Here is a 56463-nt window from a genome sequence, read left to right on the forward strand (position 1 = left end):
CAGACTGGCCGGGTCTTCGACCGCCGTCTGCAGCGCATCGAAATAGCTCTGCATGGCGGGGTTGATGCCCGTAGCCGTGCCCGATAGCAGGCCGTTGAGCTCTTCGATCTGGCTTTGGAAGGCGGTTACTGCAGAATGCATCGAGGTGCTCGAGCGAACCTGATTGGTCAGGAACTGGTTATGAATGCGCTGCACATCGACAATGCTGGTGCCGTTGCCGATGTAGCCGGATCCGGTAAAGCTGGGATCTCGCGCGGATTGCAACGCAGTCTGCCGCGTGTAACCGGGGGTGTTGATGTTGGTAATGTTTTGGCCAGTGACTGACAACTGGGTCTGCGACGCCTTCAAACCGCTAAGGCCAATATTGAACAGATCAGCCATGGCTTATGCCTTCCCCTGGTTGCCGATTGCGTCGGCGTTGGTGGCCAAACGGGTATCGCCCAGGAGCTTCTGAGCAATCTGCGAAACCTTGCGCGCATATTGTGGATCGGTGGCGTAGCCCGCTCGCTGCAATTCGCGGAAGAACTGATCCGGGTTCGAGGTATTGCTCAGAGCTTCCTTGTAGCGACCGTTGTTCTCCAGGAAGCTGACGTAGTCGTCAAAGCTCTGCTCGAATGACTCGTAGCTGCGGAAGCTCGCGCGTTCCTGTCCTTTTACGCCGTCCCGGTATTCGGTGGTCATGACGCTGGCCGAGTCGCCGCTCCAGCTGTTGTGCGTCTTGATCCCAAACAGGTTGTGACTGCTGCTGCCATCGGTTTCACGGATGATCGACTGGCCCCAACCGGTTTCAAGCGCAGCCTGGGCGACCAGATAGTGCGGGTCGACGCCCAGTCTCGCCGCCGCCTTGCGCGCCATCGGCAGCATGGCTTCGGCAAATTCCTGTGCGTTGTTGAAGCGCGATGGCATCGCCGAAGCGGTCGCCGGTGCGCCTTGGTTGATCGCCTGTTCGGTACTGATCGGCGGACGCGACGAGCCCGCGAGGGCACGCATCGGCTGCCACTGCTGCGACGGTTCCGCTTGGGCCGGTGCCGATGTGGGCGCACCAGCAGTCTGCTCGGCGACCGCGCGGTAGCTGGTGGAAATGGCCAGACGACGGCGGGCCAGCAAGGCTGATTGATCGCCTTGCTCGGCCTGACCGGCCTGCCCCTGCGTGTCCGCGACAACAGGAGCCGGAGAGGCTTTGTTCGGCGACAGTTGACGCATCATCACGTCCGCCAGGCCGACGCCCTGTTTTTCCGCCAGATGCACCGTCAGCTGGTTGTCGTACATGTCCTGGTAGAACTTGGTCTGCTGCGTATTCAGCGGATTGCCTTCGGCAAACCCGGCGTTGGCCTGGCGCATGCTCTTGACCATCATGTTCATGAACAGCGACTCGAACTGCTTGGCGACGCGCTGCAGGTTCTCCTGGCTATTGGCCTTGCTGCCCACGCCCATCTGGCTCATGGCGTTCAGGTCGGTATAGCTGAGGCTGTTGCTGTTCATGTCCATGGTCAGTTACCCGTTTAGATAATGACCAGGTCGGCATTCAACGCGCCGGCCTGCTTGAGTGCTTCGAGGATCGCCATCAAATCGCCGGGCGCTGCCCCGACCTGATTGACCGCCCGCACTATTTCGTCCAGCGACACGCCCGGATTGAACACGAACATGCGGCTGTCGCCTTCTTCGATATTGATCTGCGAGCTCGGCGTGACCACAGTCTGGCCCGCAGAAAACGCATTCGGCTGGCTGACCTGAGGGTTCTCGGTGATGGTCACTGTCAGACCGCCGTGGGTCACTGCAGCCGGCTGCACGCGTACATCCTGGCCGATGACGATGGTGCCGGTCCGCGAATTGATGATGACCTTGGCGGCGGCATTACCCTGCTCGATCTGCAGGTTCTCGACCATCGACAGATAGTCGACCCGCTGATTGGGATCGAGCGGTGCACGAACGCGAATCGAGCCGCCGTCCAGTGCCTGGGCAACACCTGGGCCGAAGGTATCGTTGATCTGGTCCACTACCCGCTTGGCGGTGGTGAAGTCCGGGCGATTCAGGTTGAAAGTGAGGCTGTCCCCCGACGCGAACGGACTGGTTACTGCGCGCTCTACCGTCGCCCCGCCGGGAATGCGGCCGACGCTCGGCACGTTGACGGTGATACGCGAACCGTCCGCCCCTTCGGCGCCAAATCCGCCCACCACGAGGTTGCCCTGGGCGATCGCATATACCTGGCCGTCGATACCCTTGAGCGGCGACATCAGCAAACTACCGCCGCGCAGACTCTTGGCGTTGCCCAGCGAAGAAACCGTGATGTCGATGGTCTGGCCAGGACGCGAGAAAGGCGGCAGATCCGCATGAACGGCCACCGCCGCGACGTTCTTGGTCTGGATGCGCGTACCCGGCGGCACGGTAATCCCGAACTGCGTGAGCATGTTGTTGAATGTCTGCGCGGTGAACGGCGTCTGGCTGGTCTGGTCACCCGAGCCATCCAGACCGACCACCAGGCCATAGCCGATCAGCTGGTTGCTACGCACCCCGGCGATACTGGCGATGTCCTTCAAGCGCTCGGCGTACGCCATCGGTGCGGCGAGAAACAGACAGAGCATGATAATTAAAGCGCGCATCGTATCGCTCCTCAGAAGGGCCACAGGGGGCTAAGGAAGAACTGGCTCAACCAGCCGGGCTGGCTGGAGTTGGCGAAGGCGCCGGTACCCGAGTAAGTAATCCGCGCATCAGCCACACGGGTCGACAACACGGTATTGTCCTGGCCGATATCGTCAGACCGTACAAGACCGGAGATGCGCACCAGCTCATCGCCGGTGTTTAGCGTGATCCACTTTTCGCCGCGCACGGCGAGGATGCCGTTGGGCAGCACTTCGGCGACGGTGACGGTGATCGAACCGGTCAGGCTGTTGCTCTGATTGGCTTCGGATTCTCCATTGGCAGAGCGGCTTCCGGAAATATTCACACCGAGATCCAGACCCTTGGCGCCGACCACGTTGCCGAGCAGCGTCGGATTGGCCAGCTCCACGGAACTGCTTTTGCTCATCTCGCTTTCCGCGCTCTTGCGCGCTGCGGTCCGCTCGGTAAGCGTGATAGTGATGATGTCGCCGACGCGGTGCGCCTTGCGATCGTCGTACAAGGTCATCTCGAACCCGGGCTGGTAGATGGCTCCGTTGTTCAGCTCCTGCGGCATGGGCGTCCTTGGCAATACAGGAGCGTACGCCGGATCATCCGGACGTGGCGGTACCTGGACGCAGGCAGTCAGTGACACGACCGCAATCGCCAGCAGGGAGAAACGCAGGGAGTTCATCTTAATTGGCTCCGGTCATCACAGATTCTGGCTGACGTACTGCAGCATCTGGTCCGCAGTAGAGATCACCTTGGAGTTCATCTCGTAGGCGCGCTGGGTGGTGATCATGTTCACCAGTTCCTCGACGACGCTGACGTTGGAATTCTCCAGTGTGTTCTGCAGCACGGTACCGAGGCCGTTCTGACCAGGGTTGCCGACCTGCGGCGCGCCACTGGACGCTGACTCAAGAAACAGGTTGTTACCGATCGACTGCAAACCGGCCGGGTTTATGAAGTCCGCGGTCTGGATGTTGCCGATCTGCTGGACGGCCGGGTCACCGAAGACGGTGATGCTGACGGTGCCGTCTTCACCTACGGTGAACGACTGCACATCATCAGGCAGGGCGATGCCCGGCTCCAGAGGAAAACCGCTGGACGTCACGATCTGGCCATTGGAGTCCAGGTGGAAACTACCGTCACGCGTGTAACCGACGTTGCCATCCGGCATCAGGATCTGGAAGAAACCACGGCCATTCACGGCCATATCCAACGGCTGTTCAGTGGTCTGTAACGAGCCCATGGTGAAGATTTTCTGGGTTCCCGCTACACGCACACCGGTACCGGTCTGCAGGCCAGAGGGCAGCTGGGTGTCCTGGGTGGTCTGTCCGCCGGGCTGGCGCTTGACCTGATAGAGCAGATCTTCGAATTCCGGGCGGTCACGTTTGAAACCCGTGGTACCCACGTTCGCCAGGTTGTTGGAGATCGTGGTCAACATGGTGTCCTGGGCGGACAGGCCGGTCTTGCTAATCCAAAGAGCTGAATGCATCGTCTTCTCCTTCCCCGCCAGGTTATTGGCGCGGCATCATCGCGATCAACTGATCTGCAGAATTCGGTTGGTGGACTGGGCGTTTTCCTCGGCTGTACGCATCATTTTCACGTGCAGTTCGAACTGGCGGGCCAGAGTCAGCATTGAGGTCATTTCCGACACGGCGTTGACGTTGCTGCCTTCGAGGAAGCCTGTGGTGACGGTAACCGCCGCGTCCGCCGGCTGTTCGAGCTGGCCTTCCACCCGCATCAATCCGTCTTCACCCTTGCGAACCAGCGCGTTATCCGGCTTGACCAGCTTGATCCTGTCAACCTCCGCCATCACGCTCGGCGCTTCGCCAAGTGCCCGGATGCTGATAGTGCCATCCGACCCAATTTCGATTTTCTCCGCCGGAGGAATAGCAATCGGACCGCCGTTGCCCAACACCGGTAGTCCGGAACTGGTGCGTAGCATGCCGAAAGCGTCCACAGCCAGACTGCCAGCACGGGTGTAAGCCTCGCTGCCATCAGGGGCCTGCACTGCAATCCACCCCTCGCCTTCTACGGCAACATCGAGATCGCGCCCGGTCTCGATTAACGCCCCTTGGGAAAAGTCGCTCCCGGGACGCTCGGTCATGGCATATACGCGAGTCGGAAAGGTTTCGCCGAAGACGGGCATTGAGCGCGCCTGCTCGAAATCACGACGGAAGCCGGTAGTACTCACGTTCGCCAGGTTGTTGGCGTGTGCAGCCTGGGCTTTCATGTTCTGGCTGGCGCCAGTCATGGAGATATATAGGGACTTGTCCATGCGCTACTCCCGCTTCGACCGTGCGACAGGAAATTGCCGCTTTCATAGCGTTACAGGAGATAAAGCACAAAGCGTGCCATGGCTGATCTAAGGATATTTGTCAGCTAGATCAATGCCATGAAAAAAGGATATAAAAAAGAAAGGCGGCAACCCTTGGATTTGGTTGCCGCCCTTGTCAGCTGGCTGTCGACACCCCTAGAGGCTCGTCAATTAGCGGAGGTTGATAATCGTCTGGGTGACGGCATCTTCGGTCTGGATGGTCTTGGCGTTGGCCTGGTAGTTGCGTTGGGCAACGATCAGGTTGATCAACTGCTCCGACAGATCGACATTCGACTGCTCCAGGGCACCCGACTGCACGTTACCCAGCGTGCCCGAGCCGGGCTTGCCGATGACCGGCTCGCCGGAAGCAGACGACTGAGCCCAGGCTGTTTTACCAAGAGGCGTCAGGCCCTGCTGGTTGGCGAAGGTTGCCAGAGCCAATTGCCCCTGTACCTTGGTTTGACCATTGGTATAACGCGCGACCAGCATCCCTTGATCGTCGATTTCCAGACCAGCCAAGTCGCCCGTCGTGAATCCGTCTTGGGAGACGGCGGTGACTGCGAAGCCGGCGGCGTACTGAGTGGAACCTTTAAGATCAAGGTCGAAGTTCGTCGGCGACTGGGCTCCGGTAGGATTGCCAGCCTTGTCAAGCGGCTCCCAGCCGACTATTTCGATAGGTTGTGAGCTCTCAAGTTGACCGGTAGCAGAGAACGTAAGCTGGATCGGGCCAGGCGTGGTCGGTGCGGGAGCGCCACGTTCTTGCAGCGTCATCGGTTCACCATCGATAAGGAGGTGCATATTCCAAGCATTACTGTCGGTCTTAACGAAATACTTCGTCATGACGTGCGGATTGCCTTGGCTATCGAAAACATTAACAGACGTCGAGCTATTGTAAGTCGAGGAGTCGGCAGGATTGAAGGTTGCGACAGGGTCGGTTCCCGCTGCGACGGCCTCCGTATAGGCATTAGGAGGCAAGCTCGTGGAATTCAAGTTAAGCGTAGACGCAACAACTGTCGTCGCTCGAGGATTCGCAGCTTTGGTATCAACCCTCAGATCAGTCTGAACGCCTTCGTTAATGGTCCCGGTCGCCTCGTTCACGCCGAACCCCTGCAACCGCTCGCCAAAATTATTGACGATATTGCCCTGATTGTCGGTACCGAAATAACCGGCACGAGTGTAGCTAAGCGCACCGTTGTTGCTGGTCACGAAGAAGCCGTTGCCGTTAATGGCCAGGTCCAGACTGTTTTCCGTGAAATTCACCGCCCCCTGACCAAACAGTTGGGCCACGTCTCCAGTGATGACACCACTGCCAACCGCGTTGCTGCCGGTGCCAAGTACCGACGCAGCGTACACGTCAGCAAACTCGGCCCGTGATCCTTTGAAACCCACGGTACCCGCGTTGGCGATATTGTTACCGGTGATATTCAGATCTGAAGCCGCCGCCCGAATACCACTTAAACCAGTGTTAAAAGACATTTTGTACTCCTTGCCTAATGTTGTCGGACAACGACCTACTTGCTAATGGAAAGAACTTCAGACAGACCGATGCTGCCCAAACCAGCCAGATTTAGAACCATCTCTCCACCCTTGCCCACGCCCAGCGAGACGCTGTCGACATTGGCGGGCAGTAAAGTGGCGACCTGCTTCTGCTCACCACCCTGGCTGGCGATGGCTTCGAACTTGTACTTGCCGGGCGGCAGGATGTTGCCGCTGGCATCCTGGCCGTTCCAGCTGAAATCGAGCATGCCTGGTTCTTGCGGGCCCATGTTGATGGCCGAAACGAGCTTTCCGGTACTGTTGTAAACGTTCACCAGAACATTACTGCTCGACTGCGTGAGCGCCATCTGACCCTGGATGCCCTGTTGCGTATCGACCATCGCGTTGGCGGTCGGAACGATCACCGAACGGCCGACCAGCGATGAAGCCTGCAGCGCCTGGGACGACTGATAGCCACTGAGCAGCGAATCCATCGACGTATTCAGGTTGCCGATACCTTCAACGGTGCTGAACTGCGCAAGCTGCGCGATGAACTCGCCGTTCTCCTGCGGTGACAGCGGATCCTGGTTATTCATCTGGGTGACGAGCAACTGCAGGAACGCATCCTTGCCCAACTCATCGCCCTTGGCGAAGCGGTCCTGGTCGACCTTGTAATTGTCCAGCAGGCTTTCACCGACGCTGAGGTTGTTGGTGACGCTCATCAGGGTTTCTCCTTTACTGGCCCAGCGTCAGCACGCGCTGCAGCATGGTCTTGGCGGTGTTCATGATTTCAACGTTGGTCTGGTAGGCCCGCGAAGCCGACATCATGTTGGCCATCTCTTCGACGACGTTGACGTTCGGATAGAAGACATAGCCTTCTTCATTGGCCATCGGATGGTCCGGCTCGTATCGAGCCTGCAACTCGGCGTCGGACTCGACCACACCGAGAACCTCGACACCCTGACCGGCTTCGCCTTCGGATTGAAACAACGAGCCACCAGCGCCCTGCTGCTCGCTGAAGACCGTGGCGAACACCGGGTTGCGAGCGCGATAGGTTTCGTCGATGCTGCTCGATACCGTCTCGGCGTTGGCGATGTTGCTGGCAACCGTATTCAGGCGCAGCGACTGGGCGCTCATGCCCGATCCGGCGATGTTGAAAATCTGGGTCAGCGACACGGTCAATCTCCCCGAATGGCCGTCATCAGGCCTTTGAACTTGCTATTGAGGAAGGTAAAACTCGCCTGGAAGTCGATAGAATTCTGCGCGTACTTGGCTTGCTCGACCTGGGTGTCGACACTGTTTCCATCGATCGAGGGTTGCGCAGCAATGCGGTAGCGCAGCCCGGCAGCCTGATCGATGAGGCTTTCCATCGCCAGGTGTCCGCTATGTGTGCGCTGGGCCTTGAAAGGCTCGCCGCCGCCGGACTGTTGTGAGTCGAGAACAGCCGCAAAGTCCAAGTCCCGCGCCTTGTAGTTCGGCGTATCGGCATTGGCGATGTTGTTGGCAAGCACTTCTGCGCGGTCAGCGCGAAACGACAGCGCTTTTTCATGCAGACCCAGCGCCCGGTCGAAACTCAAGCTCATAGCATTCCTCCGCTCGCCCACTCGGCAAGACATTCACAGAGGAAATAAAGCAAAGGTTATGCCAAAGACCAGTTTTCCATATAAATCAGGGGTCTTGGGTAAAAGGAGAGGCTGCGGCGGCAAAAAATTACCGCAACTCAGCGGTTAAAGCGGGGGAAACGCGCCTGGACGGCAAGCCAGCGTCAATAGTCAGACGCCGCTTGCATCACCGATCAAGATACTTGTAGGACAGTTAGATCAGCGAGCCTTGTACACGATTCCAGGACTACATTGAACCATCTGGTACAACTCGGGTAATCCGTTCAGCGCTTCAGATGCTCCTAGCATAAGATAGCCGCCCGGTTTCAGGGTGGCATGGATACGCTTGAGAATGTCCTTCTTCAGATCTGCCGAGAAGTAAATCAACACGTTGCGGCAGAACACGATGTCGAACTTGCCAAGCCCGGCATAACTGTCCAGAAGATTCAGCGCTCGAAACTCGACACGCGAGCGAACCGGCTGTTTCACTGTCCAACGCCCTGGCCCGGCAGCGTCGAAATACCGCGCCAACCGATCCTGCGAAAGCCCACGGGCGACGGACAGGCTGTCGTACTCCGCCGACTTGGCCGCACTGAGAATGCTGCCCGACAGATCGGTAGCGACAATTTGCGCGCCGGCCCGTAGCTGGCCGAGATTGCTCCGCTCGAACTCGTCTATGGACATGCTCAGCGAGTACGGCTCCTGGCCCGAAGAACAGGCCGCCGACCAGATGCGCAGCCGTTGCCCGGGGTTGCTCTGGATGAACTCGGGGATAAGCTTGGTCTTGAGCACCTCGAACGGGTAGACGTCGCGAAACCACAACGTCTCGTTGGTGGTCATGGCGTCGATCACCGATTCGCGCAGCCCGCCACGCGGGTTCGCCTGAATCCGCGCGATGAGCTCGCCCAATGACTTGATACGTTCCTGCTCGAGGAGCCGATTCAGCCGGCTGGCCACGAGATACTGCTTGTTGTCCCCCAGAACGATGCCACAGGCTTTTTCAAGGAAATCCCGGAATTGCTGAAAATCGTTTGCAGAGGTCACTCAACCCGCCCTATCTCATTGATGTGCCGGCATCATGCGCCTGCAGCGTCGCGCTGGGCATGCAACCGATCGATTACTCGCTTGGCCAGTTCGTCCGGTTTGAACTTGGCAAGGAATTCGTCTGCTCCGACCTTCTTTACCATCGCCTGATTGAACACGCCCGATAGCGAAGTGTGCAGCATGATGTGCAGCTTGCTCATCCGCGGATCATTGCGCACTTCGGCGGTCAGCGTATAACCGTCCATTTCCGGCATCTCGATATCAGACACCATCATAAGCAGATGTTTCGAGACGTCTTCGCCCCGTTCGGCTAATTCCCGCAGCCAGTCCAACGCCTGACGACCATCGTTGAGCGCAACGATTTCAACGCCAACCTCTTGCAGACAGCGTGCAACCTGTTTCCGAGCCACGGTCGAGTCATCGACGATCAACACCTTGCGCGACACGGCTTCCGCCTGGGTCTGCGCATCAATCACTCCGGCGGAAATGTTTTCTACGGTCGGCACTACTTCGGCGAGAATCTTCTCCACGTCAATGATTTCAACCGTTTTGTCATCTACCCGCGTCACTGCGGTCAGGTAATGATCGCGACCGGTGCCACGTGGCGGCGGATGGATCTCGGACCAGTTCATGTTGACGATGCGCTCTACCGAGCGAACCAGGAACCCCTGAACCCGATAGTTGTATTCGGTAATAATGACAAAGGCAGTGCTGAGATCACTCAGCCCCGGCCCACCGGTAGCCTTGTTCAGGTCGATGATTGGCAACGTGCCGCCGCGGATATGCGCGACACCGCGAACGACCGGGTTCAGCTTCGGCAACAAGGTCAGTTTGGGGCATTGCAGCACCTCTTTGACCTTGAAAACGTTGATGCCATATAGCTGATTGCCGGCTAGCCGGAACAGCAGTAATTCAAGTCTATTCTGTCCGACCAGCTGGGTACGCTGGTTGACCGAGTCCATAACGCCAGCCATGGGCGCCTCCTCGTTATTACGCGCGGCGGTACGTTTCTTGCTTCCGCTACAGGAAAGCGACAGTAACTTGGCGCCACCCGTTTTGTCATCAGGGCTAATTGTATGCGTTTTATCAGGCACTGCGCGGCGTTGGCGATATTTTTTTCCGCCGGCTCCTCCGCGAATCCTCTGATCGAACAGCTTATCGGCACGACCGAGGCTTTTCTTGAGGAACAAGCCGAACGTCATGTTTCGGCGAGCGCTCGCGACGCCCGCTACGAGATCGAAGTCGGGCGATTGGACCCCCGTTTGCGGCTACCTCTTTGCCCGCCGGAGGCCATCGCAGCGACACTGGAAAGTCCCGCTGCACCCGTCGGCCGGGTGACGGTACGGGTGAGCTGTGAGAGCGACGAGGCACGTTGGCGGCTCTTCGTGCCGGCCAAGGTGAGCCTCTTCGAGCAGGTGCTGGTTACCCGGCGTCCGCTCGCACGGCATGAAGTCATCCAGCCGACCGACATGGCGTTGCTGGAAAGAGATGTGGGCCTACTCGGCGATCAATATCTCACCGATCCTGCACAGGCCCTGGGCAAGCGAGCAAAGCGCCAGCTACCCGGCGACACGGTAATCGGATCCAATCATCTGGAAAACGATGAAGTGGTCAAGCGTGGCGACAAGGTGGTAATCAGCGCAGCGAACAGCCAGATTTCGGTGCGCATGCCAGGAGAAGCCCTGCAGGCCGGAACTGTAGGCAGCCAGATCCGCGTGCGAAACACGCGCTCCGGGAGGGTCGTCACAGCGAGGATTATCGCGCCCGGGCAGGTAGAAGTAGCGATGTGACCGGCGAACCGTTTCGGCTATACTGCTGTCCGATATCCAGAAGCTTCGCAGAAGCCTGCAACGTGATTCAGGTCGCATAGTTTTTTCCTAAAGTTTTTCCTGCATCGGCCGTTACTGATGTTAGTAAAACATTCAAAGTTCTGAGGACCTGTAGAATGGTTATTGACTTCAACGCCCCTAACGGAGCCAACAATAGCGGTCGGACCGGCCAGGCTGGTGCGTCCTCCGTCAAGCGCGATTCCGATGTAGAGAATGCCCGCGGTGCGGAGAAGACTCCGGAGCAGAAGCAGCCGGTCGGCGAGTCGTCGGTCAAGCTGAGCGAGCAGGCACAACAATTGAAATCGATAGAAGAACGTCTGCGCCAGCTGCCCGAGGTGGATAACGAGCGTGTCGCTCAGATTCGCCAGGCCGTGGCAGATGGCAGCTACAAGCCGGATAGCAGCCGCATTGCGGACAAGCTCCTGGCGCTGGAAACCCGCTAAGGTTCCGGTTTCTGATGGCCACGGTCAGTGGAGATGACAGATGATCGATCTGCAAACAATATTCGACCAGGCCGTCCAGGATTGTCAGCTGTTTCTCGAGCTTCTTGACCGCGAGCAGGATGCGCTTGCTCGTCATGATATGACCGAGCTGGAACGCTTGCTCGACGCCAAGTCTCCCATCATCAAGGCGCTCTCTCTGCATGACCAGGCCATCGCCGGTTGGTGCCAACAGGCTGGAAAACAGGCTGAGCAGACCATGGAAGGCTTCATCGACTCGCTCGGGCAGCCACAGCTGCGCCAGGACTACGAGGCGTTCCGCGCTGCCTTGCTGCGCTGCCAGGATGCCAATCAACGTAATGCCAGACTGGTCCGCCACAGCCAGCATGCAACCACCCATCTCATCGATCTGCTACGTAATCAGGGCGAGTCGAGCCAGAGCGTCTACGATCGCCAGGGGCTGACCAGCCGCGCCGGCTCGCAGCGCCCGCTAACCAAAGCCTGACTGGCCGCTTCGGATAACCATCATGTGTACCGCCTTGCTGTATAGTAGCGGCACAATCACAACGGATGTCGAGAGCCAGCAGTACCATGCTATTTGAACAGGAAGTGGGTCCTCAGCCCCCTCGGGACGTTCGTTCCCAGATCGAAATCACCTCGCTCTTGAAGACGCTACAACAGTCGCGCGACCCACTTATGGTGACCTTCTCTGAGCGGGCGCAGAAGTTTCAGAGCTTCATCGTCAATATCGACTCCGCCTCAGGGATGCTTTGGATCGACGAGCTGATCCCACGCGAAGGCGACCGCTACGTCGAACAAGGAGAGTCCTTTCGCATCGATGCGTGGCATGAAGGGGTTCATATGCGCTGGAGCTGCGCAGGTGCGCAGAAAGTTGTGTTCGAAAACGCTCCCGCGTACAGCGCGCCGCTTCCCGCAGACATGATCTACCACCAGAAACGCGGGGCGTTTCGTGCTGCCGTACATCGTTCGCTTGAGACGAAGGTGGGCCTGATCAAGCAACAACGCCAACATCAGATTCTCGGGGAGCTTGCGGACATCTCCGCGACAGGCTGTAAAGCGCGCTTCGTTGGCGACTTGCGCAATCAGGTAACCCCCGGAGAGCTGCACGAACAAAGCTTCGTCGAACTGCCCGATGCAGGTCGCATCGGCCTGACGGTAGAAGTCCGCCATATCGTTTACGACGAAGCCGCGGGCGAAAGCCACGTCGGTTTACGCTTCCATCAGCCCCCACCCAGCGCTCAACGACAGATAGATAGGTACGTCAACACGCTACAGCGCGAAGCGCGGCGCCTTGAGAAAGAAGATCTGTTTTAAGCTTCAGGCAGGACGATGCTCGTCTTCGTCCTGCCGACGCGCGCTGTACGCGTCCCCTTCGTCCAGCATCTGCTCTGCCACAATGTGCTCATCGACTCGCGGATCGATAGCCGCAGCCAACGGCGAGCTGACCAGGTTACCTGCAGCAGGCATATAGTGGATCGGTGCCTCTTCGACCAGATGCTCACCCGTCACCCGACCCGGGCGAACCTGTAGTGACAGCAGCAGCGTGCAGACGCCCATGAACAGATAAAGCGCCTGCGGACCCCAAAATTTCATCACCGTCGAACCAAGCAGCGGCCCGACACTCGCCCCCAAACCGAAAGTGACCAGCAACATCGCCGATAGCAGAACCCTCTGCTCCTGTTCGACATGATCGTTCGCCAGAGCGACAGCGAGAGGATAAAGGGTGAACGCCAGAATGCCGAACAACCCTGTCATCAACATCAACCCTGATTCCGGCAGAACCGCCACGGCAATGATGAACACCACGCCCGTGAGCACTATGGCGTTCAGCTGAATCATCCGACTGCGGTCCAGACGATCGGACAGCCACCCAACCGGCCATTGAGCCAGAAGCCCGGCACCGATAGTGACCGCCATGAAGATACCCACATCGGACGTAGCCAACCCTACTGAACTGGCGAACACCGGAGCGAGGCCGTAGAACGCGCCCAGCAGAATGCCGGAGACCGCGATCGTACTGAGGGCGAGCGGGACACGCTCGATAAAGAACTTGACCTTAAGCGGCGCAGGATGCAGCGGCGCGGGGTGGATGCGGTTGGTCACGGCTACCGGTACCAGGCATAGCGAGAAACACATCGCCACAAGCAGGATATGGCGCAGGTCCAATTCGGGCATGACCGCCAGCACCACCTGACCGCATGCGAGACCAAGAAAGGTCACGACCATATAAGCAGCAAACACCCGCCCTCGCTGGTGCGACTCGGCCTGCTCGTTCAACCAGCTTTCCAATACCATGTACTGGCACATCATCGCCATGCCGACCAGAAACCGGAGTGCCAGCCAGACCTGCACGTCATCCGACAAGGCATGGCCGATTACCGAAGCAGTGACGACTCCCGCGCTAGCGACAAAAGCACGAATATGGCCAACCCTGGCTATCAACCGATGCCCTACCCAGCCGCCCATGACCAGACCGACGTAATAGCCGGTCATGAGAATACCGATCCATACCTCGCTCACGCCTTCCCCGGAAAGCCGCAGACCTATGTAAGTACTGAGCAGGCCACTCCCCGTCAACATGAGAAGCGTGGCGAAATACAGGGAAGAAAAAGCGGCAAACGTGCTGGACATCTATACTCCTGGAGCACTGGAAGCGACGGTACGGACCGCCTGCAACCATAAGGTCGCCGGGCCGAGAGGCCTGCGGTAAGAAAGTAGTGGTTCGACTTGGGCCGCATAGGCGAGTTCCAGCCCAAATGCAAAAGGCCCGGCTAAGCCAGGCCCTTTGAGTATGGTGCGCGAGCCCGGATTCGAACCGGGGACCTACCGCTTAGGAGGCGGTTGCTCTATCCAGCTGAGCTACAAGCGCACTAAATCGTATGAAGGGCCGCATCTTACCGCACGCAACCGACGCTCGCCAGCGGAGTGAACTTACCAGCAAAATGCTGTTAAAATGCCATCCGTCTGAATCCCGTCACAAAACCCAGACATTTTTCTGTCGCGCGCTTCAAATATCTAAAAAAATAGGTATAAAGAGAAGTAATTGGGCTGAATGTGTTGTCAGCATGATAAGGGAGACCGTTCCCACGAAAAGCGGGCGTACTGGTGGCAGGAAGCCATGAGAGTCTTACTGGCCAGCATCGATTACACAATTTAGAGCGATTTTGTTGCCCTATGAAAACTGCAATCCAACACTATACGAGCAGAACCGCGGACAAGTTTGTGGTTCGGCTACCGCAAGGCATGCGCGACCGCATCGCTGAGGTGGCTAAGCAGCATCACCGCAGCATGAACTCTGAAATCATCGCCCGGCTCGAACACAGCTTGCTGGACCTGCCGACACTTCCCGAACAACCGTCCCGGCAGGCGCTGAATGATCAACAACTCGATGCGCTGAGCCACCCTGAGCGAGAACTGCTCGTGCGCTTCCGTGAGATGAGTCGCAGACAGCAGAACGCACTATTGGCTCTGCTGGCGGCGGAAGCGAGCTGAAAACCGAACCATAAAAAAACCGCTCCTGGGAGCGGTTTTTTTATGGCCGGCGATAGCATCACCGGCTTCTCTTAGCCTACGAAGTTGAGCAGAACCCCCGCTGCAACCGCCGAGCCGATGACCCCTGCGACGTTCGGACCCATCGCGTGCATCAGCAGGAAGTTCTGCGGGTTCGACTCCAGACCAACCTTGTTCGACACCCGCGCAGCCATCGGCACTGCCGACACCCCGGCCGAACCGATCAGCGGATTGATCGCCTGCTTGCTGACTGCGTTCATCAGCTTGGCCATCAGTACCCCCGCTGCCGTGCCTGCGCAGAATGCGATCATCCCCAGGACCAGAATACCGAGGGTCTTGAGCTGCAGGAACGCCTCGGATGACAGCTTGGAACCCACCGCAAGACCCAGACCGATGGTGACGATGTTGATCAGCGCATTACGCGTGGTGTCAGCCAGACGCTCCACAACCCCAGACTCGCGCATGAGGTTACCAAAGCACAGGAAACCAACCAGCGGCGCAGCGTCCGGGAGCAGCAAGCCTACCAGCATCAACAGAACCAGCGGGAACATGATCTTCTCGGTTTTGCTAACCACGCGAAGCTGCGTCATGACGATCGCTCGCTCCTTTTCGTTGGTCAGTGCCCGCATGATCGGCGGCTGCAATAGAGGCACCAGCGCCATATACGAGTAGGCCGCTACCGCAATGGGGCCAAGCAGATCAGGTGCCAGCTTGGACGTCACAAAGATGGAGGTCGGACCGTCCGCGCCACCAATGATCGCGATCGAAGCGGCCTCCTTCAATGTGAACTCGAAGCCCGGAATGCTGTAGGCGGTTAGCGCGATAGCACCCAATAGCGTCCCAAAAATACCGAACTGAGCCGCAGCGCCCAGCAGAAGCGTGCGAGGATTGGCCAACATCGGACCGAAGTCGGTCATTGCACCTACGCCCATGAAGATGAGCAAAGGGAAGACGCTCGTAGGCAGACCTACCTCGTAGATGAGATGAAGTATGCCGGTTCCTTCCGCCATGTTCGCAACCGGGAGGTTCGCCAGAATGCCGCCGAAGCCGATCGGGATCAGCAGCAAAGGTTCGAACCCCTTGCGGATAGCCAGATAGACCAGCGCGAAACAGACGACGATCATTACAATCTGGCCGGGCTCGATGTGATACAGCCCAGTGGTATGCCACAACTGGAGAAGCTTCTCCATGACTGTCTCCCTTAGCCTATCGTCAGCAGAGTGTCACCGACCTGTACCGCGTCGCCGACCTTCACGTTGACGGTACCGACCGTACCGGCTTTGACAGCCCGTACCTCGGTTTCCATTTTCATGGCTTCGAGGATCATGACCACCTCGCCCTCATCCACTGCATCGCCGGGCTGTACCAGAACCTTGAAGATATTGCCGGCAAGTGGAGCGGTCTGAGGAGTGCCTTCTCCAACCGGTGCGCCAACTGGCGCCGCGGAGGACGTTCCGCCACCCAGAGTCTTGATTCCAGTGATGTCGCCGCCATCGGAAACCTGGACAACGAAATCCTTGCCGTTGACGTTGACGGTGTACACCTCGGGCTCGCCTGGCTTGCCGGCGGGCGCCGCCTCGTTACCGGTAGGTACCGGCTCGAACGCGTCGGGATTGCCGCGGTTCTCCAGAAACTTCAGACCGATCTGCGGGAACAGAGCGTAGGTCAGCACGTCGTCGATTTCGTCGCTGGCCAGCTTGATGTTCTTTTCCTTCGCCAGTCCGCGGAGCTCTGCAGTGAGCTTGTCCATTTCCGGCTCCAACAGATCGGCCGGACGGCAGGTGATCTCTTCAGCACCATCGAGGACGCGAGCCTGCAGCTCGCGGTTGAAAGCGGCCGGCGCTGCACCGTATTCCCCCTTGAGGATACCCGCAGTTTCCTTGGTGATCGATTTGTAGCGCTCACCGGTGAGTACGTTGATGACCGCTTGAGTACCAACGATCTGGGACGTCGGCGTTACCAGTGGAATGAAGCCCAGGTCTTCGCGTACGCGCGGAATCTCGGAAAGCACTTCGTCGAACTTGTCGCCTGCGCCCTGCTCTTTCAGCTGACTTTCCATATTGGTGAGCATGCCGCCAGGGACCTGCGCAACCAGAATGCGTGAATCGACGCCTTTGAGGTTGCCTTCGAACTTGGCGTATTTTTTCCGCACTTCGCGGAAATACGCAGCGCATTCTTCAAGCAGCTCGAGATTCAGCCCAGTGTCACGTTCAGTGTTCTGGAAGATCGCCACGACCGATTCGGTCGGCGAGTGTCCGTAGGTCATCGATAGCGAGGAGATGGCGGTGTCGACGTTGTCGATCCCCGCTTCTGCTGCCTTTAGAATGGCGGCAGTGGACAGTCCCGCCGTAGCGTGGCACTGCATGTGAACCGGAATGCTCAGCGTCGACTTCAGTCGGCTGACGAGATCGAAGGCGATGTAGGGGTTCAGAATCCCGGCCATGTCCTTGATGGCGATGGAGTCGGCGCCCTGATCTTCGATGGTCTTGGCCAGGTCTACCCACATTTGCACCGTATGCACCGGGCTGGTGGTGTAGGAAATCGTGCCCTGGGCATGCTTGCCCTGCTTCTTGACTGCCTTCAGTGCAGTTTCCAGATTACGCGGGTCATTCATCGCATCGAAGACGCGAAACACGTCGACACCGTTTACCGCGGCACGCTCGACGAATCGCTCTACCACGTCGTCAGCATAGTGACGGTAGCCGAGCAGGTTCTGACCACGCAGAAGCATTTGCTGGCGGGTATTGGGCATGGCGCGTTTGAGTTCACGGATACGCTCCCAGGGATCTTCGCCCAGGTAGCGAATGCAGGCGTCGAATGTGGCGCCGCCCCAGGATTCAACCGACCAGAATCCGACCTGATCGAGCTTGCCGGCGATCGGCAACATGTCGTCAAGACGCATACGGGTGGCGAGGATCGATTGGTGCGCATCCCGCAGGATGACGTCCGTGATGCCCAACGGCTTTTTAGTATCGGTCATAGTCTTATGGCCTTTGTGATTTTAATAATGATGCTGCGCAAGGTGGTCAGGAACGGCGGCGTGCGCGGTGCTGCTTGACCGCAGCGCCGATGACGGAAAGCAGTTCCGGGTCGACGGCATCGGTGGCCGGCGCCTTGCGTACCGGCTTGGCAACCGGAGCGGGAACGGGGACGAAGCGATCGATCAACCGGGACATGATGCCGGTGACGAATACCAGAATAATGAGGAAGGTAAATACCGACCCCATCCCCAGGAGCATCAGCTCCACGCCTTCTACGAGCAAGTCGGATGAGTTCATCTTATCTCCGCGATCCTGCGGCACTCCTGTGCCATTCCGCCCGAGGGCGATTCAAGTAACCAGCAGGGCCGCACCGCAAAAAGGCGGCGCGAAACGACCCTACTGAAGCGCAAAACCGGTCTAATGTATCCTGATGTGACATTTATGGCAAACCACGCGACATATCGCCCCTTGCGGGGCCTAACTCACAGCAGAAAGATGGTCGCCATTCCAAGGAAGATGAAAAAGCCACCGCTGTCAGTAATGGCAGTGATCATCACACTGGAGCCCAACGCGGGATCTCCTCCCATGCTTACCCGGGCCAGCGGAATCACAACCCCCATGAACGCCGCGAGCAACATGTTCAGGGTCATCGCAGCAAGCAACACCAGCGAGAGCGCTGCATTGCCGTACAGGGCATACGCAATCAACGCCAGCACCAGCCCCCAGAACAGTCCATTGATGAGCGCAACGCCCATTTCCTTTCGGATGAGCCGCTTACCATGTGCCGCCTGGACCTGACCCGTTGCCAGACCGCGAACGATCATGGTTATCGTCTGGTTGCCGGAATTACCACCAACTCCAGCCACGATCGGCATCAGTGCAGCCAGCGCGACCAATTGCTCGATCGCACCTTCAAAAAGGCCAATCACCCGAGAAGCTATTAGCGCGGTGCAGAGATTGATCGCCAACCATGCCCAACGGTTCCGTACGGATTTCCAAACCGACGCAAATATATCTTCTTCCTCACGGAGACCGGCGGCGTTCAGCACCTCTGCCTCGCTCTCTTCGCGGATATAGTCGACCATTTCATCGATGGTGAGACGACCGAAGAGCTTTCCCTGCTCGTCGACCACCGGGGCGGAAATCAGGTCATAGCGTTCGAAGGCCTGAGCGGCTTCGCCGGCGTCATCCAGCGGGTTGAACACGACCGGATCATCCGACATCACATCTCCGACAAGCTCGTCTGGGGAGCTGACAAGCAGCTTCTTCACCGGGAGCACCCCCTTCAACACACCTTCAGTGTCGACCACGAAGAGTTTGTCGGTGTGATCGGGAAGAATCTCGAAGCGCCGGAGGTATCGGCTGACGACCTCGAGCGTAACGTCGTCGCGGATGGTGACCATGTCGAAGTCCATCAACGAACCGACCTGGTCATCATCATAGGAAAGGGCCGACTTGAGTCGCTCGCGCTGCTGGGCGTCGAGCGTATCCATCAATTCGCGAACCACGTCGCGTGGCAGGTCCGGCGCCAGGTCGGCGAGCTCATCGGCGTCCAGCGTGTTCGCCGCTGCGATGATCTCGTGGCTGTCCATGTCTGCGATCAGTGTTTCGCGGACGGCATCAGATACTTCGAGAAGAATTTCGCCGTCGCGGTCGGATTTGACCAATTGCCATACCGTCAGGCGCTGGTCCAGCGGAAGCGATTCAAGGATGTAGGCGACATCTGCGGGATGTAGCTCTTCGAGTTTGAGCTGAAGCTCGTCGAGACTGCCGCGCTGATCCAGACTCTCTTCCCCGGCTACTTCGTGTTCGAGCAGGCAAACCACCTGCTCGAGACGATCCTGAAGGCTTTCGGGAGATTTTCTGTTCAGCTCAGACATAGGCAGCACTTCTCTGGCGGGCGGGACCCGACGATACGGCACGAGCAGTGGTAGCTGCCCCCGGAATTCAGCATCCAAGCCTAGCAGGTTTTGCCCGCAGCTCAGTCGCCCGCCCCTGGGCACGGGCAAAAAAAAACCCACCGGGTATTAACCGGTGGGTTTCTTCGTATGGCGCACTCGGGAGGATTCGAACCTCCGACCGCTCGGTTCGTAGCCGAGTACTCTATCCAGCTGAGCTACGAGTGCGTTGTGGGTGCGAATTATAGAGGCTTTATTTGCCCTGTCAAACAGTTTTTTCCCTTTGGAATCAGAAACTAACGCTTGACACCTACAATCCACAAAGTGGCGGAGAGGGCGGGATTCGAACCCGCGATACCCTTTTGAGGTATACTCCCTTAGCAGGGGAGCGCCTTCGGCCACTCGGCCACCTCTCCGTAACACGCGCTGCATAGTACCTGCGCGCATTACTCAATGCAATGAAAATCCCCAATAAAATTAGCTATTTGGTTCTTCATCCTTTTCTTTCTGGATGCGCTGGTAGATTTCCTCGCGGTGAACCGCTACTTCCTTGGGTGCGTTAACGCCGATTCGAACCTGGTTGCCCTTGACACCCAAGACGGTTACCGTCACTTCGTCACCTACCATCAGGGTCTCACCAACCCGTCGAGTCAAAATAAGCATTCCTTTCTCCTTGCTTGATCAGGACACTGCAGTCTGCAAAAAAACCGGCTAGTTGCCTGTCGGCGGCCTTTGCTGGCTTGACTAGTTGACCACACATCCCCTTGTCGGTTCGATGTAGCGGCGAAGCGGTCGCACCTTCGTTGCCGACAGCGGGTGCGGCTGCCTGAAACCGCACCTCATCGGGACGCAATCGGTGCGCCCCGGATACTGGAAAGGTCGTATTAGAGGTGATCGGAACCGCTAGCGTCGGCGTCGGCGTCGGCGTCGGCGTCGAGTTCGAACGCGGAGTGCAAGGAGCGAACAGCGAGTTCGAGGTATTTTTCATCGATGACGACGGAAATCTTGATTTCCGATGTAGAGATCATCTGAATGTTGATGCCGTCGCGGGACAACGCCTCGAACATTTTGCTGGCCACGCCAGCGTGCGAGCGCATACCTACACCGACGATCGAGACCTTGGCGATGCGATTATCGCCGCCGACCTCGCGAGCACCGATCTCGCTGGCCACCTTGCGCAGAATGTCTTCGGTCTTGCGCAGATCATTGCGATGCACCGTGAAGGTGAAGTCAGTGGTGTTATCGTGAGAAACGTTCTGCACGATCATGTCCACTTCGATGTTGGCGGCACTCACCGGCCCGAGGATTTTGAACGCCACGCCGGGAGTGTCCGGCACGCCGCGAATGGTCAGCTTGGCTTCATCGCGATTGAATGCGATACCGGAAATGACGGGTTGTTCCATCGATGCATTATCCTCGAGAGTGATAAGGGTGCCGGGGCCTTCTTTGAAACTATGCAGCACGCGCAGCGGTACGTTGTATTTGCCAGCGAATTCCACCGAGCGGATCTGCAGTACCTTCGAGCCGAGGCTGGCCATCTCCAGCATTTCTTCGAAGGTGATCTTGTCCAGCCGGCGGGCGCTCTCGACGACGCGAGGATCGGTGGTATACACCCCGTCGACATCGGTATAGATCTGGCACTCATCCGCCTTCAGAGCGGCGGCCAGCGCGACGCCGGTGGTATCCGAGCCTCCACGGCCTAGCGTAGTGATATTGCCCTGTTCATCCACACCCTGGAAGCCGGCGACGATCACCACCTTTCCCGCGGACAGGTCCGCGCGGATGGCATCATCGTCGATCTTCTGGATTCGCGCCTTGTTGAAAGCGCTGTCGGTGACGATACGCACTTGCGCGCCGGTATATGAAACCGCTGGCACGTCGATCGCTTTCAATGCCATCGCCAGCAAGCCGATAGTGACCTGCTCGCCAGTGGACACGATAACATCCAGCTCACGCGCGTCAGGCTCCGCCTGAATCTGCTTGGCCAGATCAATCAGACGATTGGTTTCGCCGCTCATGGCCGAGACCACGACGACGATATCGTCACCACGCTGACGGAAGCCTTTGACCTTTTCGGCCACCTGGCGAATCCGATCGACACTGCCTACCGACGTACCCCCAAACTTCTGGACAATAAGTGCCATCTTGTTGCACCAACCCCACTGGCCGTCGGTTGCCCGACCTTGCGCAGGAGCCAAAGGCCCTGCCCTGAATGAAAACCTGTTGTTATTGCTGAGCGATCCAGTCGAGCGCCAACGACAGAGCACTGTTCAGCTTGGCCGGTTCGGTACCGCCACCTTGAGCCATATCCGGGCGACCGCCGCCCTTCCCGTCAACCGCCGTCGCGGCGTGGCGAATGAGATCGCCCGCTTTGACCCTGCCAACCAGATCCTTGGTAACGCCGGCAACCAGTACCACCTTCCCGTCCAGCTCGCCCCCGAGCATGATCACGGCCGAACCCAGCTTGTTCTTCAGCTGATCTACCAGCGCCAGCAGCGCCTTGCCGTCTGCACCGTCGATGCGCTTGACCAGTACTTGCATTCCGGCCACGGACTGCGCCGCACTCGCCAGGTCACTGCCAGCGGCACTGGCGGCCTTGGCTTTGAGCTGCTCCACTTCCTTTTCAAGCTGGCGACTGCGCTCGACCAGACCGGAAACCTTGTCAAGTGTGTTCTCCCGGGAGCCCCTGACCAGCTGAGCAACCTGACGAAGCTGATCTTCCAGCGAAACCAGATAATCCAGAGCGACCTGACCGGTGACCGCCTCGATTCGTCTCACCCCCGCTGCGACACCGGCTTCGCTGGTGATCTTGAATAGCCCGATGTCACCGGTGCGACTAACGTGCGTGCCACCACAGAGCTCCACGGAAAATCCGCCACCCATGGTCAACACCCGTACCTGTTCGCCGTACTTCTCACCGAACAATGCCATGGCGCCCTTGCGCTTGGCTGTCTCGATGTCGGTGACTTCAATGGCGACGTCCGTATTCAAGCGAACCTGCTCGTTGACCATGTCCTCGATGCGACGCAATTGTTCGGCGCTGATTGCCTCGAAATGGCTGAAATCGAACCTCAGACGCAGGCTGTCGACCAACGAACCCTTTTGCTGGACATGCTCACCAAGAACCTGGCGCAACGCTGCATGCAGCAAATGCGTCGCCGAATGATTAAGTTTGGTTGCCTGGCGGACGCTGTCGTCGACGACTGCACGGATGGTCGCCCCGACGCTGAGGCTGCCGTTGGCGACCACGCCATGGTGCAGATGCGCGTTGCCACCCTTGGTGGTATCGCGCACGTCGAAACGCACCCCTGCACCCTCCAGATAACCGGTATCACCAACCTGACCGCCGGATTCCGCATAGAAGGGCGTCTCGTCGAGCACCACGACACCGGACTGGCCTTCCTCGAGCCGATCTGCTGCCTGACCTTCGCAGAAGATCGCGACAATGCGGCCCGAACCGGAGGTACCGTCATAACCTTGGAAGCGGGTTTCGGCGTCAACCTTCAATAAAGCGTTGTAGTCGACACTGAACTGGCTGGCCGAACGCGCGCGTTCGCGCTGTGCTTCCATCGCCGATTCGAAGCCAGCTTCGTCCAGCGTCAGGCCGCGCTCACGAGCGATGTCTCCGGTGAGGTCCATCGGGAAGCCGTAGGTGTCGTACAGCTTGAAGACGATTTCGCCCGGGATTTCCTTACCGGACAGTCCCGCCAGATCCTGCTCGAGGATCCGGAGGCCCTGCTCCAGTGTCTTGGCGAACTGCTCTTCTTCGGTCTTCAGGACGCGTTCGATATGCGCCTGCTGGGCTTCGAGTTCCGGAAACGCGCCGCCCATCTCCGCTACCAGAGCGGCGACGATCTTGTAGAAGAACGCACCCTGAGCGCCGAGCTTGTTGCCGTGCCGGCAAGCGCGACGAACGATCCGCCGCAAGACATAGCCACGGCCTTCGTTCGACGGCAGGACACCGTCGGCTATAAGGAAGCTGCACGAACGGATGTGATCGGCGACCACCTTCAGCGACGCTTCGCCGTCCTTCTCGCGACCGATCGCCCGAGCGGCTGCTTCGAGCAGGCTCTGAAACAGATCGATCTCATAGTTCGAGTTCACATGCTGCAATACGGCACTGATCCGCTCCAGACCCATGCCGGTATCCACGCTCGGCGCCGGCAACGGCTGCATCTGCCCGTCCGCTGAGCGGTTGTACTGCATGAACACGTTATTCCAGATCTCGATGTAGCGGTCGCCGTCTTCTTCAGGGCTACCGGGCGGGCCGCCCCAGATCTCGGGACCATGATCGAAAAAGATTTCGGTGCAAGGCCCGCAAGGGCCGGTATCGCCCATCGCCCAGAAGTTGTCCGACGCATACTGCGCGCCCTTGTTGTCGCCTATCCGTACCATGCGCTCGGCCGGAACACCGACCTCTTTGGTCCAGATGTCGTAAGCCTCGTCGTCACTGGCGTACACAGTGACCCAGAGCTTTTCTGCGGGCAGCCCCAGCCAATCACTGGACGTCAGAAATTCCCAGGCGTAGTGAATCGCGTCGCGTTTGAAATAATCGCCAAAGCTGAAGTTGCCGAGCATTTCGAAGAAGGTGTGGTGACGCGCGGTGTAGCCGACGTTTTCCAGGTCGTTGTGCTTTCCGCCTGCGCGAACGCATTTCTGGCTACTTGTAGCACGGGTATAGGCGCGCTTTTCGAGGCCGAGGAAGCAGTCCTTGAACTGATTCATGCCAGCGTTGGTGAATAGCAACGTCGGATCGTTCGCCGGAATCAGCGAGCTGGAGGCGACACGGGTATGGCCCTTCTCTTCAAAGAAGCGGAGGAAGGCTTCACGGATCTCTGCGCTTTTCATATATCCCTTACCACGGTGCGTATCGGCCGGGCACAAACCCGGCAAAGAGCGGCATTATATAGGCATCACGGTCGCGCTTGCATCAGGCGACCGCTTGATATTGGCTATCGTCACCATAGCGACTGGCGCCAGTCGATGCCAGTTGGTAACGGCTAAATGAGGGACCCGCCGGACGACCGTCCGACAAGCGAAACAGCGCGTACCGGCGACCCTGCTCGCAGACCCAGGCGCTCCGCCGACTCGATTGAAACGACCAGCGTGCCGGCCGCCATCCGGGCGGGGGCGGCGATAATCCGGCAGTTCTGCCGGCCGCGGTTATGGATAAGAAAGGTTTCCGCTTCGTCGCCAGGTGTGCCTGTAGCCAGAACAAGCAGCCGGCTTTCACTGATGGCACGAACCTGAGCCAACGGCGCCTCCAGGGTCGGACCGCCGTCGAAAATGTCAATATAACCCTGGTGGGTCAGCCCCTCTTCACGAAACATGGCCAGACCCAGTTCGGAATCAGGATGCACCTGGCCAATTGCCTCGCGCGCGGCCTGGCTGAGAAAACAGGCGTATAGCGGAAATTTTGGCATCATTTCAGCAATGAATGCTTTGCTGCCTATGCCCGTCAGATAGTCGGCGCGAGCGAACTCCATACGAAAGAAATGCTTGCCGAGACTGTCCCAGAACGGCGACCGGCCATCGATGTCCGAGAGCCCACGCATTTCCACGATCACCCGAGGGGAAAATTCTGCGGCGAACTCCGCGATGAACAAGAAACGCGCCTTGGATAGCAGACGACTGGTCTCGATCCCGCGCCGCTCGGAGGGCAGATAATAGTAGGAGCATAGAGCAGTCGCGCCGGTCAGATCATTGACCAGGAAAAGCGTCGGATGCTGCTGATATACGTTCAGTTCGCGACTGGCCGTGACGGTCAGACCCATGCGATAGCTGTACCAGGGCTCCCGAAGCCCCGCAGCGGCAAGCATGCCGCTGGTTCCCACGACCTGGCCGGCCTCGTCTTCGAGCACAAAAAGGTAATCGGCATCAGCCGGAGCCACGCCCCCCTCGAAGCTCGCCTGAACGGACTCCAGACGTTGCGCCAGGCGCTCCTCACTGGCCGGCAGGCTGGTCAATCCCGACCCGCCCCCCCCGGCGAGATGCAACAGACGATCCAGGTCCTCGACTCGAGCTGCGCGAACCAACATGCTCATGCCTCCCACACCAAGCGAACCTGATGACCATCTTCGACTTGCAGCGCCAGGGCCTGCTCGACACTCAGAACCAGTTCCTCGCCAGGTGTCCATTCCAGGTCCAGCATTGCCGCACGGAAGTCCTTCACCTTCTGGTTCGACACCAGCCACGCTGAGCCCGACGGCTGCGGCTGGCCTATCCGCACTGTCGCGCATTGGCTATTTTGAATGCTGCCCAGGACTGATGTCTTAGCCCGGACGACCGGCCCGCCGTCAAAAATATCGACATAGTCGTCAGTCTCGAAACCTTCCTGAAGAAGGATATCAAATACCTCCTCGGCGGACGCGTGGGCCTGGCCAATCACTTCCTGGGCCGCATCGGAGAGCATGGGGACATAGATCGGATAGCCCGGCATCAGCTCGGCGAGAAAGTGGCGGCCGCGGGTGCTACCGAGCTGCTCGGCCTCGAGATAGCTGACGGCGAAGAAATGCCGACCGACCGCGTCCCAGAATGGTGCGTTCCCCTCCGCGTCACTCACACCGACGACTTCCACCGCCGTCGATTCAGAGAAGCGTTGAGGATGGCTTGCCATGAATAGAAGCCGGCCTCGCACGTTCAGCGAGCGCAACATTACATCCTGCTGCACCGCTTCATCGAGGTGGAAGCCAGCCAGCAGGCTGTGCCCCGTGAGATCGTGGCAGAGCGAAAGGACGTGGATGCGATTATGCAAACCTTGCTCGCGCGAGGCGTGGACAAACATCTCATTGCGGAAAGTATAAAACGGGTGACTGAACCCCGCCGAAGCAATGATGCTGCTGCAACCGACCAGCCTTTGGTCTGCGCTGTTTTCCAGAACAAAGAAGTAGCGCTCTTCACCGCTGAACGTGACATCGTCCGCCATCGACGCCAGCGAAGCCTCGATGATCGCGACCAGGCGCTCCCGCTCGACCGGGAGCGCGGTGACGCCAACCGGACTAACGGCGGCCAGCCGCTCTATCTCGGCGAGATCGTCCAATGTGCACAAGCGCTGGATCAGCATCAGAGGCTCCGCACGTCAGCCGGCCAAACCAGCCAGCGCTTTACGCAACCGCTGCAAGGCTTCGGCAATATCCGCCTCGGGAATGATCAGGCTCGGCGCGAGACGCATGACATCGGCACCAGCCTGCAAGACGAGCAAGCCTTCCTTCTGCGCGGCCTCCTGAATCTGCCGAGCCTGACCGCGCCAGGCTTCGGATAGCACCGCACCGATCAGCAAGCCCTTGCCGCGGATCGATTCGAACACCGGAATGTCGTGTGAAAGCGCCATGAGACCGTCGGCAAGCAACTGATAACGACGCTCCACTCCGCGCAGCACCTCCTCGGTATTGACGATATCCAGCACCCGTTCAGCCACCGCGCAGCCCAGCGGATTGCCGCCGTAGGTGCTGCCATGCGTACCAACACCAAAATGCGCAGCGATTGACTCGCGAGTGAGCATGGCAGAGATGGGGAAGCCGCCGCCGAGACTCTTCGCACTGGTCAGGATGTCCGGCTCGACGCCGCTATGCATATAGGCAAAGAGCTTGCCCGTGCGCCCCATGCCACTCTGGACCTCGTCGAAGATCAGCAAGGCGTTGTACTGGTCACACAGCTTGCGTACCGCAGCGAGATACTCGTGATCCGCAGGAATGACGCCACCTTCACCCTGAATCGGTTCAATCACCACCGCGCAGGTTTCAGCGGAGATGACCTGCTCCAGCGCGGCAATATCGTTATAGGGGACGTGACTGATGCCCTCGAGGGCAGGACCGAATCCCTGGGAGTATTTCGGCTGACCGCCGACACTGACGGTAAACAGGGTGCGCCCATGAAAACTATTGGTGCAGGCAATGATCTGATTCTTCTGTGCGCCTGCGGTATCGTGCGCCCAGCGCCGCGCCAGTTTGAAAGCGGCCTCGTTAGCTTCCGCGCCTGAATTGGCGAAGAACACCCTGTCGGCGAAGGTCGCAGCGATCAGCTTCGAGGCAAGGCGCAGGGCCGGCTCATTGGTCAGCACGTTGGATACGTGCCAGAGCTTGCCGGCCTGGTCAGTCAGCGCCTCTAACATGCCCGGATGCGCATGTCCCAGGGCGTTGACCGCGATGCCGCCCGCCAGGTCGATGTATTCGCGCCCCTCCTGATCCCACACTCTCGAGCCCTCACCACGCACGGGGATCATGTCTACCGGTGCATAGTTGGGGACCATGAGCCGGTCGAAATCGGACCGGGTTACCTGCGTCGCGTGCATCGCTATCTCCTGTCGCCCGGCCTCGGCCGGGCTATCAAAGTCTTTACAATTCCCGCGTGACGGGGTCCATCGCCTGCTGAGCCCGGCGCTGGTTGCGATCTTCACGCGGAGTGATTCCGAAACAATTGCGGTAGGCACTGGAAAAGTGCGGACCTGAAGAAAAGCCGCAAGACAGACCGATCTGAATAATCGATTTACTTGTCTGCATCAGCATCTGTCTGGCGCGATTGAGCCGCAGCTCAAGGTAGTACTGCGACGGCACACTGTTGAGATACTGCTTGAAAATGCGTTCGAGCTGACGGCGCGAGACGCACACGTGACGGGCTATCTCATCCGTGGTCAGCGGCTCTTCGATATTCGACTCCATCAGGATCACCGCCTGGGTCAGCTTGGGATGCGTGCTGCCCAGCCGGTTGCGCAACGGCACACGCTGCCGCTCGCTGCCATCGCGGATGCGCTCGACGATCAGGTCTTCTGCAACCAGCGCGGCGAGGTCCTGCCCGTGATCCTCGGCCAGCAGGGCGAGGAACAGATCGATCGTCGCCTGCGCCCCGCTACTGGTGAGTCGGCCGCGGTCCTGCTCGAAGAGCTGGCTGGTTGCGGTAACCGCCGGGAAACGCTCGCGAAATTCATCAATCAAGCGCCAATGCACTGCGCAGCGATGCTCATCGAGAAGGCCACTCAATGCGAGCGGTACGACTCCGCCTTCCAGCGCCCCAAGACCGACGCCATCGCGCGCCAGCGCCCGCCACTGCTGCAGCAATGGCGGCGAAACGTGGTCCGGTAACGTTTGAGCGTCGGCGGCAAGCCATAATCGGGACAGCGGCTCGCTGGGCGCGCGCCACGGCCAAGCTGGCAGGTGCCAGCCTTCCTCGGTAACGATCGGTTGTTCATCGAGCGTGTAGCAACGCACCGCGTAGCAGTCATACCCCGCCATGCGGTTGGCCGAGCGCAACACGGACAGTCCGGGCATGATGGTTCCCGGATGGGTACCGGGCCACAGCACGAACGCGATGTTTCGCAGCTCAGAGGCCATCCATAGCTCCGCGCAAGCTGGTGGACACGAATACGCTCCGATTAACCTGAATCAGGATGAAAACGCATTGTGCCACAAGCCGACGCCAGTGGCATCGGCCGCACTTCTCAAAAAAACCGGTCCCCGTTAAGGCAGACGTGCCGGGGCGCTCAGCGGCCGGCAGCCTCCATCTTCTTTATCGTCAGGCGGGTCATTTCATCGTAGATGACCTGCGGATTGGCCTGCTTGGCAGCCCATGCCTGGCGGCCGCTCTCATGCGGCAAAATCATGAAGCGATCGGCTTCGCTTTGCTCGACGATTATGTTGGCGATATCGGCCGCGGTAATCGGCGAGCTCTTCAGCAGCTGCGCGACTTGCTCCTTCGAGGCCTGATCCGGGCCACGGTAGGAGTCGAGCAGATTGGTCTGGAAGAATGAAGGGCAGACCACGTTCACCTTGATACCCAGGGGCCCGAGCTCGACCATGAGGCTCTCGGACAAGGCCACGACACCCGCCTTGGCAACGTTGTAGTTGCTCATGCCGGGCGCCTGCATCAAGGCTGCCATTGACGCGATGTTGATGATCCGACCGTTGCGCTGTTCCATCAGCATCGGCATGAACGCTTTGCATCCCTTGACCACGCCCATCAGGTTGATGCTGATCTGCCATTCCCAGTCTTCCAGAGTGAGGTCCCAGAAGAAACCGCCACTGGAAACACCGGCGTTATTGATCAGCACGTCGATGCCGCCCATACGTTCCTGACACGTCTGGGCAAGGGCCGCCAGTTGGCTGAAGTCACGCACGTCGCAACGCTCGGTGAAGCCCCAGGCGCCCAGCTCTTCGATCATTGCCAGGCTTTCCTTAAGCCCTTCAGTGTTCATGTCCGCCAGCGCCAATCGAGCCCCGGCGCGTGCGTAGCGCAACGCCAGCTCGCGTCCAAGCCCGCTGCCTGCTCCGGTGATGACTACTCTCTGGCCGCTGTTTTGCATGGTTGCCCCTGTACCGCGACGATCCGCGGAAATCGTTGTTGTATGTGCGAAGCTTGAGGACAGTCTAACGAGAAGGAGCGAGGCCAACCGGCATCATGTGGCAATATAAACGCTGCGAATGGCGTTGCGTAACGAGCGCTACCTATCCGAGCCGCTGTCTGCCGAGCCCGGCTTCAGGTAGTTTCGCCGATAGAGTTCTGTGCCTATCGATGCGATTTGCTCTTCTATGAGACGGTCGAACGGACGCAGCAAGGCCTGAAAACTTTTGTCCGGCTCAAGCACCTCCAGCGCAGCGACACCCGCTTCAATCGTCGACAGCGCGCCCGGGGCCGGCGCCTTGCGCAGCCTGTAACGACTGGCCAGGCCAGCAGCAAGCGCAACCTGCGGCAAAACGGCGAGGATCGGATTGAGGTGCAGCAGCTTGCGTGCCTTGCGCCAAGTGCCATCGAGCAGCACCAACTGATGCTCGCGCGGGTCCGCAGCCCGTGCCAACGATGACGCCCCCGGGCCCGGGAACAGGACCTCGGTTCGTCGGGCGGGGTCTGCGAGCTGGCTGTACAAGGCCGAACCCGGCGCTATGTGTTCGACGACATGCAGCTCGGCGTTGACCAGCCCCGCGGCTAGAAACCTCGCGGTATTGAGCGCGTGATGTCGCTCACTGGGGTGCTGGATGATCAGCATGCGGGTACTACTGTGCAGCCGGGGAATCGTCGAGCACAGGCAACGTGAGGAAGGCCGTGCGCAGGCTTCGCAGCGCTTGGGTAACGCACGGTCGACCATCATTCGCTCCGGGAAATCGTCATGCTAACTCTGCTCGCGGAGCCAAGCTAGCCTGTCAAAGCAGCGCCATCTGTTGGCCCGGCGGCGCGAACTGCGAACAATCCAGAGGTTCGCGACCATCTCGCTCGTTCAAACCAAGGCGTTTGACGGCAAGACTGAAGCGACGCGCCAGCAGAGCGGCAAATGGCCCTTCTCCCTTGAACCGCTTGCCGAAGCTGGAGTCGTAGAGTTCCCCTCCCCGGCACTGGCGGACCAGACTCAGCACGTGCGCGGCCCGCTGCGGCAGATGCGTATGCAACCAATTTTCGAATAACGGAGCCACTTCGTTCGGCAGACGCAGCAGGATATAGGATGCGCTGGTGGCGCCGGCCTCGCTCGCCGCTTCGAGGATGGATTCCAGCTCGGCATCGTTGACCATCGGGATCATCGGCGCACACATCACCCCAACCGGAATGCCATGCTCGGTAAGCGTGCGGATGACCTTCAGCCTGGCGGCGGGGCCAGCGGTGCGCGGCTCGAGGGTGCGCTTGAGTTCGTTATCCAGCGTGGTCACGCTGACCATCACCCTGACCAGCCGCAACCGAGCGAGCTCCGATAGCAGATCCACGTCGCGGAGCACCATCGCGCTCTTGGTGACCAGGGTCACCGGATGACGATAACGCAGCAAAACCTCAAGGCATCCGCGCGTGATGCGTCGGTCGCGCTCGATTGGCTGGTAGATATCGGTGTTACCGCCCATGTGGATCGGCGCGCACTGATAACCCGGCTTCTGCAACTCCTGCTCCAGCAGCATCACCGCATTGGTCTTGGCGATCAGCCGGGTCTCGAAATCCAGGCCAGGGGACATGTCCCAATAGGCATGGCTTGGGCGCGCGTAGCAATAGATGCATCCATGTTCACAACCGCGGTAGGGATTGATCGACCGGTCGAAGCCGATATCCGGCGAGGTATTCCGGGCAATGATCGTCTTCGCCCGTTCTTCGCGGACCTCGGTTACCACGCGGGCAGCCGGGACGTCCTGAAACCAGCCATCATCATGCGATTCGGACACAGTCGGGGCGAAACGATTGGGCAGATTCTGCGAGGTGCCGCGACCGCGCATGGGTTCGACAAAGGACATACGCCTCCTCATCAATACTGTTTTTATATACAGTATTGGATCGGCAGACGGTTGCCCAGCCCGCTCGTCCAAAAAAAAAGCGACCTACCCTTTCGGGAGGTCGCCAAACGCCTTGCGAGCCATGCACGTTGAAAAGAGGGATAACTCAGCGCATCAGGGGCGTCTGGATGCCTTGCCCTGCTTCTGGCTGTCGCGCCAGATGAACACGGCAAAGCCGCTGAGGAAGGCAATCATCAACCCTACGGTGATAACGCCAGCAATAACTGTCTCGTCGATAAACATGTCGGGGACCTCCTGAATTCGTCCACGATTCAAGATTATCCCTCCAGCTCGGGCGGGTTATTGACCAGGATCAATTAAGCGAACCAATCAGCGCTTGGGCTTCTTCTTTTTGCTACGGCGGGACTTGGACACCTTGGGTGCCGGCAAGGGAAGGGCTTTCTCGAAGGCAGCGCGTACCTTGGCCAGCCGCGCTTCGTGCAGATCATGCCGCCGCGTCTGGCGTTCCTGTTGCAGGTCGATGACGGGGGCGGATTCGGTCTGATCGGACATCCAGGTTATCTCCAGGCTAACGCAGCGAGCGTAGCACTGGCTCAGACTTCTATGTCAACCAGCAAACCCTTGGCAGGCATGTCGGTAATGGTCTCGACCGGGGTGTCGGGGCCAACCAGCAACCGGCCTGCGCGCCGGCGGCGGCGCCGATCGGGAAAGCGTCCACGGTCGCGGCGACGGCGCTCCGCCGGTTCTGCGGCAGCCTCATGAACGACTTCGCTACGGGCGGTTGGCTGTATTTCGCGCGACCGTTTGATCGTATCGTTTTGTGCACCAACAGGCGGTAGCCCTGGGATCAGCATGGATGGCCTCGCTCGCCCGGCCCGGGCGGCTCTCAATTCGGTCAATCGTCTAAACTGTATCGACTGTGAAACGCGGATTTTTATCCCTTGCTAAGTGAATTGCTTCACAACCTGAGCATCAAAGCACGCTGATGGCAGCGGTCGCCGGCCGGAACGTGGCGGTGGTCGCTGCGAGACGATCGGTTTACCATACCGGCCTTTTTCGAGATGGGAGCAGAGCATGACCGTATTTACCCCGGGGCAACGCTGGGTGAGCGACAGCGAATCGGAACTGGGCCTGGGTACGGTACTGTCGCAGGACGACCGCCTGGTCGTCATATTATTTCCGGCCAGTGGCGAAACCCGCCATTACGCGCTGCGCAATGCACCGCTGACCCGCGTTCGTTTCACGCCGGGCGACAACATCGGCCATCACGAGGGCTGGTCCCTAACGGTCAATGACGTCTCTGAGGAAAACGGCCTGCTGGTCTATCACGGCCATCGGGAGGACGGCTCGTCGGCGCGTTTCGAAGAGACGATGCTGGATAACTTCATCCAGTTCCGGCTCGCCAGCGACCGGTTGTTCGCCAGTCAGATCGACCCCCAGGGCTGGTTCGGATTGCGTTACGAGAGCCTGCGGCACTACGGACGTATCCAGCGTTCGCACCTGCTCGGATTGGCCGGCGTCCGCACTCAGCCCATTCCGCATCAGCTCCATATCGCCCGCAGCGTCGCCGATCGCATTCACCCACGGGTGCTCCTGGCTGACGAAGTAGGCCTGGGCAAGACCATCGAAGCCGGCCTGGTGATTCACCGCCAGTTGCAGACCGGACGGGTAAAGCGCGTACTTATCCTCGTGCCCGAGAATCTGCAGCACCAATGGCTGGTGGAGATGCGTCGCCGCTTCAATCTTCGCTTCGCACTGTTCAATGCGGACCGCTGCGAGGGCGCCGAATCCAATCCATTCGAAGAGGAACAGCTTGCCCTGGTATCGCTGGACCTGCTTCTGGCTGACGACAAGACGCGCGAGTACCTGCTGGAAAGCCAATGGGACATGTTGGTCGTCGACGAAGCGCATCACCTCGTCTGGCACGAGGATGCGCCGAGTGCCGAGTATTCTCTGGTCGAAAAGCTGGCCGACGCCATACCAGCCGTACTGCTACTTACAGCAACCCCCGAGCAGTTAGGTCAGGCTAGTCACTTCGCCCGCCTACGCCTGCTCGATCCGGACCGCTTCCATGATCTGGACGCCTTCCGTCAGGAATCCAGCCGTTATCAGCCGGTCGCCGATGCGGTACAAAGCCTGCTCGATGCCAATACGCTGAGCACAGATCAACGAACCGCTATCGTCGATTTCCTCGGGCCGCAGGCTGAAGCTCTGCTCGATCGCTTCGCCGAAGGCGGCACCCAGGCTCGCGACAGCCTGGTTCGCCAGCTGCTGGACCGCCACGGCACGGGTCGCGTTCTTTATCGCAATACCCGGGCCGCTATTGCCGGCTTCCCGCAACGCCAACTACACGCCCATCCGCTGCCCTGCCCCGACATTTATGCCGACGTCGAAGGCCGCACTGCGCTGTATCCCGAAGTCGGCTTGCAGGATGAGTTCGAGCCGGTCGAGACGGCGTGGTGGCAGGACGACCCGCGCGTCGACTGGCTGATCGATACACTGAAGATACTCAAGCGAAGCAAGGTGCTGGTCATCTGCGCGCACGCTGAAACCGCACTGGATCTGGAAGACGGACTGCGCGTGCGCACCGGGATCCCGGCGACGGTCTTCCACGAAGGCATGAGCATTGTCGAGCGAGACCGCGCCGCCGCCTTCTTCGCCGATGAGGAATTCGGCGCCCAGGTGATGATCTGCTCCGAAATCGGCAGTGAAGGACGCAATTTCCAGTTCGCCCACCATCTGGTGATGTTCGACCTGCCGACGCATCCCGACCTGTTGGAGCAGCGCATCGGCCGCCTGGACCGCATCGGCCAGCGCGAAACCATTCAACTGCACGTGCCCTACCTGGAAGGCACCGCGCAGCAGCGCCTGTTTCAGTGGTACCACGAAGCGCTCAATGCCTTCCTGGCGACGTCGCCAACCGGCAATGCATTGCAGCACGAGTTCGGTAGTGCATTGTTGGAGCAGCTCGATCATCCACAGGAAGCTCGCTGGGCTACGTTGCTTGACGAGGCCGACAAGCGCCGGCAGGAACTGGAAGAGGATCTGCACAACGGGCGCGACCGTCTGCTCGAACTGCATTCGCGCGGCAGCGGAGACGCGGAAGCCATGATCGACGAGATCGAACGCCAGGACCACGATCCGCAACTCGCTATCTATATGGAGAAGCTGTTCGATGTGTTCGGCATCGATAGCGAAGATCATTCCGATAACGCGCTGGTACTGCGTCCGGGCGAAAGGATGCTGGACGCCGGCTTCCCGCTCGGTGACGAAGAAGGCGTGACCATTACCTACGATCGGCAAACCGCACTGAGCCGAGAGGACATGCAGTTCGTCACCTGGGAGCATCCAATGCTCCAGGGCGGCATGGATCTGGTTCTCTCCGGCAGCATGGGTAACAGCGCGGTGGCGCTGCTCAAGAACAAGGCGCTCAAGCCCGGCACGCTGCTGCTCGAGTGCCTGTTCGTCAGCGAGGCCATCGCCCCGCGCACGCTGCAGATGCAGCGCTACCTGCCGCCGACGCCGATTCGCTGCCTGTTGGATGTCAGTGGCAATGATCTGGGGGCGAAGGTGAGCTTCGATACGCTCCAGGCGCAACTGGAAGGCCTACCGAAGCATCTGGCCAGCAAGATCGCCAAAAGCCAGCGCGATACGGTCGAGCAACTCATCGACCGCGCCGAAGCACTGGCGGATGTACAGCATCAGGAACTGGTGGAGCGTGCGACCGCGCAGTTTCATGCCGAGATGGACGAGGAAATCGAACGCATGAAGGCGCTACGTGAGGTGAATCCGCTGGTGCGTGAAAGCGAGATAACCGCGCTGGAACATCAAAAGCACAGCGGCGGCGAAGCCTTGCGTCAGGCCAAGGTCAGACTGGACGCGCTGCGCGTGCTGGTGGTGGGCTAACCCTCCGGCTAGCGCTTTACCGTGGCCGACGCTTCCTGCGTCGGCGTTTCGGGTAAGGACGCGCTTCGCCTTCGGGGCGCGTCTTGAACCGGCGGTGTACCCACATGTACTGCTCAGGCTGCTGCAGGATCGCCTGCTCGACCCATTGGTTGATACGCAAGGCATCAGCCGTTTCGTCACCGGTGGGAAAGTCTTCGAGCGGGGGATGGATGATCAGCCGGTAGCCCTGCGCATCCGGCAAGCGTGTCTGGGTAAAAGGGATGACCAGCGCCTTGCCGAGACGGGCAAATGTACTGGTCGCGGTGACCGTCGCGGCCTGCACACCGAACAATGGCACGAACACGCTCGCCTTGCGGCCGTAATCCTGATCCGGCGCGTACCAGATCGCTCGTCCCGAACGCATGGATTTGAGCATGCTGCGTACGTCTTCGCGCTCGACCGCCATCGCATCCGCGTTGTGCCGTTCACGTCCGCGCCGCTGGACGAAATCGAAAGCCGCGTTGGCATGCTCGCGATACATGCCATCAATGGTCGCTTTCTGCCCCAGCAAGGCGGCGCCAATTTCCAGCGTGGTGAAGTGCATCGACATCAATACCACGCCCCGTCCCGCCGCGGCAGCTTGCTGCAGATGCTCAAGCCCTTCGACATGTGCCAGCCTCGCCAGACGCTTGCGCGGCCACCACCAGGCCATCGCCATCTCGAACAATGCGATACCGTTGGACTCGAAATTCTGCCGGAGGAGCTGCTGGCGACGATCGGCGGACCATTCGGGAAAACACAGCTGAAGATTGGTTTCGGCAATGTGCCGGCGCTCGGGCATCACATGGTACATCGCCCGACCCAGCAACCGACCGATCGCCAGGATCGTCGGATACGGAAGCTGGATCACCAACCACAACAGACCCAACCCCGCCCACATGGGCCAATTTCGCGGGTGAAGCATTGCAGCGCTGAAACCGGGGTGACTCATCCGACCATCCATCGAGGCAAAAAACGCATTCTACCCAAGCCGGACGCGGGTTGCGATCAGCGCGGTCAATCTATATAAGTGTGCCCACAAACCGTGTTCCGTGGATGTGACATGACAGCTGATTCGAATCTAGACCTGCTCGACAACGAGCCCGTTTTCCATCTCAAGGGTGGCATGCTGACCATGACCCTTATCGAGCTGGTGCGCCAGGAACCCGAGCGCTTCGCGCGGCAACTGGCGGAAAAGGTCGAACAGGCACCGAATTTTTTCCAGGATACTCCGGTAGTGATCAGCTTGGACAAGCTAGGCGGTCAACTGGACGCTACGACCCTGGCGCACCTGTTACGCATCTGCCGCGAAAGCGGACTGCAACCGGTAGCCCTGCGCGGCGCGGAGCACTTTCGTCCTCTCGCACAGGAATCAGGGCTGGTACTGATGCCGCCCGGCCGTGGTCGCGAGAAGACCGTGGAGATCGAGCCGGCGCCGCAACCCGCCGCACCCAAGCGTGAAGCCGAACCGCAACCAGTTGCCGAGAACCTGCCCGGACGGCTCATTACCCAGCCGGTGCGCTCCGGCCAGCAGGTCTACGCCCGCGGCGGTGACCTGGTCGTGCTGGCCCCGGTCAGCGCGGGGTCGGAACTTCTCGCCGATGGCAATATCCATGTGTACGGTCCGCTACGCGGACGCGCGCTGGCCGGTGTGCGTGGCAACAGCGAGGCGAGGATATTCTGCCAATCGCTGGAAGCCGAGCTGGTGTCGATCGCCGGACAATATAAGGTGGCGGAAGATCTGCGCCGCCAGCAATGGAAGACCGCCGTGCAGATCAGCCTGGACCGCGAAACCTTGAAGATAGTGCCCCTTTGACTGATACTGTGCAGCCATCCGGGAATGCCCGCCGTTCGTGACCTTTGGTCATTTTCCAGGCTCTTCCCTAACCGATCGCAGTGACGCGCACGACGCTGCAACCGGCGCGCGCTCACATCAATAACAACTCCGACAGGAAGATCATCTTGGCAAAAGTCATAGTCGTCACATCAGGCAAGGGCGGCGTGGGCAAAACCACCACCAGCGCCGCCATCGGCACCGGACTCGCCCTGCGTGGGTTCAAAACCGTGATCGTCGACTTTGATGTCGGCCTGCGTAACCTGGATCTGATCATGGGTTGCGAACGCCGGGTCGTTTACGACTTCGTCAATCTCATCAATGGCGACTCGAACCTCAACCAGACGCTGATCAAAGACAAGCGTTCGGAAAATCTTTTTATCCTTCCGGCTTCGCAAACCCGCGACAAGGACGCGCTGACCCAGGACGGCGTGGAGCGCGTACTGAACGAGCTGAAGGAAACCTTCGACTACATCGTTTGCGACTCTCCCGCCGGCATCGAGAAAGGCGCTCACCTGGCAATGTACTTCGCTGATGAGGCAGTGGTCGTGACCAACCCGGAAGTGTCGTCGGTGCGCGATTCGGACCGCATGCTTGGACTGCTGGCAAGCAAGTCGCGCCGCGCCGAATCGGGTGAAAAGATAAGCGAGCATTTGCTGCTGACCCGTTACAACCCCGCACGCGTCGAAAACGGCGAGATGCTCTCGGTCAGCGATGTGGAGGACATCCTTTCGATTCCGCTGCTGGGTGTGATTCCGGAGTCACAAGCCGTGCTGAAGGCGTCGAACCAGGGTATCCCGGTGATCATGGACGACAAGAGCGATGCCGGTCAGGCCTATAGCGACGCGGTCGACCGTCTGCTTGGCGAGGAAAAACCTCACCGGTTCCTTGAAGCTCAGAAAAAGGGCCTGCTGCAACGCCTGTTCGGAGGTCGCTGATGAGCTTCTTCGACTACTTCCGTGACCGGAAAAAGACCACTTCGCCTGCGTCGATCGCCAAGGAGCGTCTGCAGATCATCGTTGCGCATGAGCGCGGCCAGCGTTCGCAACCTGACTACCTGCCGCAACTGCAGCAGGAAATCATCGACGTGATCAGCAAGTACGTGAAGATCGACCGCGACCAGGTGCACGTTGCCCTCGACAATCAGGACGACTGTTCGGTGCTCGAGCTGAATATCACCCTCCCCGAACGTCCCTGACCTTCTACATGATGCCGCCCGCGACGGGCGGCATCCGGACCCTGAACGCATGCCGCTGACCCATATCGGAATTCTTCACGAAGATCCGACCTTCCTGATTGTCGACAAGCCCACCCTTCTGCTCTCCGTCCCTGGCCGCGCCGAGGACAACAAGGACTGTCTGATTACGCGACTGCAGGAAAACGGTTACCCGGAAGCGCGCATCGTGCATCGGCTCGACTGGGAGACATCAGGACTGCTGGTGATCGCGCGCGATCCCGACTCGCACCGCGAACTCTCACGTCAGTTTCACGATCGTGAAACCGAGAAGACCTACATAGCGCTCTGCTGGGGCCAACCAGCCGAGGATGCGGGCCACATCGATTTGCCGCTGCGCTATGATCCACCGAACAAGCCGCGGCATATGGTCGACCACGAACTGGGCAAAGCTGCGCAAACCTTCTGGCGGGTTACCGAGCGGCTTGAACGGTACTGCCGAGTGGAGCTCACGCCGATTACCGGGCGCTCCCACCAGCTACGCGTACATATGCTTTCGCTTGGTCACCCTTTGCTGGGTGATCGCTTATACGCTCAGGGCGAGGCGCTCGATGCCTGTCCGCGACTGGCCCTGCATGCGGCGCGACTGGGCATCCGCCATCCGCTCACGGGTACGCGCATGGTGTTCGATAGCCCAGCTCCGTTCTGAGCCTTACGACTCGAGGATTTGCATGACACATAGCGCAATCAACCAGGACCTGGCCGATTACATCCAGGCCTCACCGACCCCCTTTCATGCGACAGCCAGCCTCGTCGCACGATTGTCGCTGGCAGGCTTCGAACAGCTCGAGGAGCGCGAAGACTGGACGCTGGAACCGGGCGGGCGCTATTTCGTCACGCGCAACGGCTCATCACTGGTAGCGTTCACCATGGGCGAGGCAGGCGCGCTCGAACGCGGCATCCGCATGATCGGCGCGCATACCGATAGCCCTTGCCTGCGAGTCAAACCGCAGCCGGAGATGAACCAGCAGGGGCTATGGCAGCTCGGGGTGGAGGTGTACGGTGGGGCGCTACTCGCGCCCTGGTTCGATCGTGATCTGTCGCTCGCCGGGCGGGTCACGTTTCGCACCACCGACGGTGTCCTGCGTAGCGAACTGATCGACTTCAAGCAGCCCATAGCGGTGATTCCCAGCCTGGCCATTCATTTGAATCGAGGCGTGAACGACGGGCTCAACATCAATGCGCAAACACATCTGCCGCCTGTCCTGGCGATGTCACTTGATCCCAGCCGGGATCTGCGCGCCCTGCTGTTGCAGGAGCTGACCCAGCAACACCTGGACAGCCAGCCGGTGCAGGTACTGGATTACGAACTCAGCTTCTACGATACGCAGCCGCCGAGCACCATAGGGCTGGACGGCGATTTCTTCGCCTCGGCGCGGCTGGACAACCTCTTGTCGTGCCATGCAGGCCTCACTGCGCTAATCGGCAGCAACCAACAGCAAGCCTGCCTTCTTATCTGCACCGATCATGAGGAAGTCGGCTCCACTTCGCTCTGCGGGGCTGACGGGCCGTTCCTGGAGGATGTGTTGTACCGCATCATTTCGGACAGAACGCAGCGCATTCAGATCACCCAACGCTCGCTGCTGGTGTCGGCCGACAACGCTCACGCGGTGCATCCCAACTTTGCCGATCGCCACGATGCCAACCACGGTCCGCGCCTCAACGGCGGCCCGGTCATCAAGATCAACAGCAATCAGCGCTACGCCACCAACAGCGAAACAGCAGCTTTCTTCCGCCACCTGTGTGAACAGGTTGACGTGCCAGTACAGAGCTTCGTCGTGCGTTCTGATATGGGCTGCGGGAGCACTATAGGTCCGATCACCGCGAGTCGAGTCGGGGTGCGCACCGTAGACATCGGCGCGCCGACGTTCGCCATGCACTCGATCCGGGAATTGGCGGGCAGCAGAGATGCTGAATATCTGATCAAGGTGCTCACCCGCTTCTGCGACAGCGAACACCTTATTTGAGAAGGGTAGCGGCGCGACGACTGACATCGCCGCGCCGGCCAATCAGCGTACCATTATTACCTTGCCGATAACCTGGTCACTGGCCAGCTCCGCAAAGGCTTCCTCGGCCTGATCGAAGTTATAGGTGCGAGCGACGAGTGGACGCAAGGTGCCTTCCGCGAACAGCGGCCAGAGACGCTCTTCCATCCGTGCCAGAAGTTCGGCCTTGAAGTCACCGCTGCGAGCACGAAGCGTCGATCCAGTCAGCTGGATTCGCTTGGCCAGCACCTTGGCTAGATCCAGAGTTGCCTCACGTCCGCCCATCAGACCAATCAGCACCCAGCGAGAGTCCATACCCAGCAGATCCAGATGGTCCGCAGCGTATGGCGCCCCTACCGGATCAAGCGCAACCGAGAACGGGCCTTCGCTCTGCAGACTGCGGATACCGTTCTGACGCAGCGCGCCCCCTTCTGCACCGAGATCCCGGCAGGCAGCGAGCTTTTCTTCGCTGCCAAGCGTCACCCAGCAGGGATTCCCTAGAGCCTTGCAGAGCTGGATCGCGGCAGTGCCGACACCGCTGGCACCGGCGTGAATCAGCACCTTCTCGCCGGGTTTGGCGGCGCCGAGCTCGAAGATATTCAGCCAGGCGGTGCTGAAGACCTCGGGGATAGCCGCTGCCTGCGCCCAGTCCATACCGTCCGGGACCGGCAGCAGATGACGCCCGTCGACGACGACTTCTTCGGCCATGCCACCGCCTGCCAGAAGGGCGCAGACCCGGTCACCGGTTTTCCAGCGGGACTCGCCGGAAACCTCGATCACCTCGCCTGCGCACTCCAGCCCGATGACCTGCGTCACGCCCGGCGGTGGTGGGTACATTCCGGCTTTTTGTAACAAATCGGCTCGGTTGAGTCCGGCTGCCATGACGCGAAGCCGGACCTGTCCGGGCTTGAGCTGTTCTGCGGGTTGATCGCGCCATACCAGCGCCCCGCCCTCGGCTTGCAATCCTCTCACGGTGCCTCCATAGTGATTTTCGTGATGCATTTGGCAAGGGAACCCGCTCTCCCTTCCGCTGAACTAACAGAATACCCCCACTCTCGCCGGAAACGATACCTTTGATGAAAGCCTCCCATTCCCTGCGCAAGACTTGCCTGATGGCTTTGCTCGCTCTGGGCAGCAGCGTCGCCGTCGCCGCAGACAAGCTGCCGGTTCTCGATGTGGAGAGCCTGAAGCCAACCCGCGAACAGACCATAGCCAGCCTCAATACCGTTGAGCTGCTGCGCCGCCATCATTACAACAAGATGAGCCTGGACGACGAACTGTCTAGTGAAGTCTTCGATACCTACCTGCGCCAACTCGACCCGCAGCGCAGCCTGTTCACTGCCAGGGACATAGCCGAGTTTGAAAAGAACCGTCGGAATCTGGATGACATGCTCCTGGCGGGCGATCTCAACTTCGGCTTCCAGATGCACCGGCAGCAGATCGATCGCGTCAACCAGCGCATGGTTTATATCCTCAGCATTCTCAATCAGGGTATCGACACGCTTGATTTCAATACCGAGCAGACCATCCAGATCGACCGCGAGGACGCGGACTGGGTCGCTGACGAGGATGCACTCAAGCAGCTCTGGCGCCGACAGCTCAAGGACGAAATCATTCGCCTGAAGTTAGCCGGCCGCGAGGACCAGGCAATTGGCGAGCTGCTCGAGAAACGCTACAAGAATCAGCAATCGCGCCTGGCGCAGACCCGTAGCGAAGACATCTTCCAGAATTACATCAATGCGCTCGCTCAGGTCTACGATCCGCACACGCAGTACATGTCGCCGGAGAGCGCGGAAAACTTCGACATCAACATGAGCCTGTCACTGGAAGGTATCGGCGCGGTCCTGCAAAGCGATGACGAGTTCACCAAGATCGTGCGGCTCGTCCCAGCCGGCCCCGCGGCGAAGAGCGAGCAGCTGGCGCCCGCTGACCGCATCGTCGGCGTGGCTCAGGAACAAGGCGAAATGGTCGACGTGGTCGGCTGGCGTCTCGATGAAGTCGTCAAGCTGATACGCGGTCCGAAAGGCTCTAGCGTGCGCCTGGAGGTGATTCCGGCTGCCAATCCGAAGACCGACATGACCAGCCGGGTGGTCAACCTGGTTCGCGAGTCGGTCAAACTGGAAGACCAGGCTGCCAAGGCAGAGGTACTGGACTTCAGCGAACAGGGTCGCGACTACCGCGTCGGTGTCATCGAGGTCCCGGGATTCTATATCGACTTCAAGGCATACCGCCGTGGCGATCCGGACTATCGCAGTACCACTCGCGACGTGCGCCGGTTGCTTCAGGAGCTGCAGGAAAAAGAGGTGGACGGAATCGTTCTGGACCTGCGCAACAACGGTGGCGGATCGCTGCAGGAAGCCACCGAGCTCACAGGCCTGTTCATTGAAAGAGGGCCCACTGTTCTCGTTCGCGATGCCCAGGGTCAGGTACAGGTTCTCGACGATCCGGACTCGGGAGTTGCCTATACAGGTCCTCTGGCAGTGATGGTCAACCGACTGTCTGCCTCGGCTTCCGAGATTTTCGCTGGAGCGATGCAGGATTACGGCCGCGCTCTGATCGTTGGCGAACCAACGTTTGGCAAGGGTACCGTGCAGTCTATACAGCCGCTCAACCATGGCGAGCTCAAGCTGACCCTGGCCAAGTTCTACCGCGTTTCCGGTCAGAGCACCCAGCACCGGGGTGTAGTCCCCGACATCAGCTATCCGTCGCTGCTCGAGACCACCGACATCGGCGAAAGCAGCCTGCCGCGCGCATTACCCTGGGATACGATCAAACCGGTGCCGTATCGCATGGAAGCCGAGCTGGGATCGCTCATCGAACCGCTCACTGCGCGACATAGCCGGCGCGCAGCGGACGATCCGGACTTTACCTACACCCTGGCACGCATCGAACTGGATCGAGCCATGAAAGAGCGCAAAGTCCTGCCGCTCAACGAAGCCAAGCGCCGCGAGGAGCAGAAAGCATTCGAGGACAAGCTGTTGGCGCTTGAGAACACCCGGCGCAAGGCGAAGGGCGAAGAGCCGCTGGAATCGCTGGAGGAGGAAGACCCTTTCCTCGAAGCGGGCAACAACCCAATGACCGAACCGCTGGAAGACAAGGACAAGGAAGACGATCCATTTTTGGCTGAAACCGGGCACATCCTCATCGACCTTCTGCAACTCAAGGAACAGGTCGTCAAGGCCAGCTGACGCACCGCTGTCATAACCACGCAATAATCCGGTCTCACACTCGCTGGCATCTGCCTGCGAGTGCGAGCCGGGCTGCAACGCGCACCGGGCCTTCACGCTTCCCTGTCCCGGAAACTCCATGACTGTCATCGAGCAGCGCAACGCCCTTCTGCAGATTCTGGCCAATCAGGCCATTTCGGTGCTCTTCCAGCCGATCGCTTCGACCGTTGAACGACGCATCGTCGGGTATGAAGCGCTCAGCAGAGGCCCGTCCAACAGCCCTCTGCATTCCCCTCTGACCTTATTCGCCGCCGCGCGGCACTGGGGCATGCTGTCAGAGCTGGAAGCGCTGTGCAGAAAGCAGGCGATTCGTCGCTTCGTCGAGCTCAAGCTGCCGGGGCGACTGTTCCTCAATGTCTCGCCTGAGACGCTGCTGGAACATCAGCATACGCGCGGCCTCACCCTCAAGGCGCTTGAGGAGACCGCCCTGCCGCCTTCGAGGGTCGTGATCGAACTCACCGAACAGTCACCCATCGACAACTTCGACCTGTTGCATGCCGCCCTGCAACACTATCGCACCATGGGCTTCTCCATCGCACTCGATGATCTGGGGGCCGGTTACTCGAGCCTTCGCCTGTGGTCCCAGCTACAGCCCGAGTTCGTGAAGATCGACCGCCACTTCATCGACGGCATTCATCTCGATAGCGTCAAGCGAGAATTTGTCGGCAGCATTTTGAACATGGCCAAGGCATCGCAGGCACACATCATCGCGGAAGGGATCGAGCGGCCCGAAGAACTCGGCGTACTGGAGGACATGGGGGTCGACTGGGTGCAAGGTTACTGGTTGGGCCGTCCCGAGGCCAAGCCATCAACCTCGCATAGCGAGATCATTCAGCGGCTGGCACAAAGGGATCCGCGCGCGGATCCGGAGGCGACGCTTCACGGCTTGCGCCTGGACGTCCCGGGCATAAGCCGGCGCGAAACCGTCGCCCAAGTATTGGCCCGCTTTCAGCAACAGGCCAGCCTCAACAGCCTTGCGGTGCTCGACGAAGCGGGACGTCCGATCGGCACCGTACATGGGTACCAGCTCAGCCAGACCATGCTGAAGCCGTTCGCACACGAGCTATACGCACGCAAGCCGATTGAACAGCTGATGGATCGGGACTATCTGGTAGTCGACATCAGGCAGAGCCTGCAAAGAGTCAGCCGCCTGTTGACGAGCCGGGCCCGACAACGCCTGGAAGAGGACTTCATCCTGGTCGACCAGGGAGCCTATGCCGGCCTCGGCCGCGTTATCGACGTGCTGCGCCAGATTACCGAGCTGAAAGTCCGCCAGGCTAGGCATGCAAACCCCTTGACCCTTCTGCCCGGTAATGTGCCGATCCAGGAATGCATCAACCGCATCCTCGCCAACGGGCAGGCCGCGAGTCTCTGCTACGTCGATGTCGATTCGTTCAAGCCATTCAACGATCTGTACGGGTACGGCAAGGGCGACGAGATACTGCTCGGTCTCGCTCAGATCCTGCGTGACGCGTGCGATGCGCGTTGTGACTTCGTCGGGCATATAGGCGGCGATGACTTCATGCTTGTATTGCGCAGCTCAGACTGGCGTAGCCGGCTGAGCAGTGTGAATGACCGATTCCAGGCGCTCTGCCGTGGGCTATATCGTGAGGAACATATAGCGGCGGGCTTCTTCCACGCACCCGATCGTAAAGGTGAGTGGCGCGAACACGAACTGCTCAGCCTGTCCGTCGGGGTCGTGCACTTGCACGGCGGGCCTTATTCATTGTCCGGCGGGGCACATCTTGCCGAACTGGCTTCCCATGCGAAGCATCAGGCGAAACAGGCCGCCGGATTCAGCGTGTATGAATTGCAGCTGCCTGCCGAGCAGGGGACCGAACCGCTATCAGCCTCGGAACAGGTTACCCACAGCTTCTGTGGATAAGTCTGTGAGCAACATCTGGGAAACGTCGGCAAAGGCTTGTCTGGCCTGCATTACGCTTAGATCGCACACTTTTTGCTCAAAAAAATAACTAGAAAAAACAATAAGTTATGACTAGTGGATAAACGGCGGGGAACTTATTTAGCAGGGCTTGAGTGTTACCGTCTTCTGTGCATAACGGTAACACTCATGGACCGGAGCTGCCTGGAACGCGCTCCAGCCGTGTTACTCGGCGTTGGCCTCGGGCTCGTCCACAGTCATCTCGGATTCTTCTTCGCTCTGGATACCCAGCAATTCCATGTCGAAGACCAGAACCGAGTTCGGCGGGATAACCGGGCTCGGGCTGCGCTCGCCGTAGGCAAGATTGCTGGGGATGGTGACTTTCCACTTGTCGCCCACGCGCATCATCTGCAAGGCTTCAACCCAACCCGGAATCACGCCGCTTACTGGAAGATCCACTGGTTCGCCGCGGCTCATCGAGCTGTCGAATACGGTGCCATCGACCAGCTTGCCCTCATAGTGAACAGAGACGACGTCGTCCGCATCCGGCTGAGGTGCACCCTCTTCTGCGGACTCGATGACCTCGTACTGCAGGCCCGACTCGGTCGTGGTTACACCTTCGCGCTCTGCGTTCTCGGCAAGGTATTTCTTGTTCGCTTCGAGCGTCTCGTTGACCAACCCTGCAGCGCGCTCTTCAGCGCGCGTCTGCAGCTCCGTAAAGGCGGTCCGCAGCTCTTCCTCGCCAACACGCGGCTCCTTCTGCTCTAGCGCGTCCTGCATACCGAGCGCGAGCGCCTGGGGATCGATGTCATCGAGGCCGTCCTGAAGAAGGCTCTCACCCATGTTCAGGCCAATACCGTACGATGCTTGCTGGATGGAAGTTTCCAGTTCTGGTTCTTTCTCACCACAACCAACAAGGGTCAATACGCTGAGTGCAACGCTGGCTGCCAGCAGATTTCGCTTCATGCTTACCTCGATCGAACGCGCCACAGGGGCAGAAATAAAGACCGAAGCTTAACAGGGCTGGGCGCGGATGCGCTACCGAAGAGCTTAAAGTTTGCCAACCGAGGCAGAGGAACAAATAGAAGTGTCACAGGAGGGGAAAAAATGGCGCAGCGGACGGGACTCGAACCCGCGACCCCCGGCGTGACAGGCCGGTATTCTAACCGACTGAACTACCGCTGCGCATTACTTCGAGTGGTGGGTGATGACGGGATCGAACCGCCGACCCTCTGCTTGTAAGGCAGATGCTCTCCCAGCTGAGCTAATCACCCGTTTACTCTCGAAGTGGGGCGCATTCTAGGCAGCTTTCCGTTGGCTGGCAATACCTTTTTCGAAAAAAATCCGACTCTTTTTCAATACGTTATTTGCGGCCTGGTGCACTGGTCGGCAACGGCGCTCTCAGGCAATATGCCGAACCCTTCTGTTGGTCGCGTGAAGATTCCGCCGGCCGCGAGGATATCGATACGCAACAAAGGACAGCACCCATGTGGTTTCGCAATTTGCTCTTCTACCGCTTCAGCCAGGATGTTCCTTTCGATGAAGCAGCGCTGCTGGCAGCTCTCGAACAACGCCCTGCCCGCCCTTGCGCCAGCCAGGAAACACATACTTTGGGCTGGACCACACCTTTCGGCCGGCATTCGGAAAATGTATTGCAAGTCGCGGACGGCTACTGGCTTATCGCTCTTCGCAAGGAAGAGCGAATCCTGCCGGGGAGTGTCGTCAAGGATGCTGTGAGCGAGAAGGTCGAGGAGATCGAAGCGCGTGATGCGCGCAAGGTGTACAAGAAAGAGCGCGATACCATCAAGGACGAGGTGATCATGTCGCTTCTCCCGCGCGCCTTCACCCGGACCCAGACAACGTTGGCCTGCATTGCACCGAGCGAAGGCTGGATTGCAGTCGACTCATCCAGCAACAAGCGCGCCGAAGACCTGCTCAACCTGCTGCGCGAGTGCACCGGAAGCCTGCCCGTCCGCCCGGTAAACGTGAAAATGGCCCCCGCTGCCTGCATGACCGAATGGGTCAAGCAGGGAGAGGCTCCGGAGGGACTGGTGATCGGGGACGAATGCGAGCTGCGCGACACCCACGAAGATGGCGGCGTCGTCCGTTGCAAGCGGCAGGACCTTGCTAGTGACGAGATCCAACAACATCTGGCCGTCGGCAAGCAGGTCAGCCAGCTAGCGCTTGCCTGGCAGGAAAAAGTCAGCTTCACCCTCGACGACAAGCTCACCGTCAAACGGCTGCGCTTCGAAGAACTGTTGCGTGACGAGGCAGATGATCAGGGCGGCGATGATATGGCGAGCCAGCTCGATGCGAGCTTCATCATCATGTCCCGCACGCTCTCCGAGCTGCTACCGGCGCTGACCGCAGCACTCGGCGGCGAGGACATGCCGCAGGGAGTATGAGTCCGCTCGGCTATCCACAGAAACTGTGGACAACTATGTGGATAGCCGCTTGAAATATCGCCTCGACGCTTGAACCACGGGGCATCGGCTTAACCTGGGTAATTTTTGATCAGCCCCAAAATACTATATTTATCAACAGGTTATAGCTTCAGCAGGGAAGTGACCCGCGGCCTGCGGCAAGTCGCCGAGCGGTAAGGAGCCAAGCAACTCGCTGTGTACAATGTCAAGCTGCAACTTAAAAAAATGCTGCTTGACTTGGAGCACCGGCTCTTCATAAGCGCATATCAGTCCGGAATAAGCTCCAACCACGCCCGCGCTTCCTTGGCTGCCGCAGTCCGCGCATATTGCCGAGTGACATAGCGCATCCGCGCTTCTGCCGCGGCAGGATCTCCCGTTTCGGCGGCAAGCTTGGCGAGATCGAACTCGGCCGTGGCCATGCCTTCCAGTATCTGTTGCAGCCTCGGCGCCACTTCGCCGCGGTACTCCGAGGTCGGATAGTCCCGCACGAAGCCAACCAGCGCAGCGTGTGCGATTCGCCCGGTGAGCAATCTCTGCTGGGCGTCGCCAAGCGCCGCCTCAAAGCGAAGAAACTCGGTTAGCGCCAGCAGGTACGCCGAATAGTCCGGGTTGGGCGGCGACGCGTAACGTTCTTCATAGTCAGCCAATAACCGGTCGACAAGGCCGAACTCAGCCTGCTGAAGACATACGAACGCCGCTTCTTGCTCCAGCTCCGGCTGTTTGAGGGCTAGTGTCTGGCGCGCGAGGTCCGCGTCGCATCGTCCAAGTCCCAGCTTGGCGCGGACATCGGCAACTTCGCCGGTACGCTCGGCATCGTTCTGTCCAAGCCCGGCGCAACCGCCAAGGCCGGCCAGCATCATCAGCAGTACTCCAGTGCGCTTCACCGCTTTACTCCAGTTTGTCTGGTGATGTTCATTGCAGACGGGCGCGCCACTGCACCCAGCCTTCTTGATCCGGTCTGCCCAGCAGCCCTAACCCCTGGGTTAGCGTAGGCTCCGCACTGGCCTCGGCACGCAGCCTGGCGTCGATGTGCATCGGCTCGGCAGGGCGCCAGCGGGCACTGCCACGCAACCCCAGCGGTCCGCCCCCCTCGTCCGACAAATCGAGTACCAGCCATCCGTCTTCTGCACCGAGGTCAGCCGCCAGATGGCCGAGCGGCAACGGTTGAGGCAACCCTCCTGCGGCGTCCTGCCAGACTAGCCGTCCCTCGGCCGCCTGCACACGCTCGAAGTCCTCGAGCTCCAGCAGCGGCACATCGAATAGCCAGGTGCCACCGAGGATGAAAGGGGCTTTGTTCAAAGCCGCCATGGTTGCGGCATCCAGCCTCCCGTTGGCGTTTTCTATTCGCAATGAGCTTGCGCCCATCTTCAGCTGCGCATCAACGCGCCCGTTGCGCGGTAGCCACGCGACATCCAGCCCGAGCCGGCCGAGAAAAGCCTGTCCAGGATTCCACGACCAGATCAACGCACCTTGTTCGATACCGCCGACTTGCATGTTACGCACCTGACCGGACCACAACGTACCGGTGAGGCCGGTCACAGTCACCTTCGCCGGCAGCCGGGACTCGACCAGCGACCAGACGAACGCCGCCGGGATATTCCAGATTAGTGAACCAAGGAAAAGCAGCGCCGCGACAGAGATGACAGTACGCTTTCGGACGTTGACAGCCATCAGCGCGGCTCCACCAGTACACGCGCCGACACCATTCCGGCTTCACCTCTCGCATCGACAGCCAGTTGGCTGATCTTCAAGCCGTGCCGTTGTTCGAGCTGCCCTAACCAGGCGATGAGACGGTCGAATCCAACCTGATCGAACCAGAGACGGGCGCCCTGCCCCTCCGGCTGGACCCGCTCGATGTTCGCCTTGATCCCCGAGGCATTTGCCGCCACTTCAACAAGCGTGAGGACCGAACCACCCGCTGCCGCCGATGCGGCATCGCTACCCTGCGAAGCCTTGCGCCGTACCCGATCCGCTACCTGCTCCATCCAGCCAAGTTCGGCGGACAGTGTGGCGACTTCGGCCCGCAGCTCCGCACGCGACTTCGCGATCGGCTCCCATACCAGCAGCCACAGCATCAGGACGACTAATACTGCCAGACCCGCAGCGAGAATGGCTCGCTCGCGAGGCGCCAACCCTGCCCACCAGGTCTTCATGACTCGCCCCTCTCGATTTTCAATCTGGCGGTAACGCCCTCTGCGCCGGAGTCGGCACCCTGGAGATTCTCCCGCAGCCCCTGTTTGGCAGCGAGGCTCTCGCGAATGGCTTCCAGGTCGGCGAATGACTGCAACTGCAGCTCTATTTCGACTTCCGCCGGTGTGGCCCGGAACTGGGTAATACGGCCTTTTCCCCCCGCGTTGGTAACGGCGAGCGCTTCGTACAGCAAAGGCCCCATGCTTCCGGTGCCACTGGCGCCTTGCCCACCGGCACCGTCGAGAATCTGGCGGAACTGGGTAACTGGCTGCACCCGTCTCGAGTCGGGCAAAGTGCGATCAAACAAGGCATTGATATCGGCCTGGAGCCGATCCCGCTCACTACTCAGCACCAGCCATTCGGAGAGCACCTGCGCGCCGAGCACGGCGAGCAGAATCCCGGCTGCAATCGCCACGCCACGTAGTTTGCGCCACGGCGGCGCCCCTACCCCGCTTGCATAGGGGTGGGTAAGCAGATTCATTGGCGGTAGCGGTCGACTGCAACGGGCTAATAGAGGAGCGAGTGGAATCGGGCGTTGAGCAGATTCGATGATCTGATCTGAAGCGCCCAGTCCAAGCCGGTCTGCGGTCACTCCGAGCAATTCAAGCTGTCGATCGTCCGCCTCGCGCTCGGCGAGCGTTCGCTGCAGCCAGAAACTGGCCAGACTGCGCTCGATGATCGCGGGCTCCCGATCGGCCGCGGTTGCGATGAGCTGCTCCTCGGCGCTCGGCCACGGCGACATTTGAACCCGCAATCCGTTGTCGGGAATCTGATCGACGTACAACGCTGCCAGCGGAATCAACGCTTCGACCCGCCATCCTGCCTCGCTGAACCAGCTCTGCCAGGCCTGCATGTTCTCGTGCTCGACCACCGCGGCGGCTACCCGCCCATCCGCTCGGCGCGGTCCGGCAACGAAATGCAGCTCCTCGAGCTCCTGACCGAGACTGTCCTCCAGTGCAAAGGGAAGCGCAGCTCGAATCGCCGCCTGGCGTCGAACCGGCATCGCCACGCGATACAGCGTGACAGCGGAAGCCGGTACCAACCCTCGAATGCGCTCGGCGGGAAAGCGAGTGCGTAACTCCGCCAGCCGGCTTTCGCCGCTGTCGAGGACGCTCCCCTCCTTATCAAGGCGCCACCAATTCCAGGTAGCGGGCGCTTGGGTCGAGGCGCTTTCCGATTCCGGTAAAAGTACTATCAACATATTGCCGATCCGTTGTCAGGGCTCACAGGCCGTTTGTTCTCGAAGCACCACTTTTCCGTTGGGTGCGTCAAGCAGGGTGCACTGGTAATAACGTCGTTCGCCAAACTCGGCGACTATCTGCAGGCGCATGTACCAGGGCGCTTCCTGCGGTGCCGGTCGCTCCGCGAATACTTCCTTGATGACGTCGCTGCTTCGTTCCAGATCGATAGCGCTGGCAGCACCGGGGTAAGCCGTCACGTAGGGCGAGAGGGCCTGCCAGGCTTCGCCGGTCATACCGCTGACGCTCACCAGCTCCGACGCCGTGATCATCGGCCGGTTTCCGGATACTTTCGGTGGGTCAGCCAGTCGATAAACCGGATCGTCCGTTTCCGGATTCATCCAGTCGGTCACCGCCACAGCCAACTGCGCACCGGACGGCATGCTGACCCCCGATTCCTGAGAGGCCCTGTCGACCAGGCTGGCGAAGTACCCTTGCTCGACCTCGTCTGCGCCAGCCAGCGCATTGACGTTGTAGCGACACTGCATATTGTCCAGCGTCGCCTGCAAGCGGATGCCGTCCACTTCGAACGGGAGCACCGGTGACAGACATGTGTCCCAGGGCAGATCATCGGGCCCGCCAGCCTGTTCGAGAACCTGTAATACCATGGCCTCGGCACCAGCCGCGATGTGCCTGGACATGTCTCGCTCGAACACCGCGCTGGTGCGGCGAATGTCGGCCTGACCACGCAGGGCCATGGCCACCGCTGCAACCGTCGCCAGCGCTACCACGAGCAGCGCCGTGACCAGAGCGATACCCCGCTGTCTGGTCGGCTTCACAGTCCCACCGCCATCAGCCGGCGTACCGGACCTACACCCGGTAAATCGAGCACCAACTCGACCGCAAGCGGCAAAGAGGCGCCCTCACCATCCGCGTCCGCTGGCGGCCAGGATTCGACTCGCTGCAGGCCTTCCTCGGTGCGAATGATGAAGAAGAATCCGCTATCGAGCCCAAGCACCTGTTCCGTACCGACCAGCTCGGCGAAGGGTCGCACCCGCATCGCCTCGGTGTCGACGATATCGATGCCCGGCCACATTTCGCGCTCCAGGCCCCGCTCGGTGATCCTCCAGGCGGTACGGCGGATACGCTGGTCGCCGCCAGCGCCGGCCCGCACCAGCTCCAGCAATTCCGTATCGCCACCCGCACGCAGACGCAGCGGCGGCAGGCTATCGCCATACTCATCGCGAACCGCGACATCAATGACCTGGGCGAGATCGCGCTCCAGGACGCTCAAGGTCACCTGCAGATCCGCGAGACGCTGAGCCTGTTCGCGCGTGACCGCATCTGCGTCCAACACCGCGCGCAGCCCTTGATACGCGACCATGCTCATGATTGCGAACACGGCCATGGCGACCAGCATTTCCAGCAGTGTGAAACCGCGCGTCCGGCGTGAGCGGTGAATCATGGCAAGACAAATCCGGTGACGTTGGCTCGCTGGTGCTCTTCGCCACGTTCAGCCATCCAGACCCGGACATCGATACGCTTGACCGGCGGCAGCGGGAAGGGCGCGGTGGCGGTAAAGTCGCTCACGTTCGCCTCATAGCCGTAGCGATACGGGCCCATTATCACCTCTCCGGTATGGTTGCCGTCTGCAACCGCCCGCATACCGGCTTCGTATTCAGCGAGCACATTCTGCCCGGCCCAGTGCGCCAGCGTGCGCTCCTGCAGATAACCCGTGTTCCGGGCGTGCTCGGAACCGGTCTTGACCAGCGCAGCTAGTGCCACCCCGAGTACCGTCAGGGCTACCAGCACTTCGAGGAGGGTAAACCCGCGATCAGTCTTCCGGCTGCGCATCCAGCACCTCTACCCGGCCATCCGCACCCACCTCGATGTGCCGTTCGATTGTGCTGCCAGGCTTGCGCAGCGTAATCACGGCGGGCGTCATTTCGCCGGTGTTGCTCAGTCTTATGTGCGGCTCCCAGCCACTGGTCTGCGGCAGCGCAAGGCGCTTTTCCTCCACTACCAGATCGAGCTCGACAATCTGCTGATCGATGGGATGCGGGCCGAGCTGCGTGTCGGTCACCGGTCGCCATTCGCGAGTCGCATCATCAAGCAATACCAGTTCGAGGAAGCTGTATCCATCACGCCGCAAGCCGAGCGCGCGCTCGGCCTGGCCGGTGATCATGGTCTCGTCCCTCGCCAGCCTGAGGACGCCTGCCAACCTATCAGCCTCGCTGCGAACCTGTCGTTCTGCCCCGTCGCCGACCGCCAGGGTCGCCAGACTCGCAACGATGCCCACCAATACCAGCACGACGAGCAGCTCCATGAGGGTGAACCCTCCTGAGCGGCCACACTGGTAGGGTTGGGCTCTGTTCATTACTGCTGGTCCGCGGAGCGCTCGATGTTCCAGTTGCCGATATCGGTGTTCGAACCCTCGCCGCCCGGACGGCCGTCAGCACCCAGGCTATACAGGTCGAATTCGCGACCATCGCGTCCGGGCCGCAGATATTGATAATCGTTACCCCAGGGATCTTGCTGGAGACGGTCGATGTAACCGCCGGAGCGCCAGTTGCGCGGAGCATCCGTACCGGTCGGCCGGGTGACCAGCGCGCCCAGACCCTGCTCCGTGCTGGGGTAGTTGAAGTTGTCCAGGCGGTACAGGTTCAGTGCGCTCTCCAGCGCGCGGATGTCATTCTGCGCCTTGGTCGTGCGTGCCTGGTCTGGCCGGTCCATGACTCGCGGGACGACTACCGCTGCGAGGATGCCCAGGATGACCACGACGACCATGACTTCGATCAGTGTGAAACCGCGCTGCAACGCGGCGGAGCGAGTAAATGTCTTTGCCATTGTTCAGTTAACCAGTGTGTTGAGTTCGAAGATCGGCAACAGGATGGCGAGCACGATGATCAGCACTACGCCGCCCATTGCCAGGATAAGCAGAGGTTCGAATACACCCATGACGATAGCGATCCGCGCCTCCAGTTCGCGCTCCTGCGTTTCCGCAGCGCGCTCGAGCATCTTGTCGAGCGTACCGCTGCTCTCACCGCTCTTGATGAGACTCAAGGTCATCGGCGGAAAGTAACCGCTGCGCTCCAGCGAGTGACCGACGCCAGCCCCTTCACGAACGCGCTTTGCCGCGTCGCCCACCGCTTCGCGCATCGGCACGTTGGAAACCACGCTGGCACTCATGTTGAGCGCGTCGAGCAAGGGTACTCCGCTTCCGGCGAGAATATTCAAAGTACGCGCGAATCGCGCCGTATTGAGACCGCGGGTCAAGCGGCCGATCAGCGGCAAACGAAGCAGCCATCTGTCCCAGGCGCGGCGCGGCCCGGGCCGCTTTAGAAGCTGCTTGGCGACTACCACGCCGACTACAAGCGCTACGAGCATGAGCAGGCCCCAGTCCCGGAGCGTGTCGCTGGTAGCGATCAGGGCGCGCGTCAGCCAAGGCAGCTCCTGATTCATGCCGGCGAAAACCTGCACCACCTCCGGCACCACATAGGTCAGAAGCGCGACCGTCACCAGAATCGCGACCGCAGTGAGAATCGCGGGATAGAACATGGCGAGCATGATCTTCTGGCGCATGGCATTCTGCGCTTCGACGTTATCGGCCAGACGCTCGAGTACCACATCCAGACGGCCGGCCTGTTCGCCAGCGGCGATCGTGGTGCGGTAGATGGCAGGAAACACCGATGGAAACTCGCCTAGCGCATGCGCCAGAGGCAGACCTTCCATGACGCGAGTTCGCACCGCTGACAGCGTGGAGCGCACTTTCTGCGACTCGCTCTGGCGCGCCACCGTACCCAATACCTCTTCGATGGGCATTCCGGCCCGTGCCAGCGTTGCCATTTGCCGCGTTGCCAACGCCAGCTCTAGCGGCTTGATCCGTCGCTGCATGACCGGCATGCGCAACGTCGACTGTCGCTCCGCGATCTGATTGACCGACATGGGCATCAGACCTTGCTCGCGCAGACGGCCCCTTACCTGGCGGGACGAATCACCTTCCTCGACACCTTTCTTGGTGCGCCCCGCCTGGTCCAGCGCAACATATTCGAACGCCGGCATGCTCAGTCCTCCCGGGTAACGCGGAGGACTTCTTCGAGCGTGGTATCGCCGGCAAGAACCCGACGCAGGCCGTCCTGACGTATCCCCAGCTGCGCCAGCCGGGCGTGACGAACCATGGCTTGCTCGCTCGCCCCGTCGTGAATCAGTCCACGCAGGGTTTCGTCGATTTCGATCAGCTCATAGATACCGGTACGCCCCTTGTAGCCGGTGCCATTGCACAACGCGCAGGCTCCGGCGCTGTATAGAGTCGGGGCCTCTTGGGGATCAACTCCCATCAAGCGGCATTCGCTGGCCGTAGCCGGGTGCGGCTTGCGGCAGCTGGCGCACAATGTTCGGACCAGGCGCTGTGCAAGCACGCCGTTGAGCGTGGAGGACAGCAGGAACGGCTCGATACCCATGTCGCGCAGACGGGTAATCGCCCCCACGGCGGTATTGGTATGCAGGGTCGAGAACACCAGGTGGCCGGTCAAACTCGCCTGAATGGCGATCTGCACCGTCTCGACGTCACGAATCTCACCGACCATCACCACGTCGGGATCCTGGCGCAGGATCGCCCGGAGGCCCCGGGCGAACGTCATATCGACCCGGGAATTGATCTGCGTCTGGCCTATC

Annotated in this window: 58 protein-coding genes and 5 tRNA genes (2 of these 63 cut by a window edge); 14 read left to right on the top strand and 49 right to left on the bottom strand. The window is 59.9% G+C overall.

Annotated features, from left to right (window positions below; all coding sequences use genetic code 11):
- The 12 genes from flgK to BLT85_RS09725 form a co-directional block, all read right to left on the bottom strand.
- Positions 1 to 381: the start of a flagellar hook-associated protein FlgK gene (gene flgK, locus BLT85_RS09670; protein WP_093393858.1), read on the bottom strand. 1572 nt of this gene lie to the left of the window's left edge; 381 of the gene's 1953 nt are visible here — the first part of the coding sequence; its start codon is at positions 379 to 381; its stop codon lies off the left edge, out of view.
- Between the two features lie 3 nt (positions 382 to 384).
- On the bottom strand, positions 385 to 1488 hold the full coding sequence (gene flgJ, locus BLT85_RS09675) for a flagellar assembly peptidoglycan hydrolase FlgJ (protein WP_093393861.1): 1104 nt from the start codon (positions 1486 to 1488) through the stop codon (positions 385 to 387).
- Positions 1489 to 1502: 14 nt separating this feature from the next.
- Entirely contained in the window at positions 1503 to 2600 is a 1098-nt protein-coding gene (locus BLT85_RS09680; RefSeq protein WP_093393864.1) for a flagellar basal body P-ring protein FlgI, read from the bottom strand.
- Between the two features lie 11 nt (positions 2601 to 2611).
- Positions 2612 to 3289 (bottom strand): flagellar basal body L-ring protein FlgH, encoded by a 678-nt coding sequence (gene flgH, locus BLT85_RS09685; RefSeq protein ID WP_093393867.1) that lies wholly within the window; start codon positions 3287 to 3289, stop codon positions 2612 to 2614.
- A gap of 18 nt (positions 3290 to 3307) precedes the next feature.
- Positions 3308 to 4093, bottom strand: a complete 786-nt coding sequence (gene flgG / locus BLT85_RS09690) for a flagellar basal-body rod protein FlgG (protein ID WP_093393870.1) — start codon at positions 4091 to 4093, stop codon at positions 3308 to 3310.
- Between the two features lie 45 nt (positions 4094 to 4138).
- Positions 4139 to 4879, bottom strand: a complete 741-nt coding sequence (gene flgF, locus BLT85_RS09695) for a flagellar basal-body rod protein FlgF (protein WP_093393874.1) — start codon at positions 4877 to 4879, stop codon at positions 4139 to 4141.
- 210 nt (positions 4880 to 5089) lie between these two features.
- Positions 5090 to 6394 (bottom strand): flagellar hook protein FlgE, encoded by a 1305-nt coding sequence (gene flgE / locus BLT85_RS09700; protein WP_093393877.1) that lies wholly within the window; start codon positions 6392 to 6394, stop codon positions 5090 to 5092.
- A 35-nt stretch (positions 6395 to 6429) separates the two neighbouring features.
- A complete protein-coding gene (locus BLT85_RS09705; protein ID WP_093393880.1) occupies positions 6430 to 7116 on the bottom strand; it encodes a flagellar hook assembly protein FlgD in 687 nt (228 codons plus the stop codon).
- A 13-nt stretch (positions 7117 to 7129) separates the two neighbouring features.
- Positions 7130 to 7570 carry a flagellar basal body rod protein FlgC gene (flgC, locus tag BLT85_RS09710; RefSeq protein ID WP_093393882.1) on the bottom strand — a complete coding sequence of 147 codons (441 nt, stop codon included), beginning with the start codon at positions 7568 to 7570 and terminating at the stop codon, positions 7130 to 7132.
- Positions 7571 to 7572: 2 nt separating this feature from the next.
- Positions 7573 to 7977, bottom strand: a complete 405-nt coding sequence (flgB, locus tag BLT85_RS09715) for a flagellar basal body rod protein FlgB (RefSeq protein WP_093393885.1) — start codon at positions 7975 to 7977, stop codon at positions 7573 to 7575.
- A 237-nt stretch (positions 7978 to 8214) separates the two neighbouring features.
- Entirely contained in the window at positions 8215 to 9039 is an 825-nt protein-coding gene (locus BLT85_RS09720; protein WP_093393888.1) for a CheR family methyltransferase, read from the bottom strand.
- Between the two features lie 32 nt (positions 9040 to 9071).
- Positions 9072 to 10013: a chemotaxis protein CheV gene (locus BLT85_RS09725; RefSeq protein ID WP_093393891.1), complete on the bottom strand. Its 942-nt coding sequence runs from the start codon at positions 10011 to 10013 to the stop codon at positions 9072 to 9074.
- A 102-nt stretch (positions 10014 to 10115) separates the two neighbouring features.
- Between BLT85_RS09725 and flgA the strand changes: the two genes are divergently transcribed.
- From flgA to BLT85_RS09745, 4 genes are all read left to right on the top strand, one after another.
- Complete coding sequence (gene flgA, locus BLT85_RS09730) at positions 10116 to 10829, top strand: flagellar basal body P-ring formation chaperone FlgA (protein WP_093393894.1); 714 nt, start codon at positions 10116 to 10118, stop codon at positions 10827 to 10829.
- Between the two features lie 155 nt (positions 10830 to 10984).
- Complete coding sequence (gene flgM / locus BLT85_RS09735) at positions 10985 to 11311, top strand: flagellar biosynthesis anti-sigma factor FlgM (RefSeq protein WP_093393897.1); 327 nt, start codon at positions 10985 to 10987, stop codon at positions 11309 to 11311.
- 40 nt (positions 11312 to 11351) lie between these two features.
- Complete coding sequence (locus BLT85_RS09740) at positions 11352 to 11813, top strand: flagella synthesis protein FlgN (protein WP_093393900.1); 462 nt, start codon at positions 11352 to 11354, stop codon at positions 11811 to 11813.
- Between the two features lie 86 nt (positions 11814 to 11899).
- Positions 11900 to 12643, top strand: a complete 744-nt coding sequence (locus tag BLT85_RS09745; protein WP_172829825.1) for a flagellar brake protein — start codon at positions 11900 to 11902, stop codon at positions 12641 to 12643.
- Between the two features lie 3 nt (positions 12644 to 12646).
- Here BLT85_RS09745 and BLT85_RS09750 read toward each other — a convergent pair whose 3' ends face one another.
- A complete protein-coding gene (locus BLT85_RS09750) occupies positions 12647 to 13960 on the bottom strand; it encodes an MFS transporter (RefSeq protein WP_093393907.1) in 1314 nt (437 codons plus the stop codon).
- 161 nt (positions 13961 to 14121) lie between these two features.
- Positions 14122 to 14198 (bottom strand) — tRNA-Arg (locus BLT85_RS09755).
- Positions 14199 to 14503: 305 nt separating this feature from the next.
- Between BLT85_RS09755 and BLT85_RS09760 the strand changes: the two genes are divergently transcribed.
- Positions 14504 to 14821: an Arc family DNA-binding protein gene (locus tag BLT85_RS09760; RefSeq protein WP_093393910.1), complete on the top strand. Its 318-nt coding sequence runs from the start codon at positions 14504 to 14506 to the stop codon at positions 14819 to 14821.
- Between the two features lie 71 nt (positions 14822 to 14892).
- Here BLT85_RS09760 and BLT85_RS09765 read toward each other — a convergent pair whose 3' ends face one another.
- The 19 genes from BLT85_RS09765 to BLT85_RS09850 form a co-directional block, all read right to left on the bottom strand.
- Positions 14893 to 16029, bottom strand: a complete 1137-nt coding sequence (locus BLT85_RS09765; RefSeq protein WP_093393913.1) for a sodium ion-translocating decarboxylase subunit beta — start codon at positions 16027 to 16029, stop codon at positions 14893 to 14895.
- An 11-nt stretch (positions 16030 to 16040) separates the two neighbouring features.
- On the bottom strand, positions 16041 to 17819 hold the full coding sequence (gene oadA / locus BLT85_RS09770) for a sodium-extruding oxaloacetate decarboxylase subunit alpha (RefSeq protein ID WP_093393915.1): 1779 nt from the start codon (positions 17817 to 17819) through the stop codon (positions 16041 to 16043).
- A gap of 46 nt (positions 17820 to 17865) precedes the next feature.
- Positions 17866 to 18117 carry an OadG family protein gene (locus BLT85_RS09775; RefSeq protein WP_093393918.1) on the bottom strand — a complete coding sequence of 84 codons (252 nt, stop codon included), beginning with the start codon at positions 18115 to 18117 and terminating at the stop codon, positions 17866 to 17868.
- A 185-nt stretch (positions 18118 to 18302) separates the two neighbouring features.
- Positions 18303 to 19700: a magnesium transporter gene (gene mgtE, locus BLT85_RS09780; protein WP_093393921.1), complete on the bottom strand. Its 1398-nt coding sequence runs from the start codon at positions 19698 to 19700 to the stop codon at positions 18303 to 18305.
- A 169-nt stretch (positions 19701 to 19869) separates the two neighbouring features.
- Positions 19870 to 19946 (bottom strand) — tRNA-Arg (locus BLT85_RS09785).
- Positions 19947 to 20043: 97 nt separating this feature from the next.
- Positions 20044 to 20134, bottom strand: a tRNA-Ser gene (locus BLT85_RS09790).
- Between the two features lie 61 nt (positions 20135 to 20195).
- Positions 20196 to 20381: a carbon storage regulator CsrA gene (gene csrA / locus BLT85_RS09795; RefSeq protein ID WP_022963267.1), complete on the bottom strand. Its 186-nt coding sequence runs from the start codon at positions 20379 to 20381 to the stop codon at positions 20196 to 20198.
- A 221-nt stretch (positions 20382 to 20602) separates the two neighbouring features.
- A complete protein-coding gene (locus BLT85_RS09800) occupies positions 20603 to 21862 on the bottom strand; it encodes an aspartate kinase (protein ID WP_093393923.1) in 1260 nt (419 codons plus the stop codon).
- 82 nt (positions 21863 to 21944) lie between these two features.
- Positions 21945 to 24566 carry an alanine--tRNA ligase gene (gene alaS / locus BLT85_RS09805; protein ID WP_093393926.1) on the bottom strand — a complete coding sequence of 874 codons (2622 nt, stop codon included), beginning with the start codon at positions 24564 to 24566 and terminating at the stop codon, positions 21945 to 21947.
- Between the two features lie 152 nt (positions 24567 to 24718).
- The gene (gene astA, locus BLT85_RS09810) at positions 24719 to 25756 is read right to left on the bottom strand and encodes an arginine N-succinyltransferase (RefSeq protein ID WP_093393929.1); all 1038 of its coding nucleotides are present in this window, start codon (positions 25754 to 25756) and stop codon (positions 24719 to 24721) included.
- A 2-nt stretch (positions 25757 to 25758) separates the two neighbouring features.
- Positions 25759 to 26781 (bottom strand): arginine N-succinyltransferase, encoded by a 1023-nt coding sequence (locus tag BLT85_RS09815; protein ID WP_093393932.1) that lies wholly within the window; start codon positions 26779 to 26781, stop codon positions 25759 to 25761.
- Positions 26782 to 26796: 15 nt separating this feature from the next.
- Positions 26797 to 28014 (bottom strand): aspartate aminotransferase family protein, encoded by a 1218-nt coding sequence (locus BLT85_RS09820; RefSeq protein WP_407920173.1) that lies wholly within the window; start codon positions 28012 to 28014, stop codon positions 26797 to 26799.
- Positions 28015 to 28051: 37 nt separating this feature from the next.
- Positions 28052 to 29044, bottom strand: coding sequence for a GlxA family transcriptional regulator (locus BLT85_RS09825; RefSeq protein ID WP_093393938.1), 993 nt, complete (start codon positions 29042 to 29044; stop codon positions 28052 to 28054).
- Between the two features lie 149 nt (positions 29045 to 29193).
- Positions 29194 to 30012, bottom strand: a complete 819-nt coding sequence (locus tag BLT85_RS09830) for an SDR family oxidoreductase (RefSeq protein WP_093393941.1) — start codon at positions 30010 to 30012, stop codon at positions 29194 to 29196.
- Between the two features lie 138 nt (positions 30013 to 30150).
- Complete coding sequence (locus tag BLT85_RS09835; protein ID WP_093393944.1) at positions 30151 to 30792, bottom strand: tRNA-uridine aminocarboxypropyltransferase; 642 nt, start codon at positions 30790 to 30792, stop codon at positions 30151 to 30153.
- A gap of 55 nt (positions 30793 to 30847) precedes the next feature.
- Positions 30848 to 31912 (bottom strand): PA0069 family radical SAM protein, encoded by a 1065-nt coding sequence (locus tag BLT85_RS09840; RefSeq protein WP_093393948.1) that lies wholly within the window; start codon positions 31910 to 31912, stop codon positions 30848 to 30850.
- Positions 31913 to 32065: 153 nt separating this feature from the next.
- Entirely contained in the window at positions 32066 to 32194 is a 129-nt protein-coding gene (ccoM, locus tag BLT85_RS16680; protein ID WP_331456737.1) for a cytochrome c oxidase subunit CcoM, read from the bottom strand.
- Positions 32195 to 32281: 87 nt separating this feature from the next.
- Positions 32282 to 32464 (bottom strand): hypothetical protein, encoded by a 183-nt coding sequence (locus tag BLT85_RS09845; RefSeq protein ID WP_093393951.1) that lies wholly within the window; start codon positions 32462 to 32464, stop codon positions 32282 to 32284.
- Between the two features lie 41 nt (positions 32465 to 32505).
- Positions 32506 to 32766: a hypothetical protein gene (locus BLT85_RS09850; RefSeq protein WP_093393954.1), complete on the bottom strand. Its 261-nt coding sequence runs from the start codon at positions 32764 to 32766 to the stop codon at positions 32506 to 32508.
- A 220-nt stretch (positions 32767 to 32986) separates the two neighbouring features.
- On the opposite strand from BLT85_RS09850, the gene rapA reads away from it, so the two are divergent.
- A complete protein-coding gene (gene rapA / locus BLT85_RS09855) occupies positions 32987 to 35818 on the top strand; it encodes an RNA polymerase-associated protein RapA (protein WP_093393961.1) in 2832 nt (943 codons plus the stop codon).
- Between the two features lie 16 nt (positions 35819 to 35834).
- Here the strand turns inward: rapA and BLT85_RS09860 are convergent, their stop codons facing one another.
- Positions 35835 to 36788 (bottom strand): lipid A biosynthesis lauroyl acyltransferase, encoded by a 954-nt coding sequence (locus BLT85_RS09860; protein ID WP_093393964.1) that lies wholly within the window; start codon positions 36786 to 36788, stop codon positions 35835 to 35837.
- A gap of 111 nt (positions 36789 to 36899) precedes the next feature.
- Between BLT85_RS09860 and minC the strand changes: the two genes are divergently transcribed.
- From minC to BLT85_RS09885, 5 genes are all read left to right on the top strand, one after another.
- Positions 36900 to 37652 carry a septum site-determining protein MinC gene (gene minC / locus BLT85_RS09865; RefSeq protein ID WP_093393967.1) on the top strand — a complete coding sequence of 251 codons (753 nt, stop codon included), beginning with the start codon at positions 36900 to 36902 and terminating at the stop codon, positions 37650 to 37652.
- Between the two features lie 146 nt (positions 37653 to 37798).
- Positions 37799 to 38608, top strand: a complete 810-nt coding sequence (minD, locus tag BLT85_RS09870) for a septum site-determining protein MinD (RefSeq protein WP_093397611.1) — start codon at positions 37799 to 37801, stop codon at positions 38606 to 38608.
- Positions 38608 to 38868, top strand: a complete 261-nt coding sequence (minE, locus tag BLT85_RS09875) for a cell division topological specificity factor MinE (protein ID WP_093393970.1) — start codon at positions 38608 to 38610, stop codon at positions 38866 to 38868. Before minD ends, minE begins: the two co-directional genes overlap by 1 nt.
- A gap of 49 nt (positions 38869 to 38917) precedes the next feature.
- Positions 38918 to 39553 carry an RluA family pseudouridine synthase gene (locus tag BLT85_RS09880; RefSeq protein WP_093393974.1) on the top strand — a complete coding sequence of 212 codons (636 nt, stop codon included), beginning with the start codon at positions 38918 to 38920 and terminating at the stop codon, positions 39551 to 39553.
- A gap of 22 nt (positions 39554 to 39575) precedes the next feature.
- Complete coding sequence (locus BLT85_RS09885) at positions 39576 to 40871, top strand: M18 family aminopeptidase (RefSeq protein ID WP_093393977.1); 1296 nt, start codon at positions 39576 to 39578, stop codon at positions 40869 to 40871.
- A gap of 42 nt (positions 40872 to 40913) precedes the next feature.
- Here BLT85_RS09885 and BLT85_RS09890 read toward each other — a convergent pair whose 3' ends face one another.
- A complete protein-coding gene (locus tag BLT85_RS09890) occupies positions 40914 to 41861 on the bottom strand; it encodes an NAD(P)H-quinone oxidoreductase (protein ID WP_172829826.1) in 948 nt (315 codons plus the stop codon).
- A 104-nt stretch (positions 41862 to 41965) separates the two neighbouring features.
- Between BLT85_RS09890 and BLT85_RS09895 the strand changes: the two genes are divergently transcribed.
- Together BLT85_RS09895 and BLT85_RS09900 are read left to right on the top strand one after the other, a co-directional pair.
- Complete coding sequence (locus BLT85_RS09895) at positions 41966 to 44077, top strand: carboxy terminal-processing peptidase (protein WP_093393983.1); 2112 nt, start codon at positions 41966 to 41968, stop codon at positions 44075 to 44077.
- Between the two features lie 118 nt (positions 44078 to 44195).
- Positions 44196 to 46001 carry a bifunctional diguanylate cyclase/phosphodiesterase gene (locus tag BLT85_RS09900; protein WP_093393986.1) on the top strand — a complete coding sequence of 602 codons (1806 nt, stop codon included), beginning with the start codon at positions 44196 to 44198 and terminating at the stop codon, positions 45999 to 46001.
- Positions 46002 to 46223: 222 nt separating this feature from the next.
- On the opposite strand, the gene BLT85_RS09905 is transcribed toward BLT85_RS09900, so the two are convergent.
- The 3 genes from BLT85_RS09905 to BLT85_RS09915 form a co-directional block, all read right to left on the bottom strand.
- The gene (locus BLT85_RS09905; RefSeq protein ID WP_093393989.1) at positions 46224 to 46964 is read right to left on the bottom strand and encodes an FKBP-type peptidyl-prolyl cis-trans isomerase; all 741 of its coding nucleotides are present in this window, start codon (positions 46962 to 46964) and stop codon (positions 46224 to 46226) included.
- 142 nt (positions 46965 to 47106) lie between these two features.
- Positions 47107 to 47183 (bottom strand) — tRNA-Asp (locus BLT85_RS09910).
- Between the two features lie 13 nt (positions 47184 to 47196).
- A tRNA-Val gene (locus BLT85_RS09915) sits at positions 47197 to 47272 on the bottom strand.
- A 213-nt stretch (positions 47273 to 47485) separates the two neighbouring features.
- Between BLT85_RS09915 and rdgC the strand changes: the two genes are divergently transcribed.
- The gene (gene rdgC / locus BLT85_RS09920; protein ID WP_093393992.1) at positions 47486 to 48403 is read left to right on the top strand and encodes a recombination-associated protein RdgC; all 918 of its coding nucleotides are present in this window, start codon (positions 47486 to 47488) and stop codon (positions 48401 to 48403) included.
- Between the two features lie 284 nt (positions 48404 to 48687).
- On the opposite strand, the gene bamD is transcribed toward rdgC, so the two are convergent.
- The 11 genes in view from bamD to gspE are tightly spaced (at most 50 nt apart) and all read right to left on the bottom strand, a layout consistent with a single transcriptional unit that may run on beyond the window.
- Positions 48688 to 49305: an outer membrane protein assembly factor BamD gene (gene bamD, locus BLT85_RS09925; RefSeq protein WP_093393995.1), complete on the bottom strand. Its 618-nt coding sequence runs from the start codon at positions 49303 to 49305 to the stop codon at positions 48688 to 48690.
- A 28-nt stretch (positions 49306 to 49333) separates the two neighbouring features.
- Entirely contained in the window at positions 49334 to 50092 is a 759-nt protein-coding gene (locus BLT85_RS09930; protein WP_093393998.1) for a type II secretion system protein N, read from the bottom strand.
- Positions 50092 to 50574 (bottom strand): type II secretion system protein GspM, encoded by a 483-nt coding sequence (gspM, locus tag BLT85_RS09935; protein ID WP_093394001.1) that lies wholly within the window; start codon positions 50572 to 50574, stop codon positions 50092 to 50094. Before gspM ends, BLT85_RS09930 begins: the two co-directional genes overlap by 1 nt.
- A complete protein-coding gene (gspL, locus tag BLT85_RS09940) occupies positions 50571 to 51812 on the bottom strand; it encodes a type II secretion system protein GspL (RefSeq protein WP_093394004.1) in 1242 nt (413 codons plus the stop codon). The genes gspM and gspL overlap by 4 nt, the downstream gene beginning before the upstream one ends.
- Positions 51813 to 51827: 15 nt before the next feature.
- Positions 51828 to 52628, bottom strand: coding sequence for a type II secretion system protein GspK (locus tag BLT85_RS09945; RefSeq protein WP_093394007.1), 801 nt, complete (start codon positions 52626 to 52628; stop codon positions 51828 to 51830).
- Positions 52625 to 53254, bottom strand: coding sequence for a type II secretion system minor pseudopilin GspJ (gspJ, locus tag BLT85_RS09950; RefSeq protein WP_093394009.1), 630 nt, complete (start codon positions 53252 to 53254; stop codon positions 52625 to 52627). The genes BLT85_RS09945 and gspJ overlap by 4 nt, the downstream gene beginning before the upstream one ends.
- Positions 53251 to 53643 (bottom strand): type II secretion system minor pseudopilin GspI, encoded by a 393-nt coding sequence (gspI, locus tag BLT85_RS09955; RefSeq protein ID WP_093394012.1) that lies wholly within the window; start codon positions 53641 to 53643, stop codon positions 53251 to 53253. The genes gspJ and gspI overlap by 4 nt, the downstream gene beginning before the upstream one ends.
- Positions 53624 to 54115: a GspH/FimT family protein gene (locus tag BLT85_RS09960; RefSeq protein ID WP_157718165.1), complete on the bottom strand. Its 492-nt coding sequence runs from the start codon at positions 54113 to 54115 to the stop codon at positions 53624 to 53626. The genes gspI and BLT85_RS09960 overlap by 20 nt, the downstream gene beginning before the upstream one ends.
- A 50-nt stretch (positions 54116 to 54165) precedes the next feature.
- Positions 54166 to 54636 (bottom strand): type II secretion system major pseudopilin GspG, encoded by a 471-nt coding sequence (gspG, locus tag BLT85_RS09965; protein WP_093394017.1) that lies wholly within the window; start codon positions 54634 to 54636, stop codon positions 54166 to 54168.
- A gap of 3 nt (positions 54637 to 54639) precedes the next feature.
- Positions 54640 to 55851 carry a type II secretion system inner membrane protein GspF gene (gene gspF / locus BLT85_RS09970; RefSeq protein ID WP_093394019.1) on the bottom strand — a complete coding sequence of 404 codons (1212 nt, stop codon included), beginning with the start codon at positions 55849 to 55851 and terminating at the stop codon, positions 54640 to 54642.
- 2 nt (positions 55852 to 55853) lie between these two features.
- Positions 55854 to 56463, bottom strand: partial view of a type II secretion system ATPase GspE gene (gene gspE / locus BLT85_RS09975; RefSeq protein WP_093394021.1) — the final stretch only. Its footprint extends 902 nt past the window's final position; only the last 610 of its 1512 coding nucleotides appear in the window; its start codon lies off the right edge, out of view; the stop codon is at positions 55854 to 55856.

Source organism: Halopseudomonas xinjiangensis, from assembly GCF_900104945.1.
GTDB classification, from domain to species: Bacteria; Pseudomonadota; Gammaproteobacteria; order Pseudomonadales; family Pseudomonadaceae; genus Halopseudomonas; species Halopseudomonas xinjiangensis.

Bases quoted from the DNA above. Each gene is read 5' to 3' on its own strand.
- BLT85_RS09840 (WP_093393948.1), bottom strand. From the start codon at position 31,912: ATGTCCTTTGTCGAACCCATGCGCGGTCGCGGCACCTCGCAGAATCTG.
- BLT85_RS09850 (WP_093393954.1), bottom strand. From the start codon at position 32,766: ATGCTGATCCCAGGGCTACCGCCTGTTGGTGCACAAAACGATACGATC.
- BLT85_RS09895 (WP_093393983.1), top strand. From the start codon at position 41,966: ATGAAAGCCTCCCATTCCCTGCGCAAGACTTGCCTGATGGCTTTGCTC.
- BLT85_RS09775 (WP_093393918.1), bottom strand. From the start codon at position 18,117: ATGAACTCATCCGACTTGCTCGTAGAAGGCGTGGAGCTGATGCTCCTG.
- BLT85_RS09745 (WP_172829825.1), top strand. From the start codon at position 11,900: ATGCTATTTGAACAGGAAGTGGGTCCTCAGCCCCCTCGGGACGTTCGT.
- flgE (WP_093393877.1), bottom strand. From the start codon at position 6,394: ATGTCTTTTAACACTGGTTTAAGTGGTATTCGGGCGGCGGCTTCAGAT.
- BLT85_RS09845 (WP_093393951.1), bottom strand. From the start codon at position 32,464: ATGTCCGATCAGACCGAATCCGCCCCCGTCATCGACCTGCAACAGGAA.
- BLT85_RS09705 (WP_093393880.1), bottom strand. From the start codon at position 7,116: ATGAGCGTCACCAACAACCTCAGCGTCGGTGAAAGCCTGCTGGACAAT.
- gspI (WP_093394012.1), bottom strand. From the start codon at position 53,643: ATGCGCAGCCGGAAGACTGATCGCGGGTTTACCCTCCTCGAAGTGCTG.
- gspL (WP_093394004.1), bottom strand. From the start codon at position 51,812: ATGTTGATAGTACTTTTACCGGAATCGGAAAGCGCCTCGACCCAAGCG.
- BLT85_RS09860 (WP_093393964.1), bottom strand. From the start codon at position 36,788: ATGAGTCACCCCGGTTTCAGCGCTGCAATGCTTCACCCGCGAAATTGG.
- BLT85_RS09905 (WP_093393989.1), bottom strand. From the start codon at position 46,964: ATGAAGCGAAATCTGCTGGCAGCCAGCGTTGCACTCAGCGTATTGACC.
- BLT85_RS09900 (WP_093393986.1), top strand. From the start codon at position 44,196: ATGACTGTCATCGAGCAGCGCAACGCCCTTCTGCAGATTCTGGCCAAT.
- flgH (WP_093393867.1), bottom strand. From the start codon at position 3,289: ATGAACTCCCTGCGTTTCTCCCTGCTGGCGATTGCGGTCGTGTCACTG.
- BLT85_RS09830 (WP_093393941.1), bottom strand. From the start codon at position 30,012: ATGCAAAACAGCGGCCAGAGAGTAGTCATCACCGGAGCAGGCAGCGGG.
- BLT85_RS09930 (WP_093393998.1), bottom strand. From the start codon at position 50,092: ATGGCTGTCAACGTCCGAAAGCGTACTGTCATCTCTGTCGCGGCGCTG.
- oadA (WP_093393915.1), bottom strand. From the start codon at position 17,819: ATGACCGATACTAAAAAGCCGTTGGGCATCACGGACGTCATCCTGCGG.
- flgM (WP_093393897.1), top strand. From the start codon at position 10,985: ATGGTTATTGACTTCAACGCCCCTAACGGAGCCAACAATAGCGGTCGG.
- BLT85_RS09880 (WP_093393974.1), top strand. From the start codon at position 38,918: ATGCCGCTGACCCATATCGGAATTCTTCACGAAGATCCGACCTTCCTG.
- BLT85_RS09815 (WP_093393932.1), bottom strand. From the start codon at position 26,781: ATGCTGATCCAGCGCTTGTGCACATTGGACGATCTCGCCGAGATAGAG.
- astA (WP_093393929.1), bottom strand. From the start codon at position 25,756: ATGTTGGTTCGCGCAGCTCGAGTCGAGGACCTGGATCGTCTGTTGCAT.
- mgtE (WP_093393921.1), bottom strand. From the start codon at position 19,700: ATGTCTGAGCTGAACAGAAAATCTCCCGAAAGCCTTCAGGATCGTCTC.
- BLT85_RS09680 (WP_093393864.1), bottom strand. From the start codon at position 2,600: ATGCGCGCTTTAATTATCATGCTCTGTCTGTTTCTCGCCGCACCGATG.
- rdgC (WP_093393992.1), top strand. From the start codon at position 47,486: ATGTGGTTTCGCAATTTGCTCTTCTACCGCTTCAGCCAGGATGTTCCT.
- BLT85_RS09885 (WP_093393977.1), top strand. From the start codon at position 39,576: ATGACACATAGCGCAATCAACCAGGACCTGGCCGATTACATCCAGGCC.
- flgB (WP_093393885.1), bottom strand. From the start codon at position 7,977: ATGAGCTTGAGTTTCGACCGGGCGCTGGGTCTGCATGAAAAAGCGCTG.
- BLT85_RS09725 (WP_093393891.1), bottom strand. From the start codon at position 10,013: ATGGCTGGCGTTATGGACTCGGTCAACCAGCGTACCCAGCTGGTCGGA.
- flgA (WP_093393894.1), top strand. From the start codon at position 10,116: ATGCGTTTTATCAGGCACTGCGCGGCGTTGGCGATATTTTTTTCCGCC.
- BLT85_RS09800 (WP_093393923.1), bottom strand. From the start codon at position 21,862: ATGGCACTTATTGTCCAGAAGTTTGGGGGTACGTCGGTAGGCAGTGTC.
- flgF (WP_093393874.1), bottom strand. From the start codon at position 4,879: ATGGACAAGTCCCTATATATCTCCATGACTGGCGCCAGCCAGAACATG.
- ccoM (WP_331456737.1), bottom strand. From the start codon at position 32,194: ATGTTTATCGACGAGACAGTTATTGCTGGCGTTATCACCGTAGGGTTG.
- flgG (WP_093393870.1), bottom strand. From the start codon at position 4,093: ATGCATTCAGCTCTTTGGATTAGCAAGACCGGCCTGTCCGCCCAGGAC.
- BLT85_RS09960 (WP_157718165.1), bottom strand. From the start codon at position 54,115: ATGGAGCTGCTCGTCGTGCTGGTATTGGTGGGCATCGTTGCGAGTCTG.
- BLT85_RS09750 (WP_093393907.1), bottom strand. From the start codon at position 13,960: ATGTCCAGCACGTTTGCCGCTTTTTCTTCCCTGTATTTCGCCACGCTT.
- BLT85_RS09740 (WP_093393900.1), top strand. From the start codon at position 11,352: ATGATCGATCTGCAAACAATATTCGACCAGGCCGTCCAGGATTGTCAG.
- alaS (WP_093393926.1), bottom strand. From the start codon at position 24,566: ATGAAAAGCGCAGAGATCCGTGAAGCCTTCCTCCGCTTCTTTGAAGAG.
- gspF (WP_093394019.1), bottom strand. From the start codon at position 55,851: ATGCCGGCGTTCGAATATGTTGCGCTGGACCAGGCGGGGCGCACCAAG.
- csrA (WP_022963267.1), bottom strand. From the start codon at position 20,381: ATGCTTATTTTGACTCGACGGGTTGGTGAGACCCTGATGGTAGGTGAC.
- BLT85_RS09835 (WP_093393944.1), bottom strand. From the start codon at position 30,792: ATGGTCGACCGTGCGTTACCCAAGCGCTGCGAAGCCTGCGCACGGCCT.
- gspJ (WP_093394009.1), bottom strand. From the start codon at position 53,254: ATGATTCACCGCTCACGCCGGACGCGCGGTTTCACACTGCTGGAAATG.
- BLT85_RS09825 (WP_093393938.1), bottom strand. From the start codon at position 29,044: ATGGCCTCTGAGCTGCGAAACATCGCGTTCGTGCTGTGGCCCGGTACC.
- rapA (WP_093393961.1), top strand. From the start codon at position 32,987: ATGACCGTATTTACCCCGGGGCAACGCTGGGTGAGCGACAGCGAATCG.
- BLT85_RS09765 (WP_093393913.1), bottom strand. From the start codon at position 16,029: ATGGAGAAGCTTCTCCAGTTGTGGCATACCACTGGGCTGTATCACATC.
- minC (WP_093393967.1), top strand. From the start codon at position 36,900: ATGACAGCTGATTCGAATCTAGACCTGCTCGACAACGAGCCCGTTTTC.
- BLT85_RS09760 (WP_093393910.1), top strand. From the start codon at position 14,504: ATGAAAACTGCAATCCAACACTATACGAGCAGAACCGCGGACAAGTTT.
- flgJ (WP_093393861.1), bottom strand. From the start codon at position 1,488: ATGGACATGAACAGCAACAGCCTCAGCTATACCGACCTGAACGCCATG.
- gspG (WP_093394017.1), bottom strand. From the start codon at position 54,636: ATGGCAAAGACATTTACTCGCTCCGCCGCGTTGCAGCGCGGTTTCACA.
- gspM (WP_093394001.1), bottom strand. From the start codon at position 50,574: ATGAAGACCTGGTGGGCAGGGTTGGCGCCTCGCGAGCGAGCCATTCTC.
- minE (WP_093393970.1), top strand. From the start codon at position 38,608: ATGAGCTTCTTCGACTACTTCCGTGACCGGAAAAAGACCACTTCGCCT.